Here is a 56,563-nt window from a genome sequence, read left to right as displayed (position 1 = left end):
CCGCCTTTGGAACGCCCTGCAAGCGTGGCTACGGCCACTGCCCCACCATAGCCGCTGCCGATGATGAGAACCTCGAAATGAACCTTGTTATCGGGGGCAGCACTGACTTCAGCTGCAAGGTGTTCGAACCCTTTTGATATCCAGGCCGTTCTAGATTCCGTATCAAAACTACTCATCAATGAACCTGTTTGTTTGGTCTGGAAAACTATGGCGCGGCGCAGTTCTGGATCGGACCAGGGTCCAGTTGCATTGGCGATCAATTCAGCCGGGGCCCGCGAAACCACGAAGAGAAAAAAGAGATACGCGTCAGACGTCCCAATCGGCATCATAGCACATTTCAACGCGGTCTTCGCGCAACACTGCGAACCGGCGTTCTTGGGTGAAATTCAACGAAGCAATGACTGAACATTCATAAATCGTGGATTTTGTGCAAAACTGGCCCCAGGCGGGCAACGCGACGATTGATCGCCCGTCAGCATTGTTCGCACGCGGCCATGGCGCCGCGAAGACGTTTCGAGTGTAAGTGGGACCGGAGGTTTGTCTTGGAAAACGCGTTGATTACGCTCGACAATCTGCTTCCTCTTTCCCTTCTGAAACGGTTGCATGGCACGGACGGATCGCGGCCCGCAGAGGTGAACCTGTCGGGCGCAACCCTCCTGATCGATGTGTCACGGTCCACGGCCTTGGTCGAGCGTGCCTCACAACGCGGGCAAGCAGGGCTGGAACAGATCGGCAGGCTTCTCAACCAGTCTTACACGCGCTGTGTCGACATGATCGTTTCGCTTGATGGTGAGGTTGTCAGGTTCACAGGTGATTCCATCTTGGCCTTTTGGCCGGACGACAAAGCAGGTGCCCAGCGCGCCGTCGTTCAGGCCAAGCGATTTGCGGACACGATTTGCGGTCAGGCTGACCCTGGCCTCGAAAGCTTGGGGACGGCGGAAGAAACCGCTTTCCATGCGGGCATCGGCCATGGCGACCTTAGGCTTCTGGCAGTGGGCGGCGATCCAAATTGGAACCTTGTGATTGGCGGTGATGCACTGGATCAGGCGGTGCGTGCTCTCGACCAAACGGGTGTGGGCGAGGTCGCATTATCCGACATGGCGCAATTGACATATAGCACAACCGATGAGCTAAAGTGGACACCCAAAATACCACCTGACAATGCCGATATTGATCCCGACACGGACTGGCTGCTTGGATTCGTGCCACCATCTGTTCGGAGCTCTATGGAATCAGAGTATGGACAAGGAACGCCAGACCCTTCTGTCAATTTATCAAGCAATACCGAGATCAGACCCGTGTCGGTTCTTTTTGCCCGATTGACCCGCCCGGCTGAAGAGCATCCCAACAAAGTTATTGACCTGACAGACCTGCATGACCTGTGCCGCGACATTCAATTGGAGTTGCGCGCACGGGACGGACCAACAAGTGAGTTCTTCTTTGACGGGAATGGTCTGGTCTGCCTTGCCGGCTTTGGTGGACCCGGCGTTTTTCATCGTGACGACCCGCGACGCGCTCTGGACATGGCCCGGGTGATCACAGCTCTGGCCCACCGAAAAAAGCTGCGCGCTGCCGTCGGCGTAGCGACCGGAGATGCGCTTTACAGGGTGGCGGGCAGTTCGGAAAGGCTTCAACCCATGCTGTTCGGGCAGTCGGTGAACCGTGCCGCGCGCCTGATGGCACAAGTTGAAGATGATGTACTGTGCGACTCCAGGACTCAGCGGCTGGCCCGAGGTGCGTTCGAGTTCACACAAAGCAGATCGCTTCAACTGACCGGCCTTGGAGACGTTGTTCCGGTCTTTCGCCCGGTCCCAAGACGCCAACAGATGGAGCGCGATACAAAACTGATTGGGCGTGGTTCAGAACTCGAATTTCTCAATGCAGCGTTTGAGTACGTCAGTTCGGGCGCAAAACAACTTGTTGTCGTTGTGGGCGAGCCGGGCATGGGCAAAACGACGCTGATCAATGCCTTTGAAAGCGCTCTGAAAGAGCGTGGGGCTCCGGTTTTTCTTGCACGCGCCGAAAGGGATGACCGGCGAAGCTCACTCCACGTATGGCGGCAACTGCTCCACGCCATGACTGGCCTGAAAGATCTCCGCGATGGTCAGGCGGTCTTTGACGCAATCAAGCAGCGCGTTGGCGGCGACGCCCGAATTGCTTCGGGCTTGCCCCTGCTCAGCGACGTGTTGGCGATCGAATTGCCCGACTCTCAAAACACAATGCACCTGTCGGGTGCTCACAGGGCTGATGCAACGATGCGTTTGATCGCCGACATCGTCGGGTTACTGGCACCGCGCCCAGTCGCATTCATTTTGGAGGACAGTCAATGGCTGGACTCGGCTTCTTGGCGTCTGTTCGAATGGGTTTTGACCTCTCTCGACACGCTACTAGTGGTCCTTTGCGTCCGCGCGGGTGAGATACCGCAACCGCTGTCCGATTTAAGCCGGAGCGCTGAAGAGATTGCATCGGGCGTCACGCCCAACCCGGCTGATCTGGCGCAGTATTATCGCCGCGTCGATCTTACGGAACTGGACGAGTCCTCGATGCGTCAGCTGATCACGCGGACACTGGGCGGCACACCGGCAGGAGCGGACATCGAACATCAGATTTTGTCTCTGGCAAGCGGAAACCCGTTATTTGCGGAAGAAATTGCTTTGTCGTTGAAAAGCGAGGGGATGATCTTTGAACGTGACGGCCGTTGGCAATCCGCACGCCCCCTGCCCGACCTCGGCTATTTCGAGGGCATCGAAAGAGTGATCCGCGAACGTTTCGAACAGCTCGACGATGCCTCTCGCGAAGTTCTGAGCGCGGCATCCATTATTGGCCGCACGTTTTCAGAACGGCCGCTGCAGGCGCTTTTGGGGCGCCCGGTGACCACGGCGCTGCAGCGCCTAGTCGACGCGCAACTTATCGTGCGCCAACAACAGGACCACTTGTATCAGTTTCGGCACGATCAAATTCGGGATGTTGTCTACAATTCGATTACCAATGATCGCCGACGACATCTGCACAAGTCTCTGGCCACGTGGCTGGAACTGGAACAACCCGACGCGACTGCAAACGGCATCGCCACCTTGGCACGGCATTTCGAAGCCGCGGGCGCATACGAACAGGCCGTCAAATATGCCGATAGCGCCGCGACTAGTGCGTTGCGCAGTGGTGCATATCGCGAGGTAGAATCGTTCCTCGCCATCTGCCTTGATCACGAGCCTCCACACGGCAGCTGGACACCCGAACAAAAGCTGCGATCGGTAACATGGCGGCGGCAGTTGGCAGAGGCGCATTATGGGCGCGGCGACATCAAGGCACAAGGCGTGGCCATACGCTCGGCATTGGATGTGGCCGGGCACAAGGTCCCAAACTCGGCCGTGTCCATTGGCCTGCATCTGGCCACACGCGGCTTGCGTATTCTAACCAGCCAAGTCCTGCCACATAATCGCAACTTTCCCAAAGATATTGAAGGGGCAAGATGGAATGGAGAAATTGCACGCTGTCTGAATCAGGCTGCAACTGTCGACTATTTTGAACTGAGGTTCGCGCGCGGCATGTGCAATCTGCTGGGCGCCGTTATCCGCGCCGAGTGGACCGACGTGTCGGTTGAAACGGTTCTGTCCAACTGTCAGTTGGCCGCGGGGCTGGGCATGATGGGGTGGCGCGGGATGAATGCCCGTTTGATGAACCGCGCCGAAGACGTGGCGAAAAAGCTGGAAGATCCTGCGCTGCAATCGCATGTATGCACGCTCGATGCGCTCTGGCGCGTGGGTGTTTGCGATTGGGATATGCTCGACAAACGTATTGATCAGGCCCAAAAGCTTGCACTGGAATCCGGTGATCAGCTTAGGTGGTGCAACGCGCAGGGCATCCGTTTCTGGTCGCAATACTATCGCGGCAATCTCGACGCGCTGGAAGAGACGACACGTCTGCTTCTTCTGCAGGCGCAGAACGCTGGAAATATCCAACAAGAAATTTGGGCGCTTCGCTGCAAAGCTCTTTACCTGCTGCATATCGACAATCCGCGTCAGGCCGTCGATTTGCTGCGTGTGGCAAACACGAGCATGTCTGAATCTGCCGACATCGCAGCCCGGATTTCCGCGACAGGCGCGATGGCGCTTGCTTTGACACGGATTGGCAAGCATTCCGAAAGCTACGACGCCGCAGCGACAACCATGGAGTTCCTCGATCAAATGCGTCGGCCATCCTCACACAGCGTGATCGTCGGAATTTCCAGCGTGCTCGAAGTGCTTCTGCGTGGTCGGGAAGCGGGTTTGTGGTCAAACCAAAACGAAAAACGCGACCTGGAAGCGCGCGCGCTTGCAAAGCTGTCACGCTACTCCAAGGTCTTTCCCGTCGGAACAGCGCAGCTTGGGCTATGGCGCGGGCTCAGCCAGTTTCTGGATGGAGCCCAGGGCGAAGCGATGTCCGAATGGAAGCAAGCACGGGACTGGGCCGACAAGCTTCAACTGCGTAAGGATGAAGCACTACTGAATGCAGAAATCCGCCGCTGGCAGACACGTTGAATCTGACTGGCCGGTTCTTCCGCAGGTCAACATATCAACCATGTAGCCGCAAGCCCCTTGCGATTTCCCCGCCAATGCTGCCAAACCAAGCCTTTAGGATGAGACCTAACCCGAACTCAAAGGATGCCATTGCCGCGCCATCGGGTCACAGATCTTCAAGCCATCCACAGCGCGGCTTGCAATTTGTTCAATGATTTCAGTAAGGTTGACGGGCTTCAGGTAGAAGGCTGGTACAGGCGGCAAGATAATGGCCCCCATTTTAGCAACGGCCGTCGTGTTGCGCAGATATGCAAGGGTCAGAGGCGCTTCATGGACATGGATCGGGGGGGCGGGATGTGGAACACCTTGATGCGCGCGGTCGGCCATAGCGAATACCCAATCCCGAGCAAGGGAGAGGGGGCCGACGTAAGGCTGGGTTCCTTTCCTCACAACTGTCGACACCCTGCAGACAGAACTGTCTGCGGTCTGCGGATAACTGTCTTCAGTCCGCAGTCCCCGGTCTATTATTATATTTCTTATAGTGGTTCCCCAATAGCATCCGATCCAATAGCAGCATCCCATGGGTGACGCATTCCGAAAACCCGATGGTTCGATCGACTGGTCTACCCAGAAAATCCCTGAGGAGTTGTTCAAGGCTAAGCCGGTCTCGGCGGGGGACCCCGGTGTCATTCAGGTGGACCGCCATGAATTTGCTGCGGTACCGCAGGAAAGTTGGGCCCACCATCGCCCGCCCGAGCGCCTCCTAAATGCTCTGCACTTTGCCTACCAAACATGGCGGCCTGATACCCCTGACGGCTGGTACCACCTATCGGCCGGCCTCTACACCCGTGCCGGTCTGCAGGACCGGGTAACCTCGCGCTGGGCGGTAAATGCCTGGTTAACCGTGGCGTCATCGAAGCCCTGCGTTCCCAAACGTCAACCACAATGGTTAGGTTAGTAGAACCCGACCCAAAATGGGAAACCGCATTGTCAGAAGCCCCTGAGCCGGTTGATACTTCCAAAAAACGGTGCGGTGATATAGTAAGCCGCGACATTAATTTTGCCATAGGCGGCATCGCTTGCAATACGACAGTCCGAGGTCTAGCACCTATCAGCAGTTACCGCGGTTCAAGCTGGCCAATGCCGGTTTTCGACGCGTATCTTCTCTGTCGCATATAGCGGTTTCCGAAACAAACGAATTGTAGTTTGTTTAGTTTGGACGGGTGCTTTCACCGGCAGCGGACATTCGCGAAAAATCAGCGAAGGTCCGGGTTGCGGACGAAGCGCCATTTCGCTGCGACCTCGCCAATGTCTGCTTTGACGTTCAAGAAGCGCCAAAAACGGTGGGTTTTGGAACTTTCGGGTAAACGTTAGCTCTTGCCCCGGTGCTTGGGTCATTCGTTCGAGCAGGTGTCTGAGAACGAATTTGAAATACCAACTGGCCGTATTCTCGCTTAAGTGGTAATTCACAATTGGTGCGCGCTCACTGGAGGAGTCCCAGCCATGCCGTCAATGCGCTTGGAATTCCCACGAAAAATGCAACCAGCCACTTCCAATGCTGTCGCCAGAATTTAATAGGTCTTGAGAAAGGCGACCTGACTTCAATATTCACTACCGATCGAAGCGCCTCAAGGTCAGTTGTGATTGGTTTCCCATCCATGTCCTTTCGAAGCGTCATGCGAAGTGTAAGTACACTCTGGCCAGTACCTGCTGGCCTGACTGCCCAATCCCAATGAGTAACTCCTGACACCAAAATATCTTGCTCATCAGAGCTTAGAGACTTTAGCTGCAATAAGTCGTCCTCGCAGATGAGCTGCGCTTTCATGCGCAAACCAATCTTCGAAACCGATTGCTCGAGTACCCTCCCTGTTCCGTGCATACTTTTTTCCATGTCGGCTCGCTCTGCCACTGAGAGAACATCAGATACCTTGATCCGAAGCTGAACAGTTTCAATCAAATCTACCCACATGAGCTTCGGCGGGTTGAAAAGCGCGCGGCCTTTCCGAAACTTCCATCTTCGACTTCTGGAGCCTCGCTTAGATGGACTCGAGGCGGCGGAACTGTTCGGCGTCTTCTCCTTAATGTGACTGAGCAACTCATCGCATGACTGGAATCTTCGCTCAGGCTCCGGATCGGTCATCTTCTCAAGCCCCGATTTGAGAGGCTCTGGAATGACTATGCGGTTTCGTGCTCCGCCCTCATTGACCAATATTCTGCTTGTGTTGGTGGTGTCGCTCGGATCTTGACCGTGCACGGCTGCCAAAAGAGTTACGCCAAGCGAGTAGAGGTCAGACCGAGGTTCAGTTCGCCCTGCAAGTTGTTCTGGAGCCAGATACTGCATGCCGTTTGAAGGCAAGTTGCGTGGTTTATTTGCGCGCCCCACCAAGTCCAAGGTGCGTAATTTGTTGGTCGTAAAACCAACAAGGACTGGTTGCTCCCAATCGCCGTTTTTCAAGACGACCTTTTTGGGCGCGATGGCGCCGTGCACTACACCTTGAAGATGGGCGACCCTCAAGCCTGCCGACAGTCGACGACAAATTATCAGGGCGTTCTCTGGGGACATTCCTCCCTGTCGAACAATGGAGTCCAGCACCGGACCTTCTATAAATTCCGAGATTATGACTACTCGACCATCATCCAAACGGCTGCATTCGACGTAACGAACAATCGCATCGTGAGTGACGTCACGTAGCTTTTCCTTGAGATTCATCAATTCGAGAGAGCCACCGTTACCGGACAATTCACCAGTGATTAGCTCCACGGCGAACTTGCGGCCCGTAATTTCGTTTCTGGCGAGATATGTCTCCTTAAGCTTTCCGCGCGTTAGTGCAGCTTCCAAGCGGTAAGTGTGATTGAGCAAATCTCCAACAGTACTCTGATCTTTCTTAGCTGGTGTCACAATTAATTCCATCTATCGCTGGACGACCTTGCCTCGCGCACCCAATGCTCACAAAATTTTCGGTTCATCGTCAAAGGGCCGTTGAGCTCAACCTAAGTTTGTCAAAATCGGTCGTTTTTGTCACAGGTGTCGCTCTCGCCGAGATCGAAGAATCTTGTACCAGAAACCCTTGGCAAAGTTGCGTTTGATTTTGTCACGATTTTGACCGCTATTCAAAAGCTGCCGTTCGCTTAGCCCGCAGCCTGCGCAAAATTGGGCTCTGAGCAGTCATTCGCTGCAAGTCGTCCGAACGTCCGGATTATAGGAGACGCTTTTGCTCCCGACAGGGGTTGGACCGAGAGCGCGTGACGCCCTCAAGTGACCTAAAGCCGTGGATGGGGCGGGGTGTGCATGACTTGGGGAGGGTCAACCGGCTGGCGGCCGCGTATAACATAATGGACCTTATGCTGTCATTGCCAACTCTGTCAGTGTGAGGCGAAGAGGTGTTCGGTATTGACGGCGTTTTTTGAGGATATGACTTACCACTGAACTTTTATCATAAACCGAAGTCTACAATTTTCACCAATTCGCCAGATCGGAATTCGTCAAGCTTCTTGGATAAGAAATCAATACTGACCAGTTCTTTACCCTGTTGCTTCAGGTTAAGCAAAATTCGGTAAGCCTCAGCTGCGTCAGAGATATAGTTCCCGTCGATACTGTAGATTACGTCACCCGCACCAAGAACATGACTATCGTCTGCGACCTCAGAAACCAAAACTCTGTTTTCGACTCCAAAAAAATTTCCATCTGAGGATGCAGTGCGAGCAAGTTTTATTTTACTGTTTACGTCGATGGCGGAGACAATTTCGAGGATATCAGCGTGCCTAGAGGTTACTTTTTCCGATAGGCGGTTAGAAGTGACTTCGGCAACTAGTTGAGTTGAGTATTTTGAAGCAGAAGCATATTGGCCCTGCGCAATCTTGGAAACTATCAACCAATTCAGCGCATTATCGTACGCGTTGGATTCCCTGTATTCTGTCACAACTTTCCTAAAGTGAGCGTCCGCACTCGCCGGATCATCGCGCACGGCCAAGTGGAACCAACCCATTTCTGTTATCGCGTCGTCGGCGAGGTTACTTTCAGGATAAAAATCTGCAAACTCTTGCATTGTCTTATAAAAGTCTTCGTAATTTTCGTTGTTTCGGTGTGCGAGTCCGGCAAGAAACAGACTTTTCTCTTGGCGAACCGGATCTAGGTCATAAGCCCGCCTCAACATCAATGCGGAAATTTCATGAAAACTAATTCTCCATAGGTTCAACTCATTGATCCACTCCACCATGTTTTCACAATACTGCCGCATTCCTTCTTCGTCGGTAGCATGGTTCATTCCCTCTCTGAAATCGCCGCAGAGCTTTAGGTTCTTTCCAAGTTCTGCCAACTGCTCGGCGTCAACGCCCGCGTACGCCTCTGCGATTGGCTCGATAAATCTAATCAGGTCTCGGAGTTTGCTTGGGTTCAATTCGACGAGACAGGTGTCATAGTATTCATCGTCACCGGGATTCCCAAAATAACCATTAATCCGCTTCTCTTCATCAAAGTGATTCTCGAAATTTTCAATAAAAAAATTTGAAAATTCTAAAACTTCAGCAAAATCGCCGCCATAAATCATTTGCTCTAAACGTGGGCAGCGAGAATAAAAGTCGGAGAAAAAAGAGATAGTGTTCAGGGATAGGTCTTTTACTTCCCCCTCAGAAAACCAAACGCGGGTGTGATTGTTGATCTGGAATTTGACGCTCCCAGAAGATGGTGCTGAAAATAGCCTGTCCCCATATTCCTGCACTAAGGCGTTTAATGTGGCCAAATCTCTTTCAATGGTCGCTCGCTCGAACAAGAGAGATACCGCGGGAAGCCCCTTCTTAGGAAACCGATCCATATACTCCAATAGGGCCTCTTTGGCCGTTGAGTAGTCTTCGGCCTCACCCTGACCGAGTAGTGCAAGGTCAATCACATAGGAATTAGGGTAGTCTTCTATTATCTTGGTGTAATCACCTAATATGAAGTAAAGATAGTCGATGAAACCATGGTTTTCGTTGGCTAAGAGACTTTTGGCAAAATCTAAATCTTCCTGCTTCGATATGCCGTAACCTGCGTCTCTTGGTGGAGTGCTATCTTCCAGCCACCTCATGTCCCGCAAATGGATGGGAATCCAAACTGGTGAAAAATCATCTCTTCGGCAGGCTGGGTTTTTCCTTACATGTGCAAGGGCTTCTTTGGCGTATTCGTGATCAGTGTTTACCGCAAGGCTTCTAAGATGAGCGTGAATCGCGTGACGGAACTCGAAGTTCCAACGGGGCCGGTTTCGGTATTGTCGGCAAATAAACTTTAAACCCTCAATGTGACGCGCTGAGCCATAGTAACTAGCTGTTGTGAGGCCTTCGAGTTTTCGGACACCACCTTCGTTTGCATCAATCATCCCCAATGCGCGTTCGAACATTAGAGCCGAGGACGAGTATTGCCCACTATCGAAGAAAAACTGGGCAATCGCTATTGCTTCGATGAAAGCATCACTCTGTTTGGGGAACTCGGTCTCCGCCTCGTGATATAGATCGGGATTGTTAGACTTTACGTAGTTGGCAACATCCTCAGATCGGTACCGATTGAAGTTCCCATCCGAGTCAATAGCGATAATGATTTCAGACTGCTCAAGAGCAATCGCGTTAATCGAATTATCACCTGCTGTAATAGAGTTTCGTTCTTTGTAGCCCCAAGCAAATGCCGAATGCGGATTTAGGCTAAAAGCAGACAAGACGATGTAAGAACACAGTATTCCAATTTTGTTCAGCATCAGTCACCTCCAGCGCCCGACGTACCGGTTGTTCCAACCTCAACGTTAGAGTTTTTTGCATTAATGTTCGTACTGCCGTCCCCTGACGTAATTGTCTGTGACGCGTCCTCACTCGAAAAACTGACGTTCGATATCGATATCGCCCCGGTTCCGACGGCGACGACTGCAAGCGCCACTATCGCGAACGCGAGTGGATCCTTGCCCCCTGAAGAAGGTGTTGAGTCAGGTTTATCTGTTTCTTTCTTCTCAGAGGATTTTTTGCGCTTGATCAAAGCAAGCACTATAGCTGCCAGGCTTGTACTCCCAAATAGCCATTCAGAATTTTCGCGAACTAGACTAAACAAGTTTTCCATGAAAACACCCGAAAAATACAATCTAGCCTAGCAAATTTCGACCCTGAGTCAACGTGAACGACAATTCATGAGTGGCGCACTCAGAGGAAACTGATCCATGACAGAGGTTATTTTCCAGCATGCGAAACCTGCGTAGGTTTGCAAGTTTAAATGCCTTCACCTGAAATGCTCTCAGCTCAGATACTTCGTTGGAGGTGAAAATACTTGGACAGATTAGTACCAGCGGTCGCTAACCCCCTGACGGCGATCCCAATTCAAAGCCCTACGATGTAAGTCCTCGCCAACAAAGTCTGAACGGAGTGGGAAAATCGAGGGCCTGTAGGAGCTTGTCGGGCGGGTGGGGTCAACTAGTAGGGCATTAGTAGGGCGTGTTCGTCAAAAGTTCTGAAACGCTGTGCGATGGCGTCCAATGTTGATGCCAGAATTAGTCAAGTAATTGTATGGCCTTATGAGACGGCCTCTGGCGTTGTCTAGCCACGTGCAATAACTCGACGTCAAAATTCGTGAGGACAAGGTCGGGGGTTCGAGTCCCTCTTGAGGCACCAATTATAATCGTAATTAATTGATTTAAATAAATTTTTAATAAAAATTGACAATTATCCCCTGATTTGTCCCCCGAATTTTTACTGATGAGTGATGATCTCGGGTTGGTTTCAATTCAATGCCCATCGCCCACTTTCCACTGTAAGAATGACTATACTATTAAGCACTACCGCTTTGGCTCACGAAGCGGACCTTCGCCAAAACTGATTGAGCATCTGCCTTGCGGACAGAACGGTCAGCCTTTGCGTAAGGCTTCCGTCATGTGATCGATAAAGGCCCTGACCTTTGCAGGCATGAAATTTCTGTGCACAAACACTGCATAGATTGGCTGTTCCAGAGTCTCGTACTCAGGCAATATGCGGACTACTCGGCCGTCCGAAATCATGTCCTCGATCAGATAATCCGCGATCAGCCCAATAGCCCCGCCTGTTAGGATTGCGTTCCTCGCCGCGTTGGGAGAGTTGACGACGAAACTCTCTGGCAATGAGTAAGACACAGTTCTGCTTGAAAGGGGGAACTGATTTGTGCGCCCCCAAGTGCCGCTGATCTGCTTGACCAGCAAATGTTGATCCAAGTCGTCAAGCGAGGCTGGCGTCCCATGACGAGCCAAATATTCAGGGGTCGCTACAAAGAAGAGGCGCTGCGAATAGATCTTTCTCGCTTTCAAGGATGAGGATTCAAGCTCTCCGGATGTCCCGATGCGAACCGCCAGATCGAAGTGCTCTTGAATTAGGTCTACTTTACGGTTCGAGATTTCGAGTTCCACTGAAACCTTGGGATATTTTCGCATGAAACTAGCAATGGCCGGTGCAATGCGTTCCTGTCCAAAGGCCACAACGCTGGAAATGCGCAGATGTCCGGCCGGAACGCGCTTTCTTTCTCGGATTTCCTCTGAAATCGCCTCAAGCTCGTCTACAAGCACCGCCCCCTTCCGAAGAAATTCTTCGCCCTCCTCGGTCAAGCTGACAACCCGAGACGAACGGCTAAAAAGACGAACTCCGAGATCGGCTTCCAACTCCGTGATCAGTCGGCTCACAGAGGGCGGAGAGCTGTTCATATGCCGTGCCGCCGCTGCAAAACCGCCCTGCGAAACGACCTCTTGAAACACTTTGATGGCTTTGAACTTGTCCATCGGTCGACCAATCCGGAAACTGGAACACTGCGTTTTGACCTTAACGCATTCCGTCGAAATCGCGAAAAGCAATACCTTCAAGGCAGACTTTGCTTAATCAAACGATGGAGAAAGTGATGACACAGCACACACAGAAGAGCCGCCTTACCGACTTTGATCTGATGATAATACGTGCGGATGGACGAACCGAGGCCGAGTTGGAGGCTATGGTTCAATCAGGATTTGGCTTCGCCATTATGAGTTCCACTTGCGCGTTCGTAGCTGATGGTCTGTACAGGCTGGTCCTGCTTCTAGAATCCGGAGCACGCCGTTCGGCAGAAGCATCGCATCTGCGTTTGACGGCCAGTTCGACGATATAACGATGGGTTCAAACGGTCGGGTAACTATCAACCAAGTCATAATGCTTGATGGATCGCGACTCGACGAGCTCCGCTTCTGCTGGATCAATGTGCGGGCATTGGTAGTCTTCTCCCACGAAGGCCTTAAGCGCTTCCAAGCTCTCCCATACCATGACAAAACTGAATTCTCGTGGGGAATCCTCTCTCGGGGCCCCCGGAAGAACGCGCACGATCCCGGGAGTACTATTCATTAGGGGTATCGCAGTTTCATGGAAGAAGCGGCCAAACTCAGCTTCTTTTCCGGGATGCGTTGTCACCTGAAATATACGCATAATCATACACAATCCTCCCAAAGGTCGGGCTCTTGAATGTATTTATGCCTCGGGATTTCATGCTAGCACACTTGGTTGAGACGTCTGCTTTGGGTTCGATGCGACTATCTGACTATTTTTATCAGGTGACCGAGAAGTCGCGCTTAGCAGACCTTCACGCCGAGATTTTCGAAACTCAGGTCACGACTGGCTGCTTCATCCAAGAGCGGACGTTCGCGAAAATTCGGGCAACGACCGAGTTGCGGACAATCCCGCCGTTCACACGCCAGGATCCGAGGCTTACTTTGACCGAGTTGAAAACGCGGTTATGCTAACCATTTTTTTGCAGCTTGCGCATCGGAGCTGAGAATTTCCCGGCGTCTCCGCTAACTAGCGAAAGCGCGTGTCATGACTGCTCCCAGTCGCTTTGCGAACTCGGATGGGTCGCTTGGGGTTTCGCCTTCGACGATTCGCGCCTGATCCAGCAGGAGGTGAGCTGCGTCCCTCAGAAGGCCATCGTCGCCAGCAGCCTCTGCCTTCGCCCGTTCTGCCAAGGTGGTGATAATCGGGTGGTTTGGGTTTAGCTCGAGTACCCGGGGCATACCATGCTCCAGTTGACCATGACGTTTGAGCAGGCGTTCCAGATTGACATCCATGTCACCTTCATCAGCGATCAGGCAGACCGGGCTGTCTGTCAGGCGATTCGACGGGCGCACGTCTTTGACTGTCTCGCCCAGTTCCACTTTGATCGCGGCGATCAAGTCAGCGAGATCCGCGTCCTCAGTCTTATCTTCGTCTGGATTTGCCTCTTCGGTTTTGACATTATCCAGGTCTGCTGCGCCACGAGTGATTGACTGGAGCGGTTTGCCATCGAACTCGGTAATGTGCTGCAGCCAAAACTCGTCTACGTGGTCGGACAGAAGCAGTACCTCGACGCCCTTAGCCTTGAAGCCCTCCAAATGGGGAGATTGCGCGAGCTTGGCGGCGTCCTCTCCCGCGATGTAGAAAATTGCTTCCTGCCCTTCTTTCATTCGCGATACGTAGTCAACGAAGCTAGTGAGAGCATCCTCCCCCGTGGAGGTGAAGCGACAGACCTCAAGAATGCGGTCGCGCAAGCTAGGATCTTCAACCAGACCCTCTTTCAACACTGCGCCAAAATTACCCCAAAACTTCGCGTAGTCTTCCGGCGCCTTGGTAGCCTTTTTCTTCAACTCACTGAGGACTTTCTTTGTGACCTGGGACTTAATCTTGGCTAGCTTCGGGTCGGTTTGAAGCATCTCGCGGGAGACGTTTAGAGAGAGGTCTTGGCTATCTACGATACCGCGCAAGAAACGGAGGTATGCTGGGACAAGGTCCTTTGTCGTCTCAGATATGAAGACGCGGTTTACATAAAGCTTCACGTGGCTTTTGCGCTCGGCGTCGAAAAGATCAAAAGGTTGGGTGGAGGGCACAAAAAGCAAGCTGGTGTGATTGAGCGTCCCCTCCACCTTATTGTGGATCACATGCCAGGGGGCGTCATAGGCATGTGAGCTGTGGCGATAGAATTCGGTATACTGCTCTTCTGAAATGTCTTTAGCCGGACGGGTCCAGAGCGCTTCCGCAGCGTTGAGCGTTTCCTCCCCCAGCTTCACAGGAAAACTGATATGCTCGGAATATGTCTTGATAATATGTCTAATGCGGGCTTCTTCTGCGAATTCCTTGGCGTCTTTTTTGAGGTGCAAGGTGACCGTGGTTCCGTTGGTGTCGCGCTGCGCCGCCTCGATCGTGAATGACCCTTTGCCGTCGGACGACCAGAGCCAGGCCTCATCCTCGCCGGCCCTACGGGTCAGCACTTCAACTTTGGCGGCGACCATGAAGGCCGAGTAGAAACCAACACCAAACTGACCGATTAGACCTGGGGCATCTTTTTCTTCAGCCTTTAGCGCCTCGATGAAAGCACCAGTGCCGGACTTGGCTATGGTTCCTAGAGTTTCCAACAAGTCAGCATGGTTCATGCCAATCCCGTTGTCAGAGATAGACAACGTCTTGGCTTTTGTGTCGAACTCAAGCGTTATTGCGAAATCCTGTGATGGCGCCAGCTTCGCATCCGTCAGGGCTGCATAGCGCAGCTTGTCACAAGCATCAGAGGCGTTAGAGACGAGCTCCCGTAGAAACACTTCGCGGTTGGAATAAAGCGAGCCCGCAACAATTTCCAAAAGTTGACCGACTTCTGTCTGAAAGGAAAACGTTTCTTTCTCGATGGTTCCTGCCATTTTAACCTCCTCATTCTACACGCGGCGCTGATGTAGGTGACCCGCGCGTTGGTTTCAACGCAACAGACGCAAAGAAAACCCGGCTCTCCAGTTAAGGTGGAGCAAAAGAGCGACACAAGTAGCCTAAGTGTTATGTGCTCAGCTTGGTATTCTGAATTGCTGCTTCGCAGTACTTAAAGGCAACGGATGTCACATTTCGGCGCAGCGTCACCATTTATCGCGTTATTCGGATTTCCGCTTTGGGCTCGATGCAGACATCTGACAAAAATCGTCGGATGTCCGAGTTGAGATCGTAAGCGGACATACATTGATCGGAACTCTCTCAAACACCGTGCCGTTCAAAGACTAGTGTCAGACTTTTCTCCTTCGCCCGATCTGACGATATCCATCTCATCTGAGGCATAGGGCTTTAGCAGTTCAAAGGCCTCCGCAGCGCTGCCATCCAACCAGGCCTCATAATCACTAGGACGGAGTATGACTGGCATTCTCTGCGGATGTATCGGACGCACAATGTCATTCGCTGAGGTGGTTATTACTGTGTACGCAGGAACCTCTTCTGGGCCCTCTTTGCCTTCGTATCGCGATACTTGCCACATCCCGGCAAACGCAAACGGCGGGCGAGCCCCAGAGCCCTTGAGCGAGAACCAGTGGTATGTCGCAGGATTGTGCCCTTGCGTCTCGCAAAACGAGCTTGCAGGTACGAGACAACGGCGCTCTTCGAAACTGTTCTTCCACAGCCCGCTCTTCAGGACCTTGTCGTCACGCGCATTGTTCCAGGCATGAGGTTGCAAGATGGCGCCAGTCTTTTTTGATTTCTTGGTTGTTCGAAACCCCCAGGACAGAGACACGAGTTCACGCGCCCCGTCTTTGTCTTTCCTGACGATGGGTGCCATGTGCTTTGGGTAGATTGCTGGAAGCGGTTCCGCGTTTCCGAGCCTGTCTTTTTCTACAGCGACGTCGAATAGCTGCCGCATCGCATCTGCCGGGGTCGTATTCGAATAGAGGTTACACATCAGTCTGTCTCACTTACCTCAGCCTCTCGGATAAATAGGTGGCGAACAACAGTTCAGCCCACGATGGCGGAAGCCACGGCTTCGCTAATCCTGAATGCATTTGTACAGTATCCCTAGGACATTTGAGAGAGAGACATAAATGCGGGCACCTGTACGACCTTGCCTGGTGCGTCTATCGAATGCGCAAATGATCGCAATTTGGCATCCATTATGCTATATAAAATAGACACTTATCACTTGGCGCCTTCACTTTCTGAGAACAGAGGAGTCCACTGTGCCAACACCTCTCTTTAAGCCTGGTCATTCCGGTAATCCGGGTGGGCGACCCAAGCTGGACCCCGAGACAAGAAAGTTGATCCAGTCGAACGGCGAGATCGCTGTGAAACGCATGAACGATCTGTTGTCGATGGACGAACTCTTCAATCGCCGAGATGAGAATGGTGAATTTGTATCAGGAAAACTTTCGGGGAAAGAACAAATTGCCTTGCTGGCCTTAGCTCAGGACCGAGCATTCGGACGCGCTGATGGCGTTAGCATCACGCACACCCACAGCGGAACTGTAGGCATGAGCGTCAATCCAACACAGCGGCTCAAAGACATCAGCGACCGCCTTCCAGAGAGATTGGCTCAACAGAAGGTGATTGAGGCAAAACTGGATGACGACGAATAGTCTCCAACCATCACGTAGCTACTGCTAGGTGTAGAGGTTTGGGTTTGTATGCACAGGTCAATCGCTCGCGCGCGATAACGTAGGATTGACCAACCAATCTTGTGCGTTCGGTACCTTCTGGTGGCATAGTGATCGTCGGCGCTTGACACATCGCATCAGGAGAGTTTGGTAACCATTGGTCTATAGCGCCACAAGAAGTGCGGCTAGAAATCCAATCATTTCGTGTAGCGTAGTTGCCTTAGAGTTGCCTTTAGGTGAACGTCCCTACGATAATCAAGTGGCCTAACCACGTAAGATAATGAAATTAAAATATAAAATTGGTACCGCCTCCCTGGCTTGAACAGGGGACCTCTGGATCCACAATCCAGCGCTCTAACCAACTGAGCTAAGGCGGCACTCGTGAGGGGCGATTTACCGAACGCGCCGGGGGAATGCAAGAGGATTAAAGCCGAAATTTCCAGCTTTGTTCGACAAGATCGACCCCAAAGGAATGCACCGGTTTGCTGTCTGTCAGTTCCCACCCAAACGCCTTGTAAAGCGCACATGCCGCCCTGTGGCTTTCGTGGGTCCACAGAACCATTTCCTGATATCCTGCGTTCCTTGCAAAGCCTGTGCAGGCTTTCAGCAGCCGCTTGCCCACCCCATGACCGCGTGCCTCGGGGACAAGCAGAAACAAGCGCAGTTTTGCCGTGTGCTGATCCAGACCTACACAAAAAATGCTGCCCAGCCGTTGCCGGCCCTGCTCGGCAATCCACCCCTTTTCGCGGGTGGGATCGTGGGATGCGATGAACTCGTCAAGGATACGTGCCACCAAAGGCGCGAAACTGTCGTCAAACCCTTCATCACGCGCATAGAGCCTACCGTGCTGTTCGACCAGCCAGGCGGCGTCGTCAGGTTGAAAGGTTCTGAGTGTAACATCATCCATGATTTATCTGACCGCAAAGGTGACTTGATTCTCAACCCCGTGCGCGCTAGCAGGAATGCTCAGTCTCGGAGGCACAGATGGGCATCAATACCGAACGCGACATTCAGGCGAATCTGCAAATCGGCCCAACCGATCAGGGTATGGTGCGCCTGTTCATCGAAGCTGACGGTGTGGAAATTCCGATGGATTTCGACCCGGAAGAAGCCGAAGAAATTGCCGATGAAATCCGCGCGGCTGTCCAAGCCGCTCTGGCCGTCAAAGGCTGACGCTAAAGCCGCGGATCGCGCAACGCGTGCAGACGACGTGCCGCATCTGTTGCAAACTTCTGGATCATCTTCTTCCGCCGTGCCGGGGCCAATTTGTCCTCAGGAGACATGCGCACAATTTCTGCGTCATACGCGTCGGCGATGATCAAACCGGTTTCCGCGGGCAAAAGATCGACCGGAAAATCAGTGTCGACAGCCCAGAAAAACCGATCACACCACTCCAAATAGCCCTGCCATTTCGAATCTGACTGATAATCCGCCCGGCTGGATTTGCATTCGATCACCCAAAGCTCACCCTTGGGGCCTAACCCCATCACATCGACGCGCAAGCCGCGTGCCGGGACAAATTCCTCAACAGATACAAAACCATGCGTCGCAAGGTGTCGCGCGACACCCCGCGCCAGTTTCTGTCCAGGTTGCAAATCCAAAACCATGTCTCAAATGTGAACAATTAGTGAACAAAAGTAAAGCGTCCCTTCAGACTTGACATGATACCTTTTGGTACTGCATTAATATGATACCAAATGGTATCTCATTTGAGGGTGCTTATGGAAAACCAAACTCAAAACGCGTTTCGTGCGCTGGCTGATCCAACCCGCAGGGACATCGTGCAACTGCTTGCAGTTCAGGACATGACAATCGGGCAATTGACCGACCGGTTCGACATGACCCGAGCTGCGGTCAAGAAACACCTGACTGTTCTTTCTGACGGTGGCTTGATCTCGGTCGAAGTGCGCGGTCGGGAACGCATTAATCGACTTGAACCACTGGGGATGGCCCCTGTTCTAGATTGGCTCAGCTATTTTGACCAGTTCTGGGACGACCGCCTCAACTCTCTCAAGGAAGCTGTTGAAAGGAAATCAAAATGACCGATTCTGTATTGAAGAAATCAATTTTCCTCAGGGCCGAACCGGAAACCGTATGGGCTTATCTTACGGACCCTGACCATTTGGCAGAATGGTTTCACAAACCGGAACGGCCGTTGGTCGAAGGTCAAAAGCTTGAGATGTTTGGCACCACAAGTGGAGATTTGCTGATCTGGGGCGAAGTTCGCGTCGCTAAGCCTCCCAAATATCTTGAATACACGTTCACAGTGAAACCTATGGGCGATGCTGTAAGCACCGTGAAATGGACGTTGGAGCCTGTGGCCGGTGGTACGCGTCTTGATCTGCTGCACGAAGGCTTGCCGCAGGGTGCCGACGCCTTCGGACTGATCCTGGCCTTGGACAAAGGGTGGGACGAACACTTTGGCAAGATGCGCGTGGCATTGCACGAAACTGTTGATGCCTGACCCCTTGTGCGAACCCGCCAGACACCCTAGTTAAACGCGTGGCGGGTTCTGCCCTTCTTGTGACAGGTAGCATTCTGGTGGCCTTAAGCAATTCCGAGGGGGCTGGCTCTGTTCAGGTCCTGGCCTGATTACCTGGCGCCCACCTGTACATACAGGTCCTCGGGAATCACACCGCACGGTTGACTGGTGGTCCCGCCGCAATTTTCCTTGAATTTCAGCGCTCTGCGCGGGCTTCCTGCTTGGCGAGTGCAGGCTTGAAGCTGTGCACGACAGGCGATCCACGCCGTGGACCACCGGGCTTTTCTGCCATGCTCATGATCTTGTAGGCAAATTGCACCCCGGCAAAGACGATGCCATTCATGAACCAGATCATGACCAGCGCGATCAGGCCGATTTCCGAGCCGGTGATCAGGTGGCGCAGGTTCGCCACGTTCAGCGCCAATAGTACGCCGACAAACACCGCCGAGATGACAAAACCCCAAGCGACTTGCGTGATATACAGACGGATCAGTTTCGGCATCGCATCTCTCCTTGCGCTGATATCAGAAGTCTAGCGCTTAGAGGGCGACGGTAAAGGCGTCAGAACGCCTCGGGCTGAGCCTCACGTGCCATGTGATCCAGAACGGCGTTGACGAATTTAGGCTCTTTGCCTTCGGGGAAGAAAGCGCGCGCAACGTCGACGAATTCAGTGATGACCACCTTGGGCGGCGTATCGCTTTGGGTCAGCTCTGCCCCAGCTGCGCGGAACAAGGCACGCAATGTCGGGTCAATGCGCGCAATCGGCCATTTGGCAACCAGAGCGCGGTCGGTCATCTGATCGATCGGCGCCTGATAGTTCACCGCGTTGTCGACCAGCGATCGGAAGACGCTGATATCGCCATCCAGCATTTCTTCACCCTCATAGACGGCGCCAAAACGGTGATCCAGAAACTCATTCACGACGGCTTCCGTCGTCTGACCCGACTGCTCCATCTGGAACAACGCCTGCACAGCATAAAGCCGGGCGGCGGATTTCATCAGGCGTTTCTGGTTGGCCGGTTTCGGCGCGTCTGTCTGGGTCATGCTGTCGTGGGTCCGTTGTTGTCGCCCGCCACAAGGATGGACTCGGACGGCGGCTTGAAGCCAACGCCCTTTTTGGAAGAGCCCCACTTACGGCTGAGTGCGATCAGATGCAAGGCCGCAGCGGCCGCCCCGCCACCTTTATTTATCTTTTCGGGGTTGGCCCGGACTTCGGCCTGTTCATCATTCTCGACCGTCAGAATACCGTTGCCGATACACAGGCCCTGCAGACCCATCAGCTGGATGGCGCGGCTCGAGTCGTTGCAGACGGTCTCATAATGCGTGGTCTCACCACGAATGACGCAGCCCAGGGCGACATAGCCGTCGAAATTGCACTGACGGTCGGCCATGGCGATGGCGGTGGGGATCTCCAGCGCGCCCGGAACTTCAACAACCTCGCAGGTGCCGCCTGCGGCATCGATCTCGGCCTTGGCACCGGCGATCAGATTGTCGGCAATCGCGCGATAGAACGGGGCCGCCACGATCAACAGCTTCACCGGCTTGTCGAAACTGGGCGTCGGCAGGATACCATGCTTGTCTTGTTCAGCCATGATCAGTCTTCCTTCAAAATCGAGCGGGTGCCCACGATGGACAAACCAAAGGCGTCGAGCCCCAGATACACGGTTTCAGGCGAGTCGGTCAGCAGCACCAGTTCCTGAATGCCCATTTTGGACAGGATCTGCGCGCCCAGCCCGGTCTGCTTGATGGTTCGCGGGCCATCATCGTCAATAGCGTAAAGTGAGTTGCGTGGTTGCCGGAACAGGCAGACGACACCGCGCCCCTCTTCGGCGATCTTTTCCATCGCACGCGGCAATTCGCGCGAAGATTTCGGCCCGAGACCCAGGATATCCGGCGCTTCGTGCAGCGCGTGCGTGCGGGTCAAAACCGGCTCGGGCGTCGAGATGTCGCCTTTTATCATGACAACATGTTCGATGCCGTGGGTCTGATCGGTGAATATCCGCATTTCCCATTCGCCGCCATATTCTGACGTGACGGTCTGACGCGAGGTTTCAACCACCAGATTGTCATTGCGCGAGCGATAGCTGATCAGATCACTGATCGTGCCGATTTTCATGTCGTGCTCTTGAGCGAATTCAACCAGATCAGGCAGACGCGCCATGGTGCCGTCGGGCTTCATGATCTCGCAGATCACGCCGGACGGGTTCAACCCTGCCAGACGCGAGATATCAACGGCCGCCTCTGTATGGCCCGCACGCACCAGCACCCCACCCCGCTTGGCCCGCAATGGGAAGATATGGCCGGGCGTCGCGATGTGCGCCATTGTGTTCTGCGCATTGATCGCGGTAGCCACGGTCAGCGCACGATCAGCAGCGGAAATTCCAGTGCTGACACCTTCGCGGGCTTCAATTGAAACCGTGAATGCGGTCTCGTGCCGGGACGAGTTGTTCACGGCCATCATCGGCAGTCCTAACGCATCCACGCGTTCCGCCGTCATCGGCAAACAGATCAGACCGCGCCCATGGGTGGCCATGAAGTTGATCGCCTCGGCATCGGCGAATTCAGCGGCAATCACCAGATCACCTTCGTTTTCGCGATCCTCGTGATCAACCAGTATATACATCCGGCCCGCGCGCGCTTCTTCGATGATGTCTTCGATCGGGCTGATCGCATCGCGCAGCTGGGCCTCAACTGGACCGGGGGTTTCAAAGCTCATGGGGCAGCCTTTCAGATGGCATGTTTGCACGGCGGAATAGACCACTCAGGTCCCAAAGGCCAGCCTGCAAACGGCGCAGATCGGGCGCGACGCGACGTATCAGGACATCTCGGCCAAACGCGCGACGTAACGGGCCAGCGTATCGATCTCAAGGTTGACACGATCGCCAACATGAACGTCGCCCCAGGTGGTCACCTCTTTGGTGTGCGGAATGAAGTTGATACCAAAATCGCAGTCACTCACATCGTTGACCGTCAGAGAGGTTCCGTTCAGCGCCACCGATCCTTTTGGGGCGATAAACCGCGCCAAGTCTTTGGGCGCGCGCAGAGTCACACGGGTGCTGTCGCCTTCGTCTTCGACGGCAACCACCTCGGCCACGCCATCCACGTGACCGGACACGATATGGCCACCCAATTCGTCGCCAACCTTCAACGCACGTTCAAGATTGACGCGTTTGCCAACAGTCCACGTATCCAGGTTGGTTTTCGACACAGTTTCAGCGCTGATCTGAACATCATACCAATCATCCCCCAGTGCGATCACTGTCAGACAAACGCCATCACTGGCAATTGAAGCCCCGATATCAATACCGGACGTATCATAGGCTGTTTTGATACGGGCGCGCAGGTCTCCCTTCTGCTCCAGTTCGGTGACGGTGCCCATGTCGGTAACGATCCCTGTAAACATTCCGTTAACCCTCAGTCTCTACGCTGTCCTAGTCTCACCGCCGAGGTAAGCCTATCAAGCCGCGCGGGCAAGCCCTGCCTTGCTGCGCCTTGCCCAAACGGGCATAGTTTCGACAATAAAACCAAACGAGCAGTCCAAATGCAGCATACGCCCATAGATCCAAAAGATCGCGTATTCCTGTTTCTTCAGGGACCACATGGGCCGTTTTTTTCGGCATTGGGAAAAATGCTGCGTGCCACTGGGGCTCAGGTCTGGCGCGTTGGGTTCAACGCAGGCGATAAGGCGTTCTGGTCCGACAAGGCAAGCTATGTTCCGTTCCTCTGCGCAGCCGAGACCTGGCCTGAAACGCTTGCCGGGATCATCACGGATAAGGGCGTCACGGACATTGTGCTCTACGGGGATACACGGCCAGTGCATGCGCTAGCGGTTCATGTTGCCAGGGCGCACGGGGCAATCGTTCATGTGTTTGAGGAAGGCTACCTGCGCCCCTGGTGGGTAACTTACGAGCGGAACGGGTCAAACGGGAACTCGCACCTCATGTCGCTGGGCGTAAAGCAGATGCGGCTGGCTTTGGAAGACGCGGACAACAAAACACCCCCGCCACCATCACATTGGGGGGACATGCGGCAGCACATTTTCTACGGTGCCCTGTACCATTGGTTCGTCATGTTCGTGAACGGAAGATACCGAAACTTCCGGCGACATCGGGAATTGCCTGTGTCAACTGAGTTCAGGCTTTACTTCAAGCGACTGATTTTGATGCCTTTTCATAGACTTCGCCGCAGTATTGCGACAGCCCGTGTCAGGTGGCGTGGTTATCCGTACCACCTGGTCCTGCTGCAATTGGGGCATGACAGCTCGGTCCGGGCACATTCCAACTATTCTGGCATGTGCGAATTTCTGGATCAGGTGATCGAGGGCTTTGCGCAGGGCGCGCCTGCACATCACAGGCTGGTCATCAAGGAGCATCCTTTGGAAAACCACCGCGAACCATTGCGCCGCCACGCGATGGCATGCGCCAGAAAGCACGGTATCCAAGAAAGGGTTCACTATGTCCCCGGCGGAAAACTCGCCAAACTTCTGGATGACGCGAATTCAGCCGTGACCGTGAACTCAACAGCCGGGCAGCAGGTTCTTTGGCGTGGTATTCCACTGCGGATTTTCGGACGGTCCGTTTACGACAAACCCGAATTCGTGTCTCAGCAGCCTATTGCTGCCTTTTTTGCAGCGCCTGAACATCCCGACAGCGAGGCATATCGGTGTTATCGACAGTTCCTTCTGGAAACCAGTCAGGTGCCAGGCGGTTTCTATTCCCGTCGTGGTCGACGGCAGGTTCTGCGGCGTGCTGTAGACATGATGCTGAGTGCGAATGATCCATATCAGGTGATCCTCAACAAGAACGCGGCGCGGACGCCACAGTTGAAAATCGTTGAAGGACAAGGGCGTGCTGTGACTGGAAGTTGAGCGTCTGACCGGATAGGCTGCGCACAAGTACAAAAAGACTGAGGACACCGGCAGTGAAGATCTCTCCTATGCGTTGGATGCGGGGGGTTTCCCTTGTGGCCGCAATCGGCCTGATGGCCGCGTGCCAGCTTCCGAAATCCGGACCGAACAAAACCGAAATCCTGGCAGGTGCTGTGCAGAACGGTGGCAACGCGTTTGTTGTAGAGGTCGATGATCGAGTGACACGTGCCACATCCTCGATCCCACAATTCGGCTTTTCCCCTTCGTTCAGCAGTGCCCAGACCTTGACCGCTGATACGGTTCGCCCCGGTGATGTGCTGAGCCTGACCATTTGGGAAAACGTTGATGACGGCCTTTTGACCACCGAAACTGGCGCGGCAACGGCGCTGGAAGAGGTGCAGGTTGATAGCGAAGGCTTCATCTTTGTTCCCTATGCAGGTCGCTTACGGGCTGCCGGAAACACGCCGGAACAATTGCGCGTTCTGATCACAAACAAACTGCAGGAACAGACGCCGGATCCACAGGTTGAAGTGCGGCGCGCGGCAGGCGACGGGTCCACTGTATCGCTGACCGGCACAGTAAACGCTCCGGGCATATACGCGATCCAACGGCCGACCCGCTCTTTGTTGGGCATGTTGTCTCAGGCGGGGGGCGTCTCGGTGGCGTCTGACATTGCATTGGTGACACTGATCCGTGGCGGACAAAGGGGCACTGTCTGGTACGAAGACCTGTATCGGAATCCCAAGCTTGATGTGGCCCTTCGCGGTGGCGATCGCATCCTGGTGGAAGAAGACAGCCGGTCCTATATCGCGCTTGGCGCTACAGGCGGCCAGTCCCGCGTGGCGTTTGAAAGCCAGGACCTTTCTGCCCTTGAGGCCCTTGCCCAAGTAGGTGGATTGCTGACGCTATCCTCGGATCCGACGGGTATCTTCATCCTGCGCAAAGAACGCGAGAGCGTCGCCCGCAGCATCACAGGCCGTGCCGATCTGAAAGGCGACCAGCGCATGATTTATCTGCTGAACCTGACAGCACCCAACGGCCTGTTCATCGCGCGGGATTTCGTGATCCGCGACGACGACACAATCTACGTGACTGAAGCGCCATACGCACAGTGGAGCAAATCCATCTCGCTTATCGCGGGTGGCCTCACACCGATTGCCAACGTTGCCACGCTCACTGGTAACTGATGCATGATCCCCGACGCGGACAGCGCAGCCGGGGACAGCCGTACCCGGCTGTTTGTCTATAATGCTGGCTTTTTGACGCAAAAGCGCCTGAAGCGGATCTTGTCCCTTGCTGGCTTTGACGTTCGTTTGGGCATTCCCAAAAGCGGTGATTGCGTAGGGGTTTGGGGCGACAGCCCAACTGCACATCGCGGCCTAACGGTCGCCAAAAAACACGACGCGCCGGTTGTACGGATCGAAGATGCATTCCTCAGATCGTTGCACCCAGGACGCGAGGGAGAGCCCCCCCTGGGCTTATTCATAGATCGCTCGGGGCTGCATTTCGACGCGTCAGCCCCATCGGACCTTGAAAAGACTCTGATCAATGAGCCGTTGGACGACACCGCCCTGCTGAATCGCGCGCGCGCTGCAATCGAACGGATCAAAGAACTGCATCTCAGCAAATATTCCGCCTTTGATCTGGCCTTGACCCCTCCGGACCCCGGATATGTTCTGGTCGTCGATCAAACGGTGGGCGACGCCGCGGTCACTGCCAGCGGCGCGGATCGGGCGCGGTTCCTTGAAATGCTGTTTGTCGCACAAGAGGAAAACCCCGGTGCGCGTATCCTGATCAAAACACACCCGGAAACACAGGCGGGTTATCGCCAAGGGCATTTCACGGATCAGGAGCTTTCAGACAGCGTTTCGATGTTCAGCGACCCGATCAGCCCCTGGCCCCTGCTGGAAGGTGCTGTTGCCGTTTATACAGTGTCTTCACAATTGGGGTTCGAAGCTATCCTGGCCGGTCATAAACCGCGTGTTTTCGGCCAACCTTTCTATGCCGGTTGGGGCCTGACGCAGGACGAAAATCCTATAGCGCGCCGCCAACGCAACCTGACCCGCGCGCAGCTTTTCGCTGCAGCTATGCTGCTGTACCCCACATGGTACGATCCTTTTCGGGATAAACTATGCGAACTTGAAACAGTACTGGACACGCTCGAAGCGCAAACCCGCGCGTGGCGGCAGGACCGGAACGGATGGACCGCCTCTGGTATGCGGCTGTGGAAACGCAAGCATCTGCAGCAGATTTTCGGGCAGAACGGAAAGCTGCGATTTACAGCGGCACAGCCCGAAACTGCAGAGCGCCCACATATGGTCTGGGCCAACCAGGCACGCGACACCGATGGTGCGGTGCGGGTCGAAGACGGGTTTCTCAGGTCGCGTGGTTTGGGGGCAGAGCTTGCGCCGCCCCTCTCGTTGGTGACGGATGAAATCGGTATTTACTACGATCCGACAAAACCCAGCCAGATAGAAGACCTGATCAGTCGACGTGAAACTCTGCGCCCAGATCAGGAATTGCGGGCCGAGCGCCTGATACAGCGGTTGTTGGCAGAGGGATTGAGCAAATACAATATGGGCCAGCCCGCCTCCGCCCTGCCCGAAGGGCATCGTATTTTAGTGCCGGGACAGGTTGAGGATGATGCCTCGGTCCTGCTGGGCACCAGCACGGTGCGCAGCAATTTGGATCTGCTGAAAGCTGCCCGCAACGCCAATCCAAACGCAATCCTGATCTACAAGCCGCACCCCGATGTTGAAGCCGGGCTGCGCGAAGGCAGGATCGACGCCGCGACGTTGGCCGACATAGTCGTCGCTGACACAGATCCCGCCTCGCTTTTGCCCCATGTCCAAGAAGTCTGGACAATGACATCGCTTCTGGGGTTCGAGGCTTTGTTGCGCGGGGTAAAGGTTACAACCCTCGGCGCACCGTTCTATGCCGGTTGGGGCCTGACCACCGATCTAGGGGCGGTTCCAGTTCGGCGCGGTGCGAGACCGTCGTTGACGGGGTTGGTACATGCAACCCTGATCGACTATCCCCGCTACTTCGATCCCGTCACAGGCCAGCCCTGTCCGGTGGAAGTGGCGGTAGAGCGTCTTGCCCAAGGGAATTCTGTGCCCACTGGGCCGGTAAATCGAGTGCTGTCGAAAGTTCAGGGCGCGTTTGCGACCCACGCGCATTTGTGGCGTTAATCCTACAGCGAGGGTTTGCGCCAGCAGTGCAGGATATCCCCGCCCACAACCTGCGTTTCAATCAGCTCGAACCTTGGTGCTTCGTCCAGTGTCTTAAGTTCCAGAGATCCAACGGCCGAAAGCCCGTCGGCTCCGATGGTCACCCCAGCGGTGAAGCCCACCAGTTCGTCCACCAGATCCTCGGCCAAAAGCGAAGCCGCAAGAGCCGCCCCGCCTTCGCAGAATACGCTTGTCAGGCCGGCCTGCCCCAATTGCTGAAGCAGATCCAGTGCGTCAATATGATGATCTTTCAAGGCGCACGGGATAAGTTTTGCGCCAAGACCTTCCCAAGCGCGTGCACGCTCTGGATCAGGATGATGGGCATGACAGAGCCATACCGGTGTTTTCGCTGCAGTGCGTGCCAACTGCCCCATCAAAGAGATGTCCATGTGACGCGACACCACCACGCGCACCGGCTGATGCGCGACACCCAGGTCCCGCACTGTCAGCGAGGGATCATCGGCACGCGCCGTCCCTGCCCCTACCATCACCGCATCGTGGCGGGCGCGCATCGCGTGCACGACACGCCGCGCCTTAGGTCCGGTGATCCATTGACTGTGTCCGGTTGAGGTAGCGATCCGACCATCAAAACTGCTGGCCAGTTTGAGGGTCACAAACGGCCGTCCCTGTTCGGTCTTTAAGAAAAAACCTTCCAGATCCTGCTCCGCCTGTTCTGCCAGAACGCCCGTTTCGACCTCGATTCCAGCCGCGCGCAACATGGCAAAGCCCTGCCCTGCGACCCTCGGGTCGCTGTCTTCCACGGCGGCCACAACGCGGGCGACGCCGGCTGCTATCAAAGCTTCGGCGCAGGGCGGCGTTTTGCCGTGATGCGCGCAGGGTTCTAGTGTTACATAGACGGTAGCGCCACGCGCGGCCTGTCCGGCTTGGGCCAACGCCTCGGTCTCGGCATGCGGACGCCCCCCCGGTTGGGTCCAACCGCGCCCGATGATCCGGCCATCGCGCACGATGACACAGCCCACAGCTGGGTTCGGCCAGCATGTCCCTTGGCCGCGCCGCCCCAATGACAGGGCCAGCGCCATAAATCGCTTATCTGTTTCGTTCACTCGTCCGTCGGAGGCTGCGGCGGGCGCAGTTCGTGGACAAACTCCTCGAAATCATCGGCCGCCTGGAAATTCTTATACACACTCGCAAAACGAACATAGGCGACGGTATCGATCCGCGCCAGAGCTTCCATGACGATCTCACCGATCTTGTTGGACGGAATATCCGTGTCGCCCATGCTTTCCAGCCGACGCACGATGCCCGAGATCATCTGATCGATCCGTTCCGGATCAACAGGCCGTTTCTGCATCGAGATGCGGATCGAACGCTCCAGCTTGTCGCGGTCGAAATCCTCGCGCTTGCCGTTGGTTTTAATGACCACCAGATCTCGCAGTTGCACACGCTCGTACGTTGTGAACCGCCCTCCACAGGCCGGGCAAAACCGGCGTCGGCGGATAGCCACGTGGTCCTCTGCCGGGCGTGAGTCTTTTACCTGAGTGTCGATATTTCCGCAAAACGGGCAGCGCATCCGCCGTCTCCTCGTCCCTTGTTCGGCCTCTTTTTGTAAGCGCTGCGGCTTACTTATCCACAACTATAGGGCAGCCGCTAGGATTTGGGTAGTCGGAATTTTCAACCGCTAGATAAAGGGTCAGGCCAGATGCGCGGCGACACGTCTTTGATGAGGTGCAGTGCGGTGTTCAAACAGGTAAATCCCCTGCCAGGTTCCAAGAACCATCCGCCCTTGAGACACAGGGATCGTCAACGACACAGGCATAAGTGCAGCCTTGATATGCGCAGGCATGTCATCTGGTCCTTCATATGTGTGCCGCAGATAAGACATTGCCGGATGGTCGGACGCAGGAACAAGTCGTTCGAAAAACGCCTGAAGGTCGGTTTGAACCTCGGGGTCGGCGTTTTCCTGGATCAGCAGGGAACACGAGGTATGGCGAACGAACAGCGTCAGAACGCCATCGGCGGACCACTGATCCACCCATTCCCGGATGTCAGACGTGAATTCGTAAAGCCCCGGGCCTTGGGTGTGCACAACGAATTCAGTCTGCATCGTGAAGATCCTGTGGGTTTATCAGTCGTTGAAGAACGGCCGATAGTTACACCGTGAGTTTGCACCTTGTACAGATTCACTGTTGCCAGGTTGAAACCCGAACGAAATAAAGCTGCTGGGTTGCACCTCGGCGGTCTCAGGTTGCTTGATCGAAAACTGAACTGCCGTTCTGCGACCGGTGGTGACACTGGGCCCGTATCCGCGCAACACGTAGATCCTGTCTTGCCAACCCAACCCCAAGGTCCGGCGCGCATAATCCGCAGCCGCACACCAATAGCCTTCTGTGCGCTGATCCCCACGCGGTATAACTTCGAAATCCGTGGCGTTGATCGGCTCAGTACGATACCCGTTCCGCGCAGCATCGGCGGCCATGGGAACACTAAAGGCAACGGTCGCCAACGCGGCAAATGTGTATAACTTTTTCATCGTTAATCTTCCCTGATTGTGTGTCCCAGATAGGTTAGTCCTGCTTCTTGCATTGCACAGTGCCCCTCACGATCAATTCAGCCAGCCCCCTGCATTGTGTGATCCGGCGTGAGCCACCCGCGATACCGGATCAGCAATCCCAAACCCGGTGCCCGGGCTGAGACATCAAACCGGAATCGCCCTTGTGCATCCTGCCATTCTCGCGTGCGAGAGCGCGGCAACGCAAAGGCGGGCATCAAAATACCAAAGATGGTCAAGCGATGAATTTCGATGTGCAGCGCATCGTTCTGCCAAGCGGGTCGCAACCAGATCGAAATCGCACCAAAGTCTTCACGAACGCATTTCCGGTTTTCATCGTATGTCAGGTGCGAAGTGGTGCAATGCCCGCCAAAGTCGCGCTCCCAGGACATTGCTTTGCCCCGAGCGCGGATCGAAACCGAGACGTCAACATCATTTCCACTAGGGGGAAATCCGGCCAGATAGGTGGCAAACGCCACCAACACACCTCTGCCTGGCTCGATATCACATTGGCCGGAATACAATCCTTCTGTGCTGTGCAGGCGAAGAACCGCAGCGGGTAAATACCCGACCGATCCCAATGCCTGCAAGAACGGGTCATTCATCATCAATAACCATCGCTCACAAATCGCGCCCAAATGTCAGGCCCCGGTACCAGACAAGTGCTGGATTTTCCGAACAGTTTATACCTGTTTCGCGCGATCAGACGATACGCAGGCATTTTGAGCGCATTGGGCAAGAAACGGCACAGAGACAACAGCCGCCACATTCCGGGAAGTTGACGCATAGCTGCGGCAAACGCATCCAGATGCTGATAGACCACTCCATCCACGATCACCAAGTTGGTTTCAAAATCTTGCGTGGGCAGGTCCAACTCCTGATAGAGCTTCTGCCCAAGCGGGGATTGGGCAGTCGCGAACTGAAAGCACTGCGAGCGATCATGTCTGAGCATGAATCTGAAGAAACCCGAACACAGCACGCACTGGCCATCAAACAAAATCAAGTTTTGACCGTAGACTTTTGAACTTACATCACTTTCCGGCATATCGTTGACATCCGTGACATCGCCTTTCCCACAGGGTGTCAAATCTGTAGCCCCTGAACAATGCGACATCTGTGAAGAAGGGCGTGCCGGGGAGCGCTGAGCAGAGAGTGGTGATTTCTCCGAAGGCTCTGACCTCATCCCCTAAAGGTGCTGACCCGGCAACACAGCTTATCTGGGTGTTCACACCACAAAACCCATGTTCGATCCGGCCAGTTTCTTTTGCGTTTCTGCCATCACATGATGTCGCGACCGTCAAAATCCCAAGTGTCATTCGAAATTCTATGATATGCTGTCTATTGTTTTGTAATCGTAAGGTATTGTTGCTCGATGGACGTGGATGTTGGCCGTCTACATTTCATTATTCAGGCGCTGGATCGTCACAGTGGAAACGGAGAGTTGTCTAAGGCTGTCCTGAAGCGAACCGGCCTCAGGCCGCAGGATGTCGCCCCACCGGTTGAAACCTGCAGTATTCAGACAGAGGCCCTGTTCGTCCGCTTCGCATGTGACGCGACCAAAGACATTACCTTTGCGGCCCGTACGGGGCTTGAGGTCACATCCGCCTCGACTGTGACAGCTTATATCAGTAAGTATTCACGCGACCTGAAACAGGTGATGGAGAACCTTTCGCGCTTTCACGGCATCATCGACCCGGCCATCGCGCTTAGTCTGCGTATCGCCGGGAATTTCGCTACTTTGGAAGCCGATTGGAAAGATGCGGGTTTTGCCCGTTATCACCGGCGCACCGAATTTCTGATCTTCGCCGCCCTCGCAAGAATGCGGAACCTGACTCAGATCAACCTGAACCCGATTGAGATAAGGTTTCAGCATGAGGTTGGGGATCATAACAAAAGCTTTGAAAAACTTGCAGGTTTTCCGGTGGTCTTTGGATCGGAAAAGATTGAGATTGTTTTGCCCCTTTCGGCACTGGATCTGCCGGTTCCGACGTATGATCCCAAACTGCGCGAGCATCTTTTGGAATACGCAGAGCGCCTACTGGCGGAACGCAAGAAACCCGAACACTCGATCCGTGCTCGGACCGAAGGGCTAATCACCCGATCCCTGCCCGGCACGATCCCACAGGCCGAGGTCATAGCTTCGAACCTTGGAATGAGCCTTAGAACCTTCGGCCGTCGCCTGAAAGAAGAAGGCACAAGCTATCGCGACATCGTGGACGACCTCAGGTGTGATCTTGCCCAGACCTTCCTGACCAACCGGATGACTCTGTCAGAGATTTCATTTTCACTCGGGTACGCAGATCAGGCCGCCTTCTCGACCGCCTTTAAACGCTGGACTGGCCAACCACCAAGCGCTTTCAAGACCCGCGTCGAACATCCCCTTCAGCGGTGAGACCGGGGGTCATAAGCCCGAAAGCCTCGCCCCGGCCCCGTCCCGTGAGTGGACAAAACAGATATAGACAGGGACGCCGCCCATCCCGTGTGATTTCCCGCCAATGTGATAAGAGAACAGGCCATCGTGAAGACCGAATAAAAAAGGCGCCTCGGACGAGGCGCCTTTGGACTTACTGATCCAGGAAAGACCGCAGTTTTCGAGATCGGCTGGGGTGCTTCAACTTGCGCAGCGCCTTCGCCTCGATCTGACGAATCCGTTCGCGGGTCACGCTGAATTGCTGACCCACTTCTTCCAAGGTGTGATCGGTGTTCATACCGATGCCAAAACGCATCCGCAGAACGCGTTCCTCACGCGGCGTAAGCGAGGCCAGAACCCGTGTCGTGGTTTCCTTGAGGTTTTCTTGAATGGCGCTGTCCAGCGGCAGCACAGCATTCTTGTCCTCGATGAAATCGCCCAACTGGCTGTCTTCCTCGTCGCCAATCGGAGTTTCCAATGAGATCGGTTCCTTGGCGATCTTCATCACCTTGCGAACCTTCTCAAGCGGCATCTGCAGCTTTTCGGCCAACTCTTCCGGCGTCGGCTCGCGACCGATTTCGTGCAGCATCTGGCGTCCCGTGCGGACCAGCTTATTGATCGTTTCGATCATGTGAACCGGGATACGGATCGTCCGCGCCTGATCCGCGATAGACCGCGTGATCGCCTGACGGATCCACCAAGTCGCATAGGTCGAGAACTTGTAGCCGCGACGGTATTCGAACTTGTCCACCGCTTTCATCAGGCCAATGTTGCCTTCCTGAATAAGATCAAGGAATTGCAGGCCACGGTTCGTGTACTTTTTGGCGATCGAGATCACCAAACGCAGGTTGGCTTCGACCATTTCTTTCTTGGCCTGACGGGCTTCTTTCTCACCCTTTTGAACCTGCTGCACGATGCGGCGGAATTCCGAGATATCGAGACCAACATACTGACCGACCTGCGCCATGTCGTTGCGCAGTTCTTCAACCTTGGCGGTCGAGCGTTCGATGAACATTTGCCAGCCACGGCCCGGCTTTTCAGCCATCTCTGCCAGCCAGTTCGGGTCCAGTTCGCGGCCCCGGTACGCTTCGATGAACTCACGACGGTTGATGCGTGCCTGATCCGCCAGTTTTACCATCGCGCTGTCCAGAGACATGATTCGACGGTTGATACCGTAGAGCTGGTCGATCAGCGCTTCGATCCGGTTGTTGTGCAGGTGAAGTCCATTCACCAGTTCAACGATTTCGGCACGCAGCTTCTGATAGGTTTCCTCATCCTTTTTACTAAACGAGCCGTCCTCGTTCAGGGTGGCTGAAATCCGGCTGTCCTGCATTTCCGACAACATCGAGAAATCGGTCGAAATGCGTTCGAGCGTGGTCAGAACCTGATCCTTCAACGCCGCTTCCATCGCGGCCAGCGACATGTTGGCCTGATCATCGTCGTCGTCATCGTCGTCATTGTTCAGCGGGTTGCCGTCAGCATCCAGCTCGGGGCCGGTATCTTTCGCAGGCTTGGCCGCCTGCACAGCGGACGTGTCGACCACTGGTTCTTCCACATCGCCGTCTTCGTCCATCTGGTTGCCAAAGGTGGTTTCCAGATCGATGACGTCGCGCAGAAGAATGTCTTCGGACAGCAATTCGTCATGCCAGATTGTGATCGCCTGGAACGTCAACGGACTTTCGCACAATCCAGCGATCATGGTGTTGCGGCCGGCTTCAATCCGTTTGGCGATGGCAATCTCGCCTTCACGGCTCAGCAGTTCAACCGATCCCATTTCGCGCAGATACATGCGAACGGGATCGTCGGTCCGATCCAGTTTTTCGGTGGCGGCCCCGGCCAGCGCAACCTCACGGTTGCTTTCGGTGGTGGTCAGTTCGGTCGAGCCCTTGTTCTCTTCCTCTTCTGCCTCTTCATCTTCGATGATGTTGATGCCCATCTCGGACAGCATCGACATAACGTCTTCGATCTGTTCCGAGCTGACCTGATCCGGTGGCAGAACCTGGTTGAGCTGGTCGTAGGTGATGTAACCTTTCTCGCGGGCCTCGGCGATCATCTTCTTGACCTGGGCCTGGCTCATGTCCAGCGAGATTTCCTGTTCCTGCTCTTCGGATTTGCGATCTTCGGTCGTGTCTTTGGCGGCCATTCAATGCTCCTGCAGGGATGGGTGATTCGTTTGAACCGAATCATTAGCGCTTAGAAGTGATTCGGCCACCCGTTTACCCGTTTTTCTTTTCCAGTGCCTTATGAAAACACCAGTTTACCGGCGTTTCCGCTCGAAATTGATACCGGACATGATTGCCTCGAACGAGTCTTTCTCGTCGCGGTTGATTCGCGCTCCATTGTCGGCAATGTCGAAAACGGCCCTGTCTTCGTTCTGGCTGCGGCTTGTTCGGTTGCGCTCTTCAGCGGCTTGCGCCAGCCGATATGTCAGCGCCTCATCGGCCAGATCAGACAATTCCTCCGCCGCTTCGGCTATCTCAGCATCCAACCCCCGGAGCGCTTTGATCTTTGCGAGTTCCTCGGCCAGTGTCATCTCGGCCTTTTCAACATCGCCCGGTTTGTACACACAGGGGATCACTGCGACATGGCGAAGGGCCAGCAGGTTTTCAAGGGGCTGGTGACCTAAAGAATCCACAATGTGGTCTTTCAGATGATCCGGATCATCAATCGCGTGGCGCAGAATGGCGTCCCGCAGGGCAGCGTATTCGGGGTTGAGACATTCCATGTCTTCAAGCTGGTGCTCGAACTGGACAACGACCTGTGGGTTGAGGATAGAAATGGCGAGAATGGCCGCCTCGCGCAGTTGAATATCAGCGGTCTCGGACGATGCCAGGAAAGACGCCCGCGCACCCGGCGTTGCCGATTGCGGCGGTTGCCACTTACCACGCGGTTGCCACTGTCGGTTCTGTGGTTGGCGCTGGGGACGGAAAAGTTGCCAGCGCAAATCCTTGATCTCTTGCCCGTAATGCGATCGGATCGACGGGTCACGGATCAGCTTGAGCTTTTCCCGCAGGGATTTATCCAGTGCCGCCTTGCGCTCGGGGCTGTCAAAAATCTTACCTTCGGTTTCGCGCTGCCACAGCAGTTTGACCATCGGAATGGCGCTTTCCAACACCGATTGCACGGCCCCCGGCCCTTCTGCCCGCAACAGATCATCGGGGTCTTTGCCTTCTGGCATCAAAGCAAAGCGCAGAGATTTTCCTGCCTCGAGCAACGGCAAGGCCAGATCGACGGCGCGCATCGCCGCACGCAGACCCGCCGTGTCACCGTCAAGCGCGATGATCGGTTCATTGGAAACACGCCAGAGCAATTGCAGCTGATGCTCGGTGATGGCGGTGCCCAAAGGGGCAACTGATGCTCCAAAACCCGCCTCGGCCAGCGCGATTACGTCCATATACCCTTCAGCCACGATCAGAGGCTGCCCCTTGCCGGACGCCTGCCGCGCAGGACCATGGTTATAGAGACTGCGCCCTTTGTCGAATAACTCGGTCTCGGGAGAGTTCAGATACTTGGCGTTGTCATTGGGATCCATCGCCCGACCACCAAACGCGATACAGCGTCCACGCGCATCGCGGATGGGGAACATGATGCGGTTTCGGAAGGTGTCGTAGGGCTTCTTACCCTTGCTCGACGGCTTGGCCAGCCCCGCCCCAAGGATCAGATCCTCAGCCACATTCTTACCGCGCAAATGATCCCACAGCGCCTGCCAGCCGTCCGGGGCAAATCCGATCTCCCACCGATCCAGCGCCTGGGCATCCAGCCCTCGGCCCGCAAGGTAATCGCGTGCAGTCGCCCCTGCACCGGTCTTGAGCTGCAGGCGGAAGAACTGCACCGCCTGCTCCATCACATCGGCCAGTTGCGACCGGCGGTCCTGCTTTTCCTGCGCTTTGGGATCGCGTGTGGGCATGGGCATCCCAGCCTCACGCGCCAGTATCTCGACTGCTTCGATAAACGAGACATTCTCGGTCTCTTTCACAAAGCTGATCGCGTCGCCTTTGGCGTGGCAGCCGAAGCAGTAATAAAAGCCCTTCTGGTCATCGACATGGAACGAAGCAGTCTTTTCATGGTGAAACGGGCACGGAGCCCACATATCACCCTTGCCCTGATTAGATTTGCGCTGATCCCACATGACTTTGCGCCCGACGACCTGAGACAGGCTTAGCCGGGTGCGCAACTCATCCAGAAATCCGGGGGGCAAAGACATGGATCAAACCTGCCAGAAATGAAAACCCACGCCAAGGGGATGGCGTGGGCTTATCCACAAGGAAATGCGGGAATGTGGATTACTGCTGCAAACACAGCTCCAACCAGGCCGCGCCCAAATCTTTCTTGCGCACGTCTCGCATCTTCTGTTCGTAGACCCAAGGCGTAATCAGTGGGATTGCGGCATTGTAATTCTCGGGCCAGGTCGGGCCACTGTCAGCCACAGCCTTCGGAACGTCGCGCTCCTTCACCCTATCCAGACGCGCCTGCTGGATCGCGGCAACGACGTCGGCCTGATACTTGCAGCTTTGTTCCTTGGTTTCAGCTGCAGCCAAGGGTGTGGCAAGCACAACGGCAGCGATAGCGATACGCAACATTGAGGTCTCCCGGAATCATTGGTTTGACCGTAGCTTACCCGCCCACAGACAGACCCGCCATTACCATTTGGGAAACGTGTTCAGGGTTTTGCGTTGCGGAGGGGGTGGAACGCCCTCCCCCTCCGGCCGTTATCATAGCCCCTTGGCCCGATAGCTGCTGGCCACACGGTCAATTGCGACGATATAGGCCGCGGTCCGAAGATCCTCGACATCATCACGGCTGTGCCAGACCTCGCGCATGGATTGATAGGCAATGCGCATAGTGTCATCCAGGCCCGACCGGACAAGTTCCAACTCATCCGCACCTTTAAGGTATTTGGCTTTGAAATCCGGAGACATCGACCAGGCCTCGCCCAGATAACGGTCCAAACGCTCCAATTCACTGACGATCAGTTCATGGCGCGCTTCTTCCTGGCGTCGCTGCATCCGGCCAAAGCGGATATGGCTGAGGTTTTTGACCCATTCGAAGTACGAGACCGTCACACCACCTGCGTTGGCATACATGTCCGGGATGATCACCGTGCCCTTTTTTCGCAGGATTTCATCCGCACCCGCCGTCACTGGACCGTTCGCCGCTTCGATGATCAGCGGTGCTTTGATCCGCTCGGCATTGGACAGGTTGATCACCCCCTCCAAGGCCGCCGGGACCAGAATGTCGCAATCCGCTTCCAACACACTTGCACCTTCGGCCGAGTGGGTCGCATCAGGGTAGTCCTTGACGCCGCCATGTTTGACGATCCACTGCCGAACCGCTTCCACGTCGATACCGTCGGGGTTGTACAGCGCGCCATCCCATTCGATGATCCCCACGATGCGAGAGCCATCTTCTTCGCTGAGGAACTTCGCCGCGTGGTAACCCACGTTGCCAAGCCCCTGCACAACAACGCGCTTTCCGTCCAGGCTGCCTTCCAGCCCCGCCTTGGCGATGTCTTCGGGATGACGGAAAAACTCGCGCAGCGCGTATTGAATGCCGCGCCCGGTTGCCTCAACCCGCCCGGCTATACCGCCTGCATTCAGCGGCTTGCCGGTCACACAGGCCCGTGCATTGATATCAGTCGTATTCATGCGCGCGTATTGATCAGCCATCCACGCCATTTCACGTTCGCCCGTGCCCATGTCAGGGGCCGGTACGTTTTGCGACGGGTTGATCAGGTCACGCTTCGCAAGTTCATAAGCAAAGCGCCGAGTGATTTGTTCCAACTCATGCTCTTCATACTGACGCGGATCAATGCACAACCCGCCTTTCGATCCACCAAACGGTGTTTCGACAAGCGCGCACTTGTAGGTCATCAGCGCAGCGAGCGCCTCAACTTCGTCCTGGTTAACGGCAGTGGCGTAACGAATACCACCTTTGACCGGCTCCATATGTTCAGAGTGGACTGAGCGATAGCCAGTAAACGTGTGGATTTCACCCCGCAGACGCACCCCGAAACGAACCGTATACGTCGCGTTGCACACCCGGATCTTTTGTTCCAGCCCTGGCGGCAGGTCCATTAGTGACGCTGCCCTGTTGAACATCAGATCAACACTCTCACGAAAGCTGGGTTCTTTGATGCCGGTCATACATTCCTCCGTATCGATACCAGACGTAACGTCATGACGTTTTGTCGCACCAGTTGCGTCAGGCTGCAATCAAACAATGCACTTTTTTTCATCATTTCGTTAACAAATACGTCACCAAACGAGGTGAGTCGGGCAATCGCCTCAACAGTTAATGAATTGTTTTCATTTCATCGACAGAACGGTAACGGCGCACAGTTTTATACCCGAAATACGCGTAAAAAGGCTAAAACCAAGCCTTTTTCGCCCAATTCACGCCATGATTGAAAATTAAATTTAACCCAAATCTCTTTTCATATCGCACGAACTCCATGTGCGGAGCGGAGTCATCAAAATGATTAAATACTCGCTTCAGAATAACGGTTCGACACTCAAGCGTCGCGCTTCCGAAATTCGCAAGTTTGCCAAAGAAGAAGATGGTACATTCACTATCTTTGTTTTGTTTATGATGGTTCTCATGCTTGCGGTCACAGGCATGTCGATGGAATTCATGAAGTATGAACGCGACCGCGCGAGCCTGCAATCCACTTTGGACCGTGCAGTCCTGGCCGCGGCTGACCTTGACCAGCAACTTCCTGCCAAAGACGTTGTAGACGCGTATATGGACAAAGCTGGACTGGGAAACCTCAATGCCGTTACCACAGTGGTCGAAGGTTTTGGTTCCAGATCAGTAACAGCGTCTGCTGAAGCGGTCATGGAGACTCGATACCTGCGTTACGGACAAGTAACCGAACTGGGTATGAAGGCCACCAGCGCAGCGGAAGAATCGATTGGTGCGGTAGAGATTTCGCTGGTCGTTGATATTTCCGGATCCATGTCTCAAGCATCTGCGACACCTGGGGAATCCAAGATCAAGGTTCTGCAGCAGGCAGCGTCCGAATTTGTCAAGCTTATGCTCGACAAATCCGGCAATGGCGAGATTTCTATCTCAATCGTACCATACGCAACGCAGGTCAACGCTGGCGCGTCAATTCTGGACAAGTTTACCGACGTTACGCAGGAGCATAGCTATTCGCATTGCGTGAACTTTATTCCGGAACAGTACAGCGATGCCGACCTGCACGTAGGTGATAGGTTGGAACGCACGGCTCATTTCGATCCTTTCACCTATTCCGAAGGTTCAATCGCCCTGCCCGTTTGCCCAGTTCGCGCAGGCAGCGCAATCACTCCTGTGACCGATAATATGCCTAAGCTCCTTGGGCAAATCGCATCGCTCACGCCGGGTGGGAACACATCGATTGATATCGGAGTGAAGTGGGGAACTGCCCTTTTGGACCCCAGCACGCAGCCAATTGTACAGCAACTGTCGACGGAACAAGACCCGGCATATCCATCGACAACAATTGTTCCCGGCAAGTTCTCGGCACGTCCGACTAGCTACGACTCGAACGTTCTTAAAATAATCATCGTAATGACGGACGGTCAGAACACAGACCAATACATGCTCAATCCTGCGCTGCGCGAAGGTATGTCAGACGTTTGGTACAATTCCGATGCTGGTGAGTATACCGTGTATCACTCCGAGGGCCGACCGAACTATTTCTGGCCCCAGCAAAACGCTTGGGCGGATCATCCCTTCGGAAACCCCGAGCCTGAGACGGAATTGAACAAGGAAACCGGAACGGCGGTTCGCCTGACCTATCCCGAGCTGTTTAACCGTGTCTCATTGGCCTGGAACGCCAGATACAATTACTACTGGCAATCCAGCGGTTGGGCGGAATGGTATTCCAAAGCCTACTCGAAAGTAGAGACTTCGGCGAAAAACCAGCACACGAAACATGTGTGTGGTGCAGCGAAAGACCAAGGTATTATTGTCTATGGCATCGCATTTGAAGCACCGCGTGCGGGCTTCAGAACGCTCAAAGACTGCGCAAGCTCGGACAGCCACGTCTATGATGTTAGTGGACTCGACCTTGAAAAAGCATTCGAATCCATCGCCTCTTCCATCCATAAATTGAGGCTGACCCAATGATCCGCAGAATGCTGTCGAAACTCGGGCCGTTTCGTAGGTCCGAGACGGGGAGCGCGACGATCGAGTTTGTCATGCTTGTTCCGTTTTTCTTGGCATTTCTTGTCGCGGGTGCCGAACTGTCGTTAATCACGATGCGTCACGCGGCGTTGGAACGCGGAGTTGACCTTATCGTGAGGGACATTCGTTTGGGCACTGGTACCAACTGGAACCACGACGACATCAAGACAAGGATTTGTGACGTATCTGGCATCACGGACTGTGTTGGGAACCTGCGACTGCAGATGATCCAACAAGATGCGTTCACAGGTATCGTTCTTTCGGACAAAGTTCCATGCACTGACAGCTCGGAAGATCCAAAACCCGTGCTGGACTTTAAAAGTGGGCAATCCAACGAGTTGATGATCTTGCGGGCCTGCTTGCGTATCGATCCAATTCTGGAGGCGTCCGCAATTGCAAAAGTTGTTCCCGATGACACTGGCCATTACGCAGTCACCGCGACGACAGCATTTGTACAGGAGCCGCTGTAAGATCATGTCTACACTCAGTAATTTAAAAAACCGCATCAAAGGCTTCAAGAACGATGAAAGCGGTATTCTTTCCGTTGAAGCGCTTATGATCTTCCCGCTTATGTTGTGGACGATCACGTTCACCTTCACAGCGTTCGAAGGGTTTCGTCAAAGCGCGTCGAATCTTAAGGCCGCTTATACAATCAGCGATTTAATCTCACGTGAAACTCAAGCCGTAACCGATACATATTTCGACTCGCTTCACGATTTGGCGGGCAAGATGATCAATAATCGGTCTGAGATGAAAATGCGGGTGTCGCTTATCTTATTCGACGAAGACGATGACCGTCACTATGTGCGGTGGTCCACTGTACGCGGTTTTGAGCAATCGTGGGACAACAACAACATCGACGAAATCGAAACCCGTCTGCCGCCGATGACCAATCAGGACACGCTCATTCTGGTCGAGACATCAAACGAGTATATTCCGACATTTAGACCCGGCTGGGACTTCGCCACTGGAATTACCTTTGAAAACTTCATCTTTACCAGGCCGAGATTCACAAACGAAGTGGCGTGCAATTTAGCGAAGACGCCCTTTGTCTGCGATAATAACGTTTAAAGCCTCTGACATGAACTTGGCCTCGGCGGCAGCTGTCATGCCGCCCACGCCCACCCTACGACCAAGCCTCCACCAAAGCCCTGGTGCCCATTTGTATGACATCTTGTGGCGCATGCGAACCAGAAAGCCATTTGACGGTTTGAAGGCAAAAACACCTCTATCGACAGTCTCAATATCTTCGATTCTTGCGATGATCTGACCCGAGCCCGTGCGTAGTTCGGATTGAGTCAGTTCTATGCAATCCTGTGTCGCATGCCAGACGCGGTAGGCCAGCCACAGGGATGCGCCACCCACAGCAAACAAAAACACTTGCCACATCGGCTCGGGCGGCGACGCCAAGGCAACATACGTCACCAGCGCCCCGACCGTTGTCAGCATCCCTACCCCGGCCCAGCGTCTGGGCGAGGATGCCTGAATCGTTGCCAACACGTCGTCCTGCATCAAGATCTCCCGATTTGTTCCCCTCGATTTAGCTTCTTTGAATGGGAAACAACAGGGGGTTGGTTAAGTTGCAAATTCGCACAGGTTCGGTTTGTTCGCGCAAATTGACTGCACAGGCGCAGAGATTACATGCTGCTCAAACGAACCGGAGTTTATCATGTCGCTCAGACCTACACTGGAAACGCGTCAGGCCATTCCCACGATGGAAGGGGCCGGAGTGAAACTGCATCGTGCGTTCGGGTTTCAAGACCCGTCGGAACTGGACCCTTTTCTTCTGTTTGACGACTTTCGGAACGAAAGGCCGCAGGACTATCAGGCCGGATTTCCCTGGCATCCGCATCGCGGGATCGAGACAATCACCTATGTTCTGGCCGGATCGGTCGAGCATTCCGACTCATTGGGCAACACCGGCACCTTGGGTGCGGGCGACGTGCAATGGATGACGGCCGGGTCAGGTATACTGCATCAGGAAATGCCGCACGGAAACACCTCGGGGCAGATGCACGGATTTCAATTGTGGGGCAACCTGCCCTCGGATCAGAAGATGACCGCCCCTCGCTATCAGGATGTTCAACGCAAAGACATTCCCGAAATCATCGATGACGACGGCACAACTGTTCGTGTGATTGTTGGAGACTTCTGGGGTAAGACCGGGCCGGTGGATGGTATCGCGGCAGACCCGCAATACCTGGACATCTCGATCCCCGCAGGTGTGAAAAAGACCTTTCGGATCGACACCTATCGCCGAGCCTTCGCGTATGTGTTCCAGGGTCAGGCCGCCTTTGCCGACGCTTCGCAGCCAACAGGCGTGCTGTTGGAAAAAGAGGTCGCCGGGCAAGAGGTCAACATCCGCGATATGTCTGGCGACCGGACCCTTGTCCGCTTTGGCACCGGGGACGAAATCACCGTTCAGGCAGGCCAGGAAGGTGTTCGGTTTTTGTTGATCTCTGGTGCTCCGATTGATGAACCAGTCGCGTGGCACGGTCCAATTGTGATGAACACAAGGGCCGAACTGGAACAAGCGTTTCGGGAGCTGCGAAACGGGACGTTCATTCGCCCCGCGCACTGACCTATTGGCGGCTTGACGTTGTCAGGCCGTCACTGCCTTGTGCACCATGTTCCAATAGATCTGTTCGACCTCATCCAGCGACAATCGGCCACCGGATCGATACCAGGTCATCACACCGTTCAACATGGCAATCACGGCAAGCGTCGCAATCTTAGTGTCTGGAATTGCAAACTGACCGGCCTGCTGCCCCGCGTGAAGGATGTTTTCCAGCGCGTTTTCGTACTGTCGACGAAGGTCTTCTATTTCGGCGAAGTTTTCTGGCGAGAGATTTCGCAACTCCATATAGGCTATGAAGACCTCATCAGGGCGTTGCAGGTGGAAGCGAATGTGAAACCCGACGAACTGGCGCAATGCTTGTGGAGCGTCTTCGCCGCCCTGCAATTCGCTAAATGCAGACAACAACTCCTGCATGTGTTCACGCATCAATCGGTACAACAAGCTTTGCTTGTCCGGCGTGTAATTGTACAACGCCCCAGCCTGCACTCCGACTTCTTTCGCGATCTGCCGCATCGAAACGGCGGCATAGCCGTGTCGTGCAAACAAGTTCAGAGCAGCCTTGCGAATGCGCGGGCCGGTTATGTCCGAGTGAGAGCCTTGAGTTCGTGCCATGTACCTACGATATCTGAACAATTGTTCAGATAGAACCCCGCTTGATCGACAGCCCCAAAAGGTGCATCACAATACGGCACACAAAACAAAAAAGCGCACCCTATGAAACTGCTGCCTGTACTGTCGTTTATCCTTCTTTGCGCCGGCTGCGCAGATTTCCCCGAGTTGGAAGGCAGTGAACCGGCCTCGGTGAAAAAAGCTCCCTACCCGCGCCTTGTTCCTCTGCAAGAAACACTGGGACCTGCCATTGATCCGGTCAGCCAAGCTGCCACGGTCGAAGAAGACCTAACGCAGCGAAGCGAAGCGCTCGCCCAAAAGGCCCAAGCGCTGCAAAACGCACAAACCAACTAACGCACAGCATTTCACCTCCACATTCGCCCGGTGACGGATTGCACCCTTGGCCCGAACCCGCTAATGCAGCGCTGATCGGACAAACGTCCGAATACAGTTAGAATCCGGCGGAAAGGGACATACGACATGACACAGGCACTGCGGCTGGGAATTGCGGGCTTGGGAACGGTCGGCGTCGGTGTCGTAAAGATTGTCCGCCGCCATGCCGACTTGCTGAAAGCGCGTACGGGCCGCTCTATTGAGATCGTGGCCGTGTCAGCACGAGATCCCAACAAGGATCGTGGCGTAAACCTGTCGGATTATGCCTGGGAAACCGATCCGGTGGCACTGGCAAAACGCGACGATATCGATGTTTTTGTCGAGTTGATGGGCGGCGAAAACGGACCCGCCAAGGCGTCGGTCGAGGCCGCTTTGACCTCGGGCAAGGATGTTGTCACTGCCAACAAGGCATTGCTTGCCATCCACGGACAAGAACTGGCAGAACAGGCAGAAGCTGCGGGTCGTGTCATCCGCTTCGAGGCTGCTGTTGCTGGTGGTATCCCGGTAATCAAATCCCTAACGGAAGGTTTGGCCGGGAATGAAATCACGCGTGTTATGGGCGTGATGAACGGCACCTGCAACTACATCCTGACCCGAATGCAATCACAGCGTCAGGGGTATAACGCCCTGTTCGATGAATGCGCCGAGCTTGGCTATCTTGAGGCCGACCCCAATCTGGATGTGGGCGGCATCGACGCTGCACATAAACTGGCGCTTCTGGCCTCGATTGCCTTTGGCACCAAGCCGAATTTCGATGGCATCGAGATTGAAGGCATTCAGCACATCAGCCTCGATGATATCGATCAGGCCGACGACATGGGTTTCCGCATCAAATTGCTGGGTGTCGCGCAGCGCACCGCACGCGGGCTAGAGCAACGTATGCAACCTTGCCTCGTACCCAGCGACTCTCCGCTGGGTCAGCTGGAGGGTGGCACCAATATGGTGGTGATCGAAGGCGACTCGGTCGAGCAGATCGTTTTGCGCGGTCCCGGTGCAGGCGAAGGCCCCACCGCCAGCGCGGTGATGGGCGATGTTTGTGATCTGGCGCGCGGGATGCAGATTTCGACCTTCGGCCGCCCTGCTACATCGCTCGAGGCTGCCAAGCCCGCGGTCACTGGCCTGCCTGCGCCTTATTACCTGCGGCTTGGCCTGTTAGACAAACCCGGTGCTCTGGCAAAAGTTGCGGCTATTCTAGGCGACGCGGGCGTTTCGATCGACCGGATGCGCCAGTACGCGCACGCGGAAAGCACAGCCCCCGTTCTAATCGTTACGCACAAAACCACCCGCGCCGCACTGAACGTGGCGCTGGACGGTTTCCGCAATACGGATGTAGTGGCAGGTGAGCCTGTTGCGCTGCGGATTGAAAAGGTTTGATCTTGCAGCCCGCATGAAACGCAAGCTATGCCGAAAGAAACGGCTTTACTGACCAAGGGATAATGAACAATGAGTGCTGCCAAGACCGATTTCAACGACCGCCTGCTGTCTCTGGGGCTGGCAAGGGTGGCGGAGCAGGCTGCACTGGCCTCGGCCTCGCTGGTGGGGCGCGGCGATGAGAAAGCTGCCGATCAGGCGGCTGTAAACGCCATGCGCGAGCAGTTGAACCTGCTGGACATTGCCGGTGTTGTTGTGATCGGTGAAGGTGAACGCGACGAAGCGCCGATGCTGTATATCGGTGAAGAAGTCGGCACCGGAAACGGCCCCGGTGTAGACATCGCGCTGGACCCACTGGAAGGCACTACGCTGACCGCAAAGGACATGCCTAACGCACTGACCGTGATCGCCATGGGTCCGCGTGGGTCTATGCTGCACGCGCCGGATGTGTACATGGACAAGCTGGCCGTTGGTCCGGGCCTGCCTGAAGGCGTGGTTAATCTGGACATGTCCCCGCGTGAACGGGTCGAAGCTTTGGCAAAGGCCAAAGGTTGTAAACCGGCCGACATCACCGTCTGCATTCTGGAGCGTCCGCGCCATGAAGCCATGATCGCCGAAGTACGTGAAACCGGTGCCTCGATCCGCCTCATCACCGATGGTGACGTGGCTGGCGTCATGCATTGTGCCGAAAGCGAAGTGACCGGCATTGACATGTATATGGGCCAGGGTGGTGCGCCCGAAGGCGTTCTGGCTGCCGCCGCGCTGAAATGCATGGGCGGTCAGATCTTTGGTCGCCTCTTGTTCCGCAACGACGACGAACGTGGGCGCGCCGCCAAAGCAGGCATCACGGATCTGGATCGCGTTTATGCGCGTGACGAGATGGTGACCGCAGATGTGATCTTTGCTGCAACCGGTGTCACAGGCGGTTCGCTGCTGCCGCGCATCAAACGTGAACCGGGCTGGGTTGAAACCACAACCCTGCTGATGCGGTCCAAAACAGGGTCGGTGCGCCGCATGTCCTATCGCACGCCCACCTGGCCGCACGACAAGGCGTGACGGCTTGCGCCATTGCCTTTGGCGAGAGTATTTCTGAAAAAATGAAAAGGCCGGGTCCGCGAGGGTCCGGCCTTGGCGCATAAGAGGCGAGCGATGAGTTTTCTAGGAGTCGAACAATCATTGACGGGGCGACGCTGGGTTGGCCCCAGCGCCGAAGTCGAGCGCGCCTCAGAAATGATGGCACAGCAGACTGATCTGCCACGCGCGGTGTGCCAGGTTCTGGCCCGACGCGGTGTGCCGGTGATGGAGGCTCGCGGTTTCCTTGACCCAAAGCTCAAGGAATTGCTGCCCGACCCGCGTGCGATGAAAGACATGGAGGTTGCAGCGACACGCTTTCTTGACGCGGTTAGACATCGTCAGAAAATCGCTGTGTTTGCCGATTACGATGTCGACGGCGGCAGCTCTGCCGCGCTGCTGATGGTCTGGCTGCGCCATATGGGTTTGCAGGCGACGCTGTATGTGCCAGACCGCATCGACGAAGGATATGGCCCCAATGTACCTGCCATGCGGGATTTAGCGGCAGCGCATGATCTGATCATTTGCGTTGACTGCGGGACGCTTAGCCATGACCCGATCGCAGCGGCCAAGGGGGCCGACGTGATCGTTCTGGATCATCATCTTGGGGGCGAAACCCTGCCCGATTGCGTCGCTGTCGTGAATCCGAACCGCCAGGACGAAAGCGGCGATCTGGGGTATCTTTGCGCAGCAGGTGTGGTGTTCTTGATGCTGGTCGAAGCCGGACGACAATTGCGCGAAGCAGGAGCGAAGGGGCCGGACCTGATGTCGATGCTGGATCTGGTGGCGCTGGCTACCGTGGCCGACGTCGCACCTTTGATCGATGCCAATCGCGCTTTGGTTCGGCAGGGCTTGAAAGTGATGGCGCAGCGGCGGCGCCCCGGTCTTGTGGCCCTGTCCGATGTCTCGCGCACGGATACCGCGCCGAACAGCTATCATCTTGGATTTCTGCTGGGCCCTCGTGTGAACGCAGGCGGACGGATCGGTCAAGCTGATCTGGGCGCGCGATTGCTAAGCACAGAGTCCCCGCACGAAGCGCAAGCTTTGTCAGAGCGTTTGGATGCGTTGAACACAGAACGTCGTGATATTGAGAACGCTGTTCGCGCGGCAGCCATGGAACAGGCCGAGGATCGTGGCCTGGACGCGCCCTTGGTGTGGGCGGCGGGCGAAGGCTGGCACCCCGGCGTGGTGGGGATCGTAGCATCGCGCCTGAAGGAAACCGCCAACCGCCCGGCCATCGTGATTGGCTTTGATGGGGATGAAGGCAAAGGCTCGGGTCGGTCAGTTTCGGGCGTTGATCTGGGGGCCTCAATCCAGCGTCTCGCCGCTGAAGGTCTGTTGGTCAAGGGCGGCGGCCACAAGATGGCGGCGGGTCTGACGGTGATGCGCGACAAGCTTGAACCTGCCATGGAGCGTCTGAGCGAGTTGCTGGCCAAACAAGGGGCCGGTCAGAGCGGCCCGGCTGACCTGAAACTGGACGGCGCACTCATGCCCGGCGCGGCGACGGTTGATCTGATAGAACAGGTTGAAAAGGCGGGACCATTTGGCGCCAGCGCCCCTGCCCCACGCTATGCTTTGCCGGACCTTCAGGTGCGCTTTGCTAAACGAGTCGGGGAAACACATCTGAAACTGTCGCTGGCCGATGGCATGGGCGGTGGGCTCGACGCAATTGCCTTTGGCGCCTTTGACGGACCCATGGGCGAGAAGCTGTCAAATCATGGTGGCGCGCGTTTCCATTTCGCGGGACGGCTTGAGTTGAATACATGGGGCGGGCGCCAATCGGTGCAACTCAGGCTGGAGGATGCAGCAGAGGCAAATTAGCGCTCTGCGACAGTGGCCCAAAAAACTTTCACATCCCTGCATTTTTCCGCTTGCGGGGGTCACGGTGAAACCGTAAAAGGCCCTCCACAAGCCAGCGTGGCCCGTTCGTCTATCGGTTAGGACGCCAGGTTTTCAACCTGGAAAGAGGGGTTCGATTCCCCTACGGGCTACCACTTGTGCTTGCGCCACTACCAAATGGCCCGTTCGTCTATCGGTTAGGACGCCAGGTTTTCAACCTGGAAAGAGGGGTTCGATTCCCCTACGGGCTACCATTTCCTTGCCTAAGTTCCGAATTTTTCGCGGCAAAGATCTTTGATCTGCGTCCAAATCGATTTGTATTCTGGTGTGTTTTCCGCCGCATAATGGAAGTTCTTTATCAACCCGGTCAGCTGCGTAAACACTTGCCGTACTTCGGCTTTGTCCGAGAAGGCCGCTTTGGATTGCGTGACATCATAGATAAGCTTGAACGTCATTTTCTGCCGCTCCAGCGGAACGGTCGCATCGACCTTGTCGAAGGCGTCTTGCTGCAAGTAGACCATGTCAACAAACAGCGCTTTTTGCTGTGTTACAAAGTCGTCGATCGTGACACCCTCTTCCCCCGTGACCTGCATCATCTGGTCAACCTGTTCACCCTTTTCGATCAGAGCGATCAGGTCGCGCACTTTACCCGTCCAGCCGGGTTCGGCATTCTTGTCGTACCAATCCGACAACTGATCTGTGTACCGAGACCAGCTGAGCATCGGGTCAACCGCCGGATAAAAGCGTTTATAGGCGCGCTCGGACGACAGGCCGAGGAAGCACTTGACCGTCGACAGGGTGGACTGAGTTACAGGCTCGTCAAAATTACCGCCCGCAGGTGAAACCGTTCCGATCAGCGTCAGGCTGCCCAGATCACCGTCGTTGGTTTTCAAAGCCCCTGCGCGTTCGTACAACCCTTTGATGGAGCTTTCCAGATAGGCGGGGAACCCTTCTTCGCCGGGGATTTCCTCAAGCTTACCCGAAGTTTCACGCATGGCTTGCGCCCAGCGACTGGTGCTGTCGGCGATCAGCAACACGTCATAGCCCATCTGCCGGTAGTATTCGCCCAACGTAATGCCAGTGAAGATCGACGCCTCGCGCGCGGCAACCGGCATCGAGGACGTATTGCAGATGATAATTGTCCGATCCATCAGGCTGCCCCCCGTGGTCGGATCGGTCATCTTCGGGAATTCCTCGATGGTTTCCACCACCTCACCCGCACGTTCGCCACAGGCCACAACGATCACGATATCGACCTGTGCATTCCGTGCGATCAGGTTCTGCAGCACGGTCTTGCCTGCCCCGAACGGCCCGGGAATACAGGCGGTTCCACCGCGTGCGATCGGGAAGAACGTGTCGATCAAACGTTGTGAAGTCAGAACAGGCTCGGTCGGATACAGGCGCTCGGACAACGTGCGTTTCAGGATGTTTTCCGGCAATGGCCGCCGAACCGGCCATTTCTGCGACAGTGTCAGAGTATGCTCGCCCCCGTTTTCGTCTTCAAGGCGTGCGACAATGTCGTGGATTGTGGCTGCGCCCTTTTGCACCCAGACCACCTTGTATATACCGGACCAATTGAATGGCAGCATGATCTTGTGGCTGAAGTGACCCTCGGGCACCGTCCCGATACTGTCCCCGGCAGTTACTGCGTCGCCAACCTTGACCGAAGGCGTAAAGGACCATTTCGCCAGCTCATCCAAGGGCGCCACATCTGCACCGCGTGGCAGGAAGGTGCCAAATTCGGCGGCCACTTTGGGCAGAGGCGATTGCAACCCGTCAAACACCTGCCCCAATAGTCCCGGCCCCAGCTCAACCGACAGCAACTGACCCGATTGCTCAACCGGATCGCCAACAGCCACGCCGTCGGTACTTTCATAGACCTGTACGTCCGCAGTATCGCCACGCACTCGCAGCACTTCGGCTTTCAGACGTTCCTGACGCCCACCGGGACTGGGGCGCGATGGCAGGATGAACACCACCTCGTTTTTGACCAATTGGCCTGGCTGACCGGTCGCGTCCGGGTTGCCTTGTATTTGCACAAGCCCTTCCTGAACCGAGACGACCCGTGCGGTCGAGGTTTGCTTAGCTGAGGTTGGGGCTGTCATGCGCTTGCTCCCTCAAAATCAAAATCGGCGACATCGGCCATGGCCTGCTGCGCCAGCTTTTCAAATCGCTTGGCCGCTTCCGTGGCGCTGCTTTGCGCCCAGCGGTCAAAAATATTCCAGATCAGGACATAGATAGCGACCGCCTCAAAATCGAACATGTGGCGGGCTGCGTGTCGCTTGAGTTGCTTGTGGCTAATCGACAAAAGCAGACGTTCCAGTCCAAGTGGGTCTTCGTCTTCGAGCAATTGGTGCGCCTCTTTCAGCCACGGCATGGGCGTATCCAGCCCAAATGTAGGATCGGTCCAGTGGGCTGGAATGTGGCGGCTCCATCGTCCGACGCCGAACGAGCCTGAAGGCGCGGGTTCTCCGCGTTTTCTCAGGCGCAGTGCTGCAACAACCGAGCGGAGTTCCATGCGCTCCATAAAGAGCTTGCGCAAGGTGGGCTGTGGGATGTCCTTCAACGCCTGTTTACAGCGCTGGATTGCCTGTACGTCAGTGACATCCATGTCATAGGCGCTCCAGCTCAGCGTGTGCTCAAGAACATTCAAGACCTTGGCATCATCCGCTGTCAGAGCCGTCAACCGACGGTCGAGCCTAATGCGCGAAAGCGGAGGCTGTTTGGCAACAAACAAGCGCTCCGACCCCGGAAGACTGCACATCAATGCGATATAGGCGTCCTGCTCTGACATCTCAGCGGATGACCCCTTCCAGTACGGCGCGGAACCGGGGTTGCAAATGTTCCATCAACAACGAAGCCACCGCCTTGTCGGTCAGGTCCAGAACGACTCCCTCGTCCTCTGCGCGAACGCGGATTCCTTCTTGGGTGTCGTCTGCCACATGCAGTTCGACATTCTCGCGCAGCATCTTCGCCGTCAGTCCAAGAACATACTTCGTCAGCTGGCCAGATTGAACGTCATCCGCGTTTTGCTTGATGTCTTCCTGCGTGGCGACCTTGGCAGGCAAAATGACCTGAACCTTGCCGTCCAGATTGGCTCCCTCACTGGCCCGACCGACAACCTCCAGTATCATTTGCCTAAGAAGCTCAGGATCGGACATCTCTTTGGTCACAAGGCGTTCAACGTCTTCTTTGAAGCGATCCGTCAGACCGGCCTTCATGGTCAACACGGCGTCCCGCATCGCGGTGTTCAACGCTTCTTCACCCGCTGCACGGTAGTTGTCGGATTCTGTGCGGGCTTTCTTCTTAAACTCATCGGCTTCGCGTTTTGCATCCGCCAGAATGCGCGCTGCCTCGGCCTTGGCGTCTTCGCGTAGCTTCTCGGCTTCGGCCTGACCTGCGGCAACCCCATCGTTGCGCAGCTTGTCGATCAGGGCATCAACGCCATGTGAAATTGCTCCGGTCTGTGCCATCAGCTGATCCCCGCACTAATGACCAAAGCGAATACAAAGGCAAAAACACCAAAGCCTTCGATAATCGCAGCCGGTGCGAGCGCGAGGCCAAAAATCTCGGGCTTTTCCTTGGTGGCGTTGATTGCCGCTGCACAGGCCCGGCCCTGCCAGATGCCGCAGTACATCAGTGCAATGCCGGACAGGATACCAATGCCGAACAATCCGCCTGCGTTTTCCGGCGTCACGTCGCGGTTCAGGGTAAACATGATGACAATCCCATAGATCACCATCGTGGACGGAAAGGCCGACACACCCACGAAACGCCCGTAGCCGCCTTCGGTTTCTGTCATGGCTCCGATACTAGCCATCCCCGCAATCGAACAGCCAATGGCGCTTGCCGCAGCCCCCAACGCCATAGGCGCGTAGATGCCCAGCCAACCCAGTGTAAGAACAAGCTCATTCATTCCTGAACCTCCTTGCGGGCAAACGGACGAAACACGATGCCTTCATCCGGCAGACCCCATTTAAAGAATTCGATGTAATTGAGACGTAAGCCGTGGACGACGCCGCTCATCATGGCGAGCGCGAAATTCAAAACGTGACCGATGATCAGGATCAGCAGCCCAAACAGAATTCCCGGCCCTTTCAGCGCCAGCATGACGGAAACGGCCAGATCGTTGAACGTGATCGCCAGCGACGCCGAAGCCAGACCAAGCGCAAACAGGCGCATATAGCTGAGGACATCGCCAAACGCGCCCATCGCCCCTGCTAGGCTTTGCAAGCCCTCAATCAGACGCCAGATCCAGTCTGTCGGCTTCTGGATCATCCGCTCACTGGAAAACAAGACAATCGCCACAACGCCGAGGATCAGGATCGCCGACCCCGGCACAGGTGATTTGCCGTTCATATAGCTGAGCCACAGTACAAACCCGCCGATCAAGGCAGCAATCCAACCCAGATTGGCAATCGCCTTGCGTTGCCCCCACGCAGCATGGGCCGCTAATGCGTTGGCCAGAACCAGATGCAAGACACCAACCACAATCGACACCATCATCATTGCGCCGAAATTGTTCAAATCCAGCACCTTGAGCTTTGCCCAGATCGAACCTTCAGATGGAGAAACCCCAAAGTAACTGCCGACCAAGATGCCGTAGAGGATTGTAGCCCCAGCAACGATCAGCCCATAAAGACGCCACGATCGCTGTGCCGCAGTCGCGCCCATACGCTTCCAGAACAGCAAAAGGCCCAGCAGAATGACGACCCCGTACCCCGCATCTGCTACGATCATTGCGAAGAAGAACGCGAACGAGGCCGCAACGATCACGCTGGGGTCCCAATCCTTATAGCCAGGCACTTGATAAAACAGCGCCAAGTCCACAGCAGAACTACGTTTTTCAGGCTGTTCCAATAATGTGGGCGGGGTATCTTCTGGCCCCGGTTCTTCTATCAGAACTGCCGCATCTTTCGCTTTCGCCAATTCCAATACAGCGTCCATACGGTCTTTGGGAACCCAGCCCTGCACAGCAAAAACTGCCTCTTCATCGCGTACTTTCTGCTTTGCATGAGCCAGTTCGGCGGCGCTTTCTGCAACGGACAGGTTCCGGCGCATCAAGGTCAGATAGCGGGTTTGCGCCACGCGCTCTGCCTCTAAGGCCTCAAGCGCGATTTCGGCCTCCTCCAGTTTCGCCTCAAGCTCGTGAATGGGCAACGAACCCACATGCGTGCGCGGGATCGGAAGAATGTCATCGTCGGGCTCGTCGGGTGAGATCAGGACCGCGTAAAGAAATCGGTGGTCTTCTTCCAAAATCGCCCAAGGCAGTTTGACGCCAGACAGAGCTTCACGGTGTTTGAGTGGCAACTGATAGAACCACAGCCGATTGCCTGCCAAAACATCCGTTGGCGGGAAGTCCAGATCACCCCAAGGCCGCACCTGAGCGATACGATGCGCCAGAAAGTCCCGCCGGTCCATTGTATTCCGAGTGCGCTGCATGAGGTCAGTCACCTCATGCACAAAGCGGTCCATGTCAAAACCGGGGTCTCGCTGAATCTGGCGCCTCGGCTCGGGAACTTCTGCAAGGAAACGCAATGCTTTATACGCTTCTCTTGCACCACGTTCGCTGATCTTTTCAGGTTCATTCGGCGGGGGAACAAGCGGTAGAACATGCATACAGCCAAGGTCCTGCAGCGCCTCAAGCGTGTCCGATTTTTGGGCTGCCGGCCCGATCAGAGACATCTTCTTCAAACGTGCGACGCTCATGTCAAAACCTCTCGCGCGTGTTTGCGTTTAGAGATTTTTGACTGCACGACCGCCTGCATTTGTTCGTCACTCAGATAGATGCGGATCTTCTTGATGTTGGCCTTGGCACGGGGGATCAGAACCTTTTCGAACAGGTTGACCCGCTGCGTAATCGTGGCCACCGCCTTGTCGAAAATGCGCACGCGCTCCTCGGCGATTTTGACCCGCAGGCGCGCTTCGATCATGTCATGTAGCAACTGCGCGGCGGCATCAACCCAATGGGGTTTGGCAAGCACGGAATAAGGACGCACGACAACTTCGATCCGGTCAAGGTCAGGCATTTTGACGCCAACCACGTTGACCTCTTTGACCTTGTAGTCCTTAAGCTCAACCAGACCGTCCAGATCGATACCCTGCTGGGCCAGCATGGGAAGCTTTTCACCCACCTGCTGCGCTAGGGCCGCCACCTCTTGCTCAAGGCGTTTGACGTCCTCACGCGCTTTCACTCGTTCGGCCATCAACTGCTGGCGCTTCAGGTCCAGCGACGGCAGGAACCGCTCGTAGCTTTTCAGCTGCGTCTGCTGGCGGGCCAGTGACGATTTATTCAGCTGCAACCGCGCCATTGGCATCCTTTGGGAAATACTTGTCGATCAGGGTCTGTTTCATCAACAATTGTTCTGGCGCAAAACACTCTGCTAGTGTCTTCCAGCCCAAATCCAGCGCCTCCTCCAGAGGGATGGAAACGTTGATGTTCATGAACCGTGCACGGAACAATCCTCCAAACTTCAGCAATTGATGGTCATAGTCGGAAAGATCAAACGCCATCGCCTGCTTTTGCGCGGCATCGCGGCTTTCTGAATAGAAACGGATCATCGTGTTCATGATCTGGCCGTGATCTTCGCGCGTGGTCTTGCCGATTACGTTCTGCTTGAGGCGCGACAGGCTGCCGAACGGATCAATCACGCCAGAGTGGAGATAGAACTGGCCTTCAGTGATGTAGCCGGTGTTATCGGGGACCGGGTGGGTTACGTCATTACCGGGCATCGTTGTCACAGTCAGAACCGTGACCGATCCACCCTTGGCGTAATCGCACGCCTTTTCGTACCGGCGTGCGAGCTGCGAATAGAGATCGCCCATATAGCCCCGCTGGGACGGCACGCGTTCCTGACTGATCCCCACTTCTTTCATCGCGTCGGCATAAGCTGTCATATCGGTCAGCAGAACGAGAACGCGCTTGCCCTCTTCCACCGCAAATTTCTCAGCCACCGCCAGAGCCATGTCAGGGACCAACAGTCGTTCGACCAAAGGGTCCATTGCCTGATTGACGAACATCACAGTGCGTGAGAACACGCCAGCATCCTCGAACGAAGTTCGGAATGTGTGGTAATCGTCAAAGATCAGCCCCAAGCCGCCGAAAACGACAATGTCCGCATCTGCCTGAATGCCGATTCGGCTGAGGAACGCGTTGAATGGCTCACCCGAAACTGAAAAAATCGGGATTTTCTGACTTTCGACCAATGTGTTGAACACGTCGATCATTGGCACGTCGGTGCGGATCATTTTGTTGGGAACGGCGCGCTCAGCCGGGTTTACGGTCGGTCCGCCAATGTCGATTCGGGGCTCGGAAGACAGATCTGGCCCACCGTCTATCGGCACCCCTGCGCCATCAAAGACCCGCCCCAGAATATTGGCCGAATACGGTGTCTGCATCGGGTGACCAAGAAAGGTCGCCGTCGCCTCGGTCGAAATCCCCTTGGTGCCGGAAAACACCTGAAGCGTCACAACATCCCGGTCGATGAAGATCGCCTGGGCCAATGTTTTTCGGCCATCTACAGTTTCAATGACGGCGAGGTCGTTGTATCGAACAGCAGGGTTTCCTTCGCCCTCAACCGGCACCCGAACTTTGATCGTGTCGCCTACAATTTCCAGAACTCGGGTGTATTTCAACAAGCTTCGGGACATCATCTACCCTCGCTGATCCAAGTTGTTTTCTGTTAAACTCGCGGCGTTGTTCACCGGCAATTTTTTGCAATAACGGCATTAGCTTACAACGAATTCACAAATTAGCAAATGAGTTCAACATCACCCATCCAAAGATGCCCGGGCGTCAATTACTAAAAATTTAGTTTGACAGGTACGCAAAAAATCGCTGATGCTGTCCGGCATCCGGTTACCGCCGGAAACCATAATCTTTGGGAGGAGACAGATGCGGAGACATCTACTTTCCGCAGTGGCGGCGGCTGCCGTCATTGCGGGGCACGGTTCTGCTTGGGCCGACGAAGCCGCAGCACAACGTTGGATCGACGACGAATTCCAGCCATCAACCCTGTCGAAAGACGAACAGATGGCCGAGATGCAGTGGTTCATCGAAGCTGCACAACCTTATGCTGGCATGGAAATCAACGTCCTGTCCGAGGGCATCCCGACCCATTCCTATGAGTCCGAGGTTCTGACCAAGGCGTTCGAGGAAATCACCGGCATCAAGGTAAACCACCAAA

At 55.2% G+C, this 56,563-nt stretch carries 54 protein-coding genes and 3 tRNA genes (2 of these 57 only partly in view); 22 read left to right on the top strand and 35 right to left on the bottom strand.

The window, feature by feature from the left end:
- Positions 1-176: the beginning of an alpha/beta fold hydrolase gene (locus GOV91_RS17645; RefSeq protein ID WP_171236460.1), read on the bottom strand. Its footprint begins 5,572 nt before the window's first position; the window shows 176 of its 5,748 coding nt (coding positions 1-176); the start codon lies at positions 174-176; its stop codon lies off the left edge, out of view.
- 366 nt (positions 177-542) lie between these two features.
- Here GOV91_RS17645 and GOV91_RS17640 point away from each other — a divergent pair, with 366 nt between their 5' ends.
- Positions 543-4,517, top strand: coding sequence for an AAA and adenylate/guanylate cyclase domain-containing protein (locus tag GOV91_RS17640; protein ID WP_171236459.1), 3,975 nt, complete (start codon positions 543-545; stop codon positions 4,515-4,517).
- 105 nt (positions 4,518-4,622) lie between these two features.
- Here GOV91_RS17640 and GOV91_RS17635 read toward each other — a convergent pair whose 3' ends face one another.
- Positions 4,623-4,883, bottom strand: coding sequence for a hypothetical protein (locus GOV91_RS17635; protein ID WP_171236458.1), 261 nt, complete (start codon positions 4,881-4,883; stop codon positions 4,623-4,625).
- Between the two features lie 193 nt (positions 4,884-5,076).
- Between GOV91_RS17635 and GOV91_RS17630 the strand changes: the two genes are divergently transcribed.
- Positions 5,077-5,454 carry a hypothetical protein gene (locus tag GOV91_RS17630; protein WP_171236457.1) on the top strand — a complete coding sequence of 126 codons (378 nt, stop codon included), beginning with the start codon at positions 5,077-5,079 and terminating at the stop codon, positions 5,452-5,454.
- A 525-nt stretch (positions 5,455-5,979) separates the two neighbouring features.
- On the opposite strand, the gene GOV91_RS17625 is transcribed toward GOV91_RS17630, so the two are convergent.
- From GOV91_RS17625 to GOV91_RS17610, 3 genes are all read right to left on the bottom strand, one after another.
- Positions 5,980-7,407: a protein kinase gene (locus GOV91_RS17625; RefSeq protein ID WP_171236456.1), complete on the bottom strand. Its 1,428-nt coding sequence runs from the start codon at positions 7,405-7,407 to the stop codon at positions 5,980-5,982.
- Positions 7,408-7,930: 523 nt separating this feature from the next.
- The gene (locus GOV91_RS17620) at positions 7,931-10,219 is read right to left on the bottom strand and encodes a hypothetical protein (RefSeq protein ID WP_171236455.1); all 2,289 of its coding nucleotides are present in this window, start codon (positions 10,217-10,219) and stop codon (positions 7,931-7,933) included.
- 1,131 nt (positions 10,220-11,350) lie between these two features.
- The gene (locus GOV91_RS17610; protein WP_171236453.1) at positions 11,351-12,247 is read right to left on the bottom strand and encodes a LysR family transcriptional regulator; all 897 of its coding nucleotides are present in this window, start codon (positions 12,245-12,247) and stop codon (positions 11,351-11,353) included.
- Between the two features lie 116 nt (positions 12,248-12,363).
- Here GOV91_RS17610 and GOV91_RS17605 point away from each other — a divergent pair, with 116 nt between their 5' ends.
- Positions 12,364-12,606, top strand: a complete 243-nt coding sequence (locus GOV91_RS17605; RefSeq protein WP_171236452.1) for a hypothetical protein — start codon at positions 12,364-12,366, stop codon at positions 12,604-12,606.
- 8 nt (positions 12,607-12,614) lie between these two features.
- Here the strand turns inward: GOV91_RS17605 and GOV91_RS17600 are convergent, their stop codons facing one another.
- The 3 genes from GOV91_RS17600 to GOV91_RS17590 form a co-directional block, all read right to left on the bottom strand.
- Entirely contained in the window at positions 12,615-12,923 is a 309-nt protein-coding gene (locus GOV91_RS17600; RefSeq protein ID WP_171236451.1) for an antibiotic biosynthesis monooxygenase, read from the bottom strand.
- Positions 12,924-13,282: 359 nt separating this feature from the next.
- The gene (gene htpG / locus GOV91_RS17595; protein ID WP_171236450.1) at positions 13,283-15,148 is read right to left on the bottom strand and encodes a molecular chaperone HtpG; all 1,866 of its coding nucleotides are present in this window, start codon (positions 15,146-15,148) and stop codon (positions 13,283-13,285) included.
- 338 nt (positions 15,149-15,486) lie between these two features.
- The gene (locus tag GOV91_RS17590) at positions 15,487-16,161 is read right to left on the bottom strand and encodes an SOS response-associated peptidase (protein ID WP_171236449.1); all 675 of its coding nucleotides are present in this window, start codon (positions 16,159-16,161) and stop codon (positions 15,487-15,489) included.
- 388 nt (positions 16,162-16,549) lie between these two features.
- On the opposite strand from GOV91_RS17590, the gene GOV91_RS17585 reads away from it, so the two are divergent.
- On the top strand, positions 16,550-16,831 hold the full coding sequence (locus tag GOV91_RS17585; RefSeq protein WP_217352041.1) for a hypothetical protein: 282 nt from the start codon (positions 16,550-16,552) through the stop codon (positions 16,829-16,831).
- 318 nt (positions 16,832-17,149) lie between these two features.
- Here GOV91_RS17585 and GOV91_RS17580 read toward each other — a convergent pair.
- Positions 17,150-17,226 (bottom strand) — tRNA-His (locus GOV91_RS17580).
- 47 nt (positions 17,227-17,273) lie between these two features.
- Positions 17,274-17,756 (bottom strand): GNAT family N-acetyltransferase, encoded by a 483-nt coding sequence (locus GOV91_RS17575; protein WP_171236447.1) that lies wholly within the window; start codon positions 17,754-17,756, stop codon positions 17,274-17,276.
- Positions 17,757-17,833: 77 nt separating this feature from the next.
- On the opposite strand from GOV91_RS17575, the gene GOV91_RS17570 reads away from it, so the two are divergent.
- A complete protein-coding gene (locus GOV91_RS17570; RefSeq protein WP_171089264.1) occupies positions 17,834-18,022 on the top strand; it encodes a DUF6324 family protein in 189 nt (62 codons plus the stop codon).
- Between the two features lie 2 nt (positions 18,023-18,024).
- On the opposite strand, the gene GOV91_RS17565 is transcribed toward GOV91_RS17570, so the two are convergent.
- Positions 18,025-18,456: an MmcB family DNA repair protein gene (locus GOV91_RS17565; protein WP_171174837.1), complete on the bottom strand. Its 432-nt coding sequence runs from the start codon at positions 18,454-18,456 to the stop codon at positions 18,025-18,027.
- 114 nt (positions 18,457-18,570) lie between these two features.
- Here GOV91_RS17565 and GOV91_RS17560 point away from each other — a divergent pair, with 114 nt between their 5' ends.
- Entirely contained in the window at positions 18,571-18,891 is a 321-nt protein-coding gene (locus tag GOV91_RS17560) for a helix-turn-helix transcriptional regulator (RefSeq protein ID WP_171174839.1), read from the top strand.
- On the top strand, positions 18,888-19,313 hold the full coding sequence (locus GOV91_RS17555; RefSeq protein WP_171236446.1) for an SRPBCC domain-containing protein: 426 nt from the start codon (positions 18,888-18,890) through the stop codon (positions 19,311-19,313). The genes GOV91_RS17560 and GOV91_RS17555 overlap by 4 nt, the downstream gene beginning before the upstream one ends.
- A 214-nt stretch (positions 19,314-19,527) precedes the next feature.
- On the opposite strand, the gene GOV91_RS17550 is transcribed toward GOV91_RS17555, so the two are convergent.
- The 5 genes from GOV91_RS17550 to GOV91_RS17530 form a co-directional block, all read right to left on the bottom strand.
- Positions 19,528-19,833: a hypothetical protein gene (locus GOV91_RS17550; RefSeq protein ID WP_171089256.1), complete on the bottom strand. Its 306-nt coding sequence runs from the start codon at positions 19,831-19,833 to the stop codon at positions 19,528-19,530.
- A gap of 59 nt (positions 19,834-19,892) precedes the next feature.
- Entirely contained in the window at positions 19,893-20,375 is a 483-nt protein-coding gene (gene nusB, locus GOV91_RS17545; protein WP_171089254.1) for a transcription antitermination factor NusB, read from the bottom strand.
- Positions 20,372-20,923 (bottom strand): 6,7-dimethyl-8-ribityllumazine synthase, encoded by a 552-nt coding sequence (locus GOV91_RS17540; protein ID WP_171236445.1) that lies wholly within the window; start codon positions 20,921-20,923, stop codon positions 20,372-20,374. The genes nusB and GOV91_RS17540 overlap by 4 nt, the downstream gene beginning before the upstream one ends.
- Positions 20,924-20,925: 2 nt before the next feature.
- The gene (gene ribB / locus GOV91_RS17535) at positions 20,926-22,047 is read right to left on the bottom strand and encodes a 3,4-dihydroxy-2-butanone-4-phosphate synthase (RefSeq protein ID WP_171236444.1); all 1,122 of its coding nucleotides are present in this window, start codon (positions 22,045-22,047) and stop codon (positions 20,926-20,928) included.
- 99 nt (positions 22,048-22,146) lie between these two features.
- On the bottom strand, positions 22,147-22,734 hold the full coding sequence (locus tag GOV91_RS17530) for a riboflavin synthase (protein WP_171236443.1): 588 nt from the start codon (positions 22,732-22,734) through the stop codon (positions 22,147-22,149).
- Between the two features lie 138 nt (positions 22,735-22,872).
- Here GOV91_RS17530 and GOV91_RS17525 point away from each other — a divergent pair, with 138 nt between their 5' ends.
- The 3 genes from GOV91_RS17525 to GOV91_RS17515 are packed head-to-tail and all read left to right on the top strand — an operon-like array spanning position 22,873 to position 27,389.
- Positions 22,873-24,198, top strand: a complete 1,326-nt coding sequence (locus tag GOV91_RS17525) for a capsule biosynthesis protein (RefSeq protein ID WP_171236442.1) — start codon at positions 22,873-22,875, stop codon at positions 24,196-24,198.
- 53 nt (positions 24,199-24,251) lie between these two features.
- Complete coding sequence (locus GOV91_RS17520; protein ID WP_371732338.1) at positions 24,252-25,385, top strand: polysaccharide biosynthesis/export family protein; 1,134 nt, start codon at positions 24,252-24,254, stop codon at positions 25,383-25,385.
- 3 nt (positions 25,386-25,388) lie between these two features.
- Entirely contained in the window at positions 25,389-27,389 is a 2,001-nt protein-coding gene (locus GOV91_RS17515; protein ID WP_171236441.1) for a capsular polysaccharide biosynthesis protein, read from the top strand.
- Between the two features lie 2 nt (positions 27,390-27,391).
- Here GOV91_RS17515 and ribD read toward each other — a convergent pair whose 3' ends face one another.
- The 6 genes from ribD to GOV91_RS17485 all read right to left on the bottom strand — a co-directional run bounded on the left by ribD (position 27,392) and on the right by GOV91_RS17485 (position 31,024).
- Positions 27,392-28,492 carry a bifunctional diaminohydroxyphosphoribosylaminopyrimidine deaminase/5-amino-6-(5-phosphoribosylamino)uracil reductase RibD gene (gene ribD / locus GOV91_RS17510; protein ID WP_171236440.1) on the bottom strand — a complete coding sequence of 367 codons (1,101 nt, stop codon included), beginning with the start codon at positions 28,490-28,492 and terminating at the stop codon, positions 27,392-27,394.
- A complete protein-coding gene (nrdR, locus tag GOV91_RS17505) occupies positions 28,489-28,959 on the bottom strand; it encodes a transcriptional regulator NrdR (RefSeq protein ID WP_050602693.1) in 471 nt (156 codons plus the stop codon). The genes ribD and nrdR overlap by 4 nt, the downstream gene beginning before the upstream one ends.
- Positions 28,960-29,079: 120 nt before the next feature.
- On the bottom strand, positions 29,080-29,493 hold the full coding sequence (locus GOV91_RS17500; protein ID WP_171236439.1) for a secondary thiamine-phosphate synthase enzyme YjbQ: 414 nt from the start codon (positions 29,491-29,493) through the stop codon (positions 29,080-29,082).
- 21 nt (positions 29,494-29,514) lie between these two features.
- Positions 29,515-29,919: a hypothetical protein gene (locus GOV91_RS17495; RefSeq protein WP_171174862.1), complete on the bottom strand. Its 405-nt coding sequence runs from the start codon at positions 29,917-29,919 to the stop codon at positions 29,515-29,517.
- 77 nt (positions 29,920-29,996) lie between these two features.
- Positions 29,997-30,542 (bottom strand): DUF4166 domain-containing protein, encoded by a 546-nt coding sequence (locus GOV91_RS17490; protein WP_171236438.1) that lies wholly within the window; start codon positions 30,540-30,542, stop codon positions 29,997-29,999.
- Between the two features lie 2 nt (positions 30,543-30,544).
- A complete protein-coding gene (locus GOV91_RS17485; protein WP_371732337.1) occupies positions 30,545-31,024 on the bottom strand; it encodes a thiol-disulfide oxidoreductase DCC family protein in 480 nt (159 codons plus the stop codon).
- Between the two features lie 285 nt (positions 31,025-31,309).
- On the opposite strand from GOV91_RS17485, the gene GOV91_RS17480 reads away from it, so the two are divergent.
- On the top strand, positions 31,310-32,329 hold the full coding sequence (locus GOV91_RS17480) for an AraC family transcriptional regulator (protein WP_171236437.1): 1,020 nt from the start codon (positions 31,310-31,312) through the stop codon (positions 32,327-32,329).
- 172 nt (positions 32,330-32,501) lie between these two features.
- On the opposite strand, the gene rpoD is transcribed toward GOV91_RS17480, so the two are convergent.
- The 4 genes from rpoD to GOV91_RS17460 all read right to left on the bottom strand — a co-directional run bounded on the left by rpoD (position 32,502) and on the right by GOV91_RS17460 (position 38,490).
- The gene (rpoD, locus tag GOV91_RS17475; RefSeq protein ID WP_171174868.1) at positions 32,502-34,490 is read right to left on the bottom strand and encodes an RNA polymerase sigma factor RpoD; all 1,989 of its coding nucleotides are present in this window, start codon (positions 34,488-34,490) and stop codon (positions 32,502-32,504) included.
- A gap of 114 nt (positions 34,491-34,604) precedes the next feature.
- Positions 34,605-36,551 carry a DNA primase gene (gene dnaG / locus GOV91_RS17470; protein ID WP_171236436.1) on the bottom strand — a complete coding sequence of 649 codons (1,947 nt, stop codon included), beginning with the start codon at positions 36,549-36,551 and terminating at the stop codon, positions 34,605-34,607.
- Positions 36,552-36,630: 79 nt separating this feature from the next.
- On the bottom strand, positions 36,631-36,927 hold the full coding sequence (locus GOV91_RS17465; RefSeq protein WP_171174871.1) for a hypothetical protein: 297 nt from the start codon (positions 36,925-36,927) through the stop codon (positions 36,631-36,633).
- A 132-nt stretch (positions 36,928-37,059) separates the two neighbouring features.
- Positions 37,060-38,490 carry a Glu/Leu/Phe/Val dehydrogenase gene (locus GOV91_RS17460; protein WP_171174873.1) on the bottom strand — a complete coding sequence of 477 codons (1,431 nt, stop codon included), beginning with the start codon at positions 38,488-38,490 and terminating at the stop codon, positions 37,060-37,062.
- Between the two features lie 331 nt (positions 38,491-38,821).
- On the opposite strand from GOV91_RS17460, the gene GOV91_RS17455 reads away from it, so the two are divergent.
- From GOV91_RS17455 to GOV91_RS17445, 3 genes are read left to right on the top strand one after another with little or no spacing between them, the layout of a single operon-like run.
- Entirely contained in the window at positions 38,822-40,459 is a 1,638-nt protein-coding gene (locus GOV91_RS17455; RefSeq protein ID WP_171236435.1) for a TadE/TadG family type IV pilus assembly protein, read from the top strand.
- Positions 40,456-40,986 carry a TadE/TadG family type IV pilus assembly protein gene (locus tag GOV91_RS17450; protein WP_171174877.1) on the top strand — a complete coding sequence of 177 codons (531 nt, stop codon included), beginning with the start codon at positions 40,456-40,458 and terminating at the stop codon, positions 40,984-40,986. The genes GOV91_RS17455 and GOV91_RS17450 overlap by 4 nt, the downstream gene beginning before the upstream one ends.
- Positions 40,987-40,990: 4 nt before the next feature.
- Entirely contained in the window at positions 40,991-41,587 is a 597-nt protein-coding gene (locus GOV91_RS17445; RefSeq protein WP_171174880.1) for a TadE/TadG family type IV pilus assembly protein, read from the top strand.
- Here the strand turns inward: GOV91_RS17445 and GOV91_RS17440 are convergent.
- Entirely contained in the window at positions 41,549-42,028 is a 480-nt protein-coding gene (locus GOV91_RS17440; RefSeq protein WP_171174881.1) for a hypothetical protein, read from the bottom strand. The two genes, GOV91_RS17445 and GOV91_RS17440, sit on opposite strands and share 39 nt — an antisense overlap.
- Before the next feature lie 157 nt (positions 42,029-42,185).
- Between GOV91_RS17440 and GOV91_RS17435 the strand changes: the two genes are divergently transcribed.
- Positions 42,186-43,097, top strand: coding sequence for a pirin family protein (locus tag GOV91_RS17435; RefSeq protein WP_171236434.1), 912 nt, complete (start codon positions 42,186-42,188; stop codon positions 43,095-43,097).
- 21 nt (positions 43,098-43,118) lie between these two features.
- Here the strand turns inward: GOV91_RS17435 and GOV91_RS17430 are convergent, their stop codons facing one another.
- Positions 43,119-43,706 carry a TetR/AcrR family transcriptional regulator gene (locus GOV91_RS17430; RefSeq protein ID WP_171174885.1) on the bottom strand — a complete coding sequence of 196 codons (588 nt, stop codon included), beginning with the start codon at positions 43,704-43,706 and terminating at the stop codon, positions 43,119-43,121.
- Positions 43,707-43,808: 102 nt separating this feature from the next.
- Here GOV91_RS17430 and GOV91_RS17425 point away from each other — a divergent pair, with 102 nt between their 5' ends.
- The 6 genes from GOV91_RS17425 (at position 43,809) to GOV91_RS17400 (ending at position 48,631) form a co-directional block, all read left to right on the top strand.
- Positions 43,809-44,057, top strand: coding sequence for a hypothetical protein (locus GOV91_RS17425; RefSeq protein WP_171236433.1), 249 nt, complete (start codon positions 43,809-43,811; stop codon positions 44,055-44,057).
- A 126-nt stretch (positions 44,058-44,183) separates the two neighbouring features.
- Positions 44,184-45,470 (top strand): homoserine dehydrogenase, encoded by a 1,287-nt coding sequence (locus GOV91_RS17420; RefSeq protein WP_171236432.1) that lies wholly within the window; start codon positions 44,184-44,186, stop codon positions 45,468-45,470.
- 69 nt (positions 45,471-45,539) lie between these two features.
- Positions 45,540-46,523: a class II fructose-bisphosphatase gene (gene glpX / locus GOV91_RS17415; RefSeq protein WP_171182592.1), complete on the top strand. Its 984-nt coding sequence runs from the start codon at positions 45,540-45,542 to the stop codon at positions 46,521-46,523.
- A 93-nt stretch (positions 46,524-46,616) separates the two neighbouring features.
- The gene (gene recJ / locus GOV91_RS17410) at positions 46,617-48,359 is read left to right on the top strand and encodes a single-stranded-DNA-specific exonuclease RecJ (protein ID WP_171236431.1); all 1,743 of its coding nucleotides are present in this window, start codon (positions 46,617-46,619) and stop codon (positions 48,357-48,359) included.
- A gap of 98 nt (positions 48,360-48,457) precedes the next feature.
- Positions 48,458-48,532: transfer RNA gene (locus GOV91_RS17405), tRNA-Glu, on the top strand.
- Between the two features lie 24 nt (positions 48,533-48,556).
- Positions 48,557-48,631, top strand: a tRNA-Glu gene (locus GOV91_RS17400).
- A 9-nt stretch (positions 48,632-48,640) separates the two neighbouring features.
- On the opposite strand, the gene GOV91_RS17395 is transcribed toward GOV91_RS17400, so the two are convergent.
- Genes GOV91_RS17395 through GOV91_RS17365 form a run of 7 tightly spaced genes read right to left on the bottom strand, consistent with a single transcriptional unit; the run spans position 48,641 to position 56,027 of the window.
- A complete protein-coding gene (locus GOV91_RS17395) occupies positions 48,641-50,482 on the bottom strand; it encodes a V-type ATP synthase subunit A (RefSeq protein WP_171236430.1) in 1,842 nt (613 codons plus the stop codon).
- Complete coding sequence (locus tag GOV91_RS17390) at positions 50,479-51,171, bottom strand: hypothetical protein (RefSeq protein ID WP_171236429.1); 693 nt, start codon at positions 51,169-51,171, stop codon at positions 50,479-50,481. Before GOV91_RS17390 ends, GOV91_RS17395 begins: the two co-directional genes overlap by 4 nt.
- Position 51,172: 1 nt before the next feature.
- On the bottom strand, positions 51,173-51,850 hold the full coding sequence (locus tag GOV91_RS17385; protein WP_171236428.1) for a hypothetical protein: 678 nt from the start codon (positions 51,848-51,850) through the stop codon (positions 51,173-51,175).
- A complete protein-coding gene (locus GOV91_RS17380) occupies positions 51,850-52,293 on the bottom strand; it encodes an ATP synthase subunit C (protein ID WP_152457528.1) in 444 nt (147 codons plus the stop codon). The genes GOV91_RS17385 and GOV91_RS17380 overlap by 1 nt, the downstream gene beginning before the upstream one ends.
- The gene (locus GOV91_RS17375) at positions 52,290-54,086 is read right to left on the bottom strand and encodes a V-type ATP synthase subunit I (RefSeq protein WP_171236427.1); all 1,797 of its coding nucleotides are present in this window, start codon (positions 54,084-54,086) and stop codon (positions 52,290-52,292) included. Before GOV91_RS17375 ends, GOV91_RS17380 begins: the two co-directional genes overlap by 4 nt.
- Positions 54,083-54,688 (bottom strand): V-type ATP synthase subunit D, encoded by a 606-nt coding sequence (locus tag GOV91_RS17370; RefSeq protein ID WP_171174903.1) that lies wholly within the window; start codon positions 54,686-54,688, stop codon positions 54,083-54,085. Before GOV91_RS17370 ends, GOV91_RS17375 begins: the two co-directional genes overlap by 4 nt.
- Entirely contained in the window at positions 54,666-56,027 is a 1,362-nt protein-coding gene (locus tag GOV91_RS17365; protein ID WP_171174905.1) for a V-type ATP synthase subunit B, read from the bottom strand. Before GOV91_RS17365 ends, GOV91_RS17370 begins: the two co-directional genes overlap by 23 nt.
- 244 nt (positions 56,028-56,271) lie before the next feature.
- Here GOV91_RS17365 and GOV91_RS17360 point away from each other — a divergent pair, with 244 nt between their 5' ends.
- On the top strand, positions 56,272-56,563 hold the beginning of the coding sequence (locus tag GOV91_RS17360; RefSeq protein ID WP_171089189.1) for an ABC transporter substrate-binding protein. Its footprint extends 1,448 nt past the window's final position; only the first 292 of its 1,740 coding nucleotides appear in the window; it begins with the start codon at positions 56,272-56,274; its stop codon lies off the right edge, out of view.

Origin of the sequence: Ruegeria sp. HKCCA6837 (genome assembly GCF_013034475.1) — a bacterium.
In the GTDB taxonomy this organism is placed as follows: domain Bacteria; phylum Pseudomonadota; class Alphaproteobacteria; order Rhodobacterales; family Rhodobacteraceae; genus Ruegeria.
Note: the sequence above shows the minus strand (reverse complement) of the source record. Positions and strands in the feature narration are given on the sequence as shown.

Excerpts from the sequence above, each read along its gene's own strand:
- GOV91_RS17450 (WP_171174877.1), top strand. The coding sequence starts at position 40,456 with ATGATCCGCAGAATGCTGTCGAAACTCGGGCCGTTTCGTAGGTCCGAG.
- nusB (WP_171089254.1), bottom strand. The coding sequence starts at position 20,375 with ATGACCCAGACAGACGCGCCGAAACCGGCCAACCAGAAACGCCTGATG.
- GOV91_RS17420 (WP_171236432.1), top strand. The coding sequence starts at position 44,184 with ATGACACAGGCACTGCGGCTGGGAATTGCGGGCTTGGGAACGGTCGGC.
- GOV91_RS17465 (WP_171174871.1), bottom strand. The coding sequence starts at position 36,927 with ATGTTGCGTATCGCTATCGCTGCCGTTGTGCTTGCCACACCCTTGGCT.
- GOV91_RS17620 (WP_171236455.1), bottom strand. The coding sequence starts at position 10,219 with ATGCTGAACAAAATTGGAATACTGTGTTCTTACATCGTCTTGTCTGCT.
- GOV91_RS17530 (WP_171236443.1), bottom strand. The coding sequence starts at position 22,734 with ATGTTTACAGGGATCGTTACCGACATGGGCACCGTCACCGAACTGGAG.
- GOV91_RS17560 (WP_171174839.1), top strand. The coding sequence starts at position 18,571 with ATGGAAAACCAAACTCAAAACGCGTTTCGTGCGCTGGCTGATCCAACC.
- GOV91_RS17425 (WP_171236433.1), top strand. The coding sequence starts at position 43,809 with ATGAAACTGCTGCCTGTACTGTCGTTTATCCTTCTTTGCGCCGGCTGC.
- GOV91_RS17540 (WP_171236445.1), bottom strand. The coding sequence starts at position 20,923 with ATGGCTGAACAAGACAAGCATGGTATCCTGCCGACGCCCAGTTTCGAC.
- GOV91_RS17600 (WP_171236451.1), bottom strand. The coding sequence starts at position 12,923 with ATGATTATGCGTATATTTCAGGTGACAACGCATCCCGGAAAAGAAGCT.
- GOV91_RS17385 (WP_171236428.1), bottom strand. The coding sequence starts at position 51,850 with ATGGCACAGACCGGAGCAATTTCACATGGCGTTGATGCCCTGATCGAC.
- GOV91_RS17495 (WP_171174862.1), bottom strand. The coding sequence starts at position 29,919 with ATGAAAAAGTTATACACATTTGCCGCGTTGGCGACCGTTGCCTTTAGT.
- GOV91_RS17500 (WP_171236439.1), bottom strand. The coding sequence starts at position 29,493 with ATGCAGACTGAATTCGTTGTGCACACCCAAGGCCCGGGGCTTTACGAA.
- GOV91_RS17585 (WP_217352041.1), top strand. The coding sequence starts at position 16,550 with ATGAACGATCTGTTGTCGATGGACGAACTCTTCAATCGCCGAGATGAG.
- GOV91_RS17490 (WP_171236438.1), bottom strand. The coding sequence starts at position 30,542 with ATGAATGACCCGTTCTTGCAGGCATTGGGATCGGTCGGGTATTTACCC.
- GOV91_RS17440 (WP_171174881.1), bottom strand. The coding sequence starts at position 42,028 with ATGCAGGACGACGTGTTGGCAACGATTCAGGCATCCTCGCCCAGACGC.
- GOV91_RS17480 (WP_171236437.1), top strand. The coding sequence starts at position 31,310 with ATGGACGTGGATGTTGGCCGTCTACATTTCATTATTCAGGCGCTGGAT.
- htpG (WP_171236450.1), bottom strand. The coding sequence starts at position 15,148 with ATGGCAGGAACCATCGAGAAAGAAACGTTTTCCTTTCAGACAGAAGTC.
- GOV91_RS17445 (WP_171174880.1), top strand. The coding sequence starts at position 40,991 with ATGTCTACACTCAGTAATTTAAAAAACCGCATCAAAGGCTTCAAGAAC.
- nrdR (WP_050602693.1), bottom strand. The coding sequence starts at position 28,959 with ATGCGCTGCCCGTTTTGCGGAAATATCGACACTCAGGTAAAAGACTCA.
- GOV91_RS17590 (WP_171236449.1), bottom strand. The coding sequence starts at position 16,161 with ATGTGTAACCTCTATTCGAATACGACCCCGGCAGATGCGATGCGGCAG.
- GOV91_RS17380 (WP_152457528.1), bottom strand. The coding sequence starts at position 52,293 with ATGAATGAGCTTGTTCTTACACTGGGTTGGCTGGGCATCTACGCGCCT.
- GOV91_RS17630 (WP_171236457.1), top strand. The coding sequence starts at position 5,077 with ATGGGTGACGCATTCCGAAAACCCGATGGTTCGATCGACTGGTCTACC.
- GOV91_RS17575 (WP_171236447.1), bottom strand. The coding sequence starts at position 17,756 with ATGGATGATGTTACACTCAGAACCTTTCAACCTGACGACGCCGCCTGG.
- GOV91_RS17435 (WP_171236434.1), top strand. The coding sequence starts at position 42,186 with ATGTCGCTCAGACCTACACTGGAAACGCGTCAGGCCATTCCCACGATG.
- glpX (WP_171182592.1), top strand. The coding sequence starts at position 45,540 with ATGAGTGCTGCCAAGACCGATTTCAACGACCGCCTGCTGTCTCTGGGG.
- GOV91_RS17460 (WP_171174873.1), bottom strand. The coding sequence starts at position 38,490 with ATGACCGGCATCAAAGAACCCAGCTTTCGTGAGAGTGTTGATCTGATG.
- GOV91_RS17525 (WP_171236442.1), top strand. The coding sequence starts at position 22,873 with ATGCAGCATACGCCCATAGATCCAAAAGATCGCGTATTCCTGTTTCTT.
- GOV91_RS17555 (WP_171236446.1), top strand. The coding sequence starts at position 18,888 with ATGACCGATTCTGTATTGAAGAAATCAATTTTCCTCAGGGCCGAACCG.
- GOV91_RS17550 (WP_171089256.1), bottom strand. The coding sequence starts at position 19,833 with ATGCCGAAACTGATCCGTCTGTATATCACGCAAGTCGCTTGGGGTTTT.
- GOV91_RS17570 (WP_171089264.1), top strand. The coding sequence starts at position 17,834 with ATGGGCATCAATACCGAACGCGACATTCAGGCGAATCTGCAAATCGGC.
- GOV91_RS17375 (WP_171236427.1), bottom strand. The coding sequence starts at position 54,086 with ATGAGCGTCGCACGTTTGAAGAAGATGTCTCTGATCGGGCCGGCAGCC.
- GOV91_RS17395 (WP_171236430.1), bottom strand. The coding sequence starts at position 50,482 with ATGACAGCCCCAACCTCAGCTAAGCAAACCTCGACCGCACGGGTCGTC.
- GOV91_RS17390 (WP_171236429.1), bottom strand. The coding sequence starts at position 51,171 with ATGTCAGAGCAGGACGCCTATATCGCATTGATGTGCAGTCTTCCGGGG.
- ribB (WP_171236444.1), bottom strand. The coding sequence starts at position 22,047 with ATGAGCTTTGAAACCCCCGGTCCAGTTGAGGCCCAGCTGCGCGATGCG.
- GOV91_RS17515 (WP_171236441.1), top strand. The coding sequence starts at position 25,389 with ATGATCCCCGACGCGGACAGCGCAGCCGGGGACAGCCGTACCCGGCTG.
- GOV91_RS17605 (WP_171236452.1), top strand. The coding sequence starts at position 12,364 with ATGACACAGCACACACAGAAGAGCCGCCTTACCGACTTTGATCTGATG.
- recJ (WP_171236431.1), top strand. The coding sequence starts at position 46,617 with ATGAGTTTTCTAGGAGTCGAACAATCATTGACGGGGCGACGCTGGGTT.
- GOV91_RS17370 (WP_171174903.1), bottom strand. The coding sequence starts at position 54,688 with ATGGCGCGGTTGCAGCTGAATAAATCGTCACTGGCCCGCCAGCAGACG.
- rpoD (WP_171174868.1), bottom strand. The coding sequence starts at position 34,490 with ATGGCCGCCAAAGACACGACCGAAGATCGCAAATCCGAAGAGCAGGAA.
- GOV91_RS17565 (WP_171174837.1), bottom strand. The coding sequence starts at position 18,456 with ATGGTTTTGGATTTGCAACCTGGACAGAAACTGGCGCGGGGTGTCGCG.
- GOV91_RS17430 (WP_171174885.1), bottom strand. The coding sequence starts at position 43,706 with ATGGCACGAACTCAAGGCTCTCACTCGGACATAACCGGCCCGCGCATT.
- dnaG (WP_171236436.1), bottom strand. The coding sequence starts at position 36,551 with ATGTCTTTGCCCCCCGGATTTCTGGATGAGTTGCGCACCCGGCTAAGC.
- GOV91_RS17635 (WP_171236458.1), bottom strand. The coding sequence starts at position 4,883 with ATGGCCGACCGCGCGCATCAAGGTGTTCCACATCCCGCCCCCCCGATC.
- GOV91_RS17625 (WP_171236456.1), bottom strand. The coding sequence starts at position 7,407 with ATGGAATTAATTGTGACACCAGCTAAGAAAGATCAGAGTACTGTTGGA.
- GOV91_RS17610 (WP_171236453.1), bottom strand. The coding sequence starts at position 12,247 with ATGGACAAGTTCAAAGCCATCAAAGTGTTTCAAGAGGTCGTTTCGCAG.
- GOV91_RS17365 (WP_171174905.1), bottom strand. The coding sequence starts at position 56,027 with ATGTCCCGAAGCTTGTTGAAATACACCCGAGTTCTGGAAATTGTAGGC.
- GOV91_RS17455 (WP_171236435.1), top strand. The coding sequence starts at position 38,822 with ATGATTAAATACTCGCTTCAGAATAACGGTTCGACACTCAAGCGTCGC.